We start from the raw sequence: 57,516 nt of genomic DNA, 5'->3' as shown, positions 1-57,516 counted from the left end.
CCTTAATACTCGTTTTAGTGCTTTGTCGAGTGGCAATCAAAAGAAGTGCCAGCTTATAACTGCTTTTTTAAAGCAAGCTCCATTTTTGCTATTAGATGAACCAAGTGCTGCGCTTGATCAAATAAGTATAAAATTTTTGCTGACCTTACTTGATGGCTACTTTGATGATAAACCTAATGGGCAAATCATCATTACAAGCCACGAACCTGAGGTGTTTGTACAGCATGGTTTTGAGTGTGCATCACTATGATAAATTCCCTTGCTAGTTACTTTTCATTCCTTTCTTTTCGATACCTAGCATACACGACCATTCTCAAAAGCATGCTATCTCAGTTAAAGAGTTTTAGCTTGCTGCTCGCGCTGGTTCTGGGCCCAGCTTTCCTTGGAATGGTTTTATTGTTGTTTTTAGGGCTTGGAAAAATAGTCGATAGCCATGCAGCACCTGCTTACGGTGCAAAATTAGCAGTGGTTTATCTTTTACTTGAATCGGTGATGTTATGGGCCATGGCGCCAGCCATTAAAAATGAGCAAAATAGGGCGTTTCAGCGAAGCCTTTATAAATCCTCCTGGCGAGTATGTGTTGACTGCAAGTTACTACTTTTAAGTAATGTTTGGCTTATTGCCAGTTCATTAATCGCAATAGATCTATCGTTAAAGCAGTGGCTACAAGTACCTCATTTTATGCTGTTTATGTTGTTGCAGTGGCTATGTGGAGTATTTGTTCTTTATAGGCCACGTGCACTTTTTTATAGTTTATTGCTCAGTTCTGTATTGGTATTACAGCCTGTTAGTTTATCTCCGCTGCAATACTATCTAAGTTTTGTTGCTATTTTCGGCTGTTCGATTTTACTCCCACCTGTAAGAATAAGTCATAAGTTAAAAGTACACTCGCTTGCTTTATTCTGGCTTAGTTACTTTATACAGCACAGTTGGAGCTTAATATGGCGTGGGGCAATACTGGTTGCATGTTTGTTTGCTTTATCACAACTAATTGCAGTTCGTAATGACTTTAGTGACTTGATACAAGCTGTGGTTTTTTCAGTATGTGTGTTGCTAACAAGTTCGCTGCAGTTCGATTGCTTGGCTGTTTTTAAAAAATATCGGCTGTTCTTTCAAATCAATAACCAAGATAAGCCGTTTTATATAAGCCAGTTTTTACCGAGCCTTATATTTTTTGCTGTGGCTTTAATTGTCGTTATAAGCATGCTTGGCATTAACTTGATTTACATCCCCATTGGGGCAGTGTGGTGTGTATTGCAGCAATATTTAGCGCAAAAAAAACCAGCGCAATTTGCGCTGGTTTGGTTTTTCATAACAATTGGAATTGTTTTGCTAGCTTAAGCGGCGTCTGCTTTTTTATCGCTCTCGCCGCGGGCAACATTACCTGCAACTAAGTCTGCTGGGTCAAAGTCGTCAACGTTAATAACGTCAAGACGGGCTTTTTCAACAGCAGCTAGTTTGTCGGCTTCAGCTTGGCTTAAAATGCCTGCTTCTAGGCCCATTTGCGCTACTTTATCAAGCTGGAAGAAAGGCAGTTTTACGCCTTTTTCACGGCATACCTTGTCAAACAGAGGCTCAACTTCAAGAATATCTTTAAGCGTTTGCTCTTGACGGCCAACAAGGTTAAGTGGCTCGTTTTTAAGGTAAATGTAGTTAGCTAAACGGTTACGAGTTTCGCTCGGTACTTGTAATAAGTGTGCAAGTTTGTGCTCAAGCTTATCAGTAGGCTTACGAACTGGACGACCGAATGGGAATAACATGATTTTTAGCATTGCACGTAGTGGTGCAGATGGCATGTTATTGATTAAGTCAGCGAGTGCACGTTGGCAGTGGTAAAGGTGATCTTGGCAGCTCCATTGAACAAGCGCAAAATCTTCTTTTTTACGGCCTTCGTCGTTGTAACGTTTAAGTGTTGCAGATACAAGGTATAAGTAGCTTAGTAAGTCACCTAAACGTGCAGAGATACGCTCTTTACGTTTTAATGAACCACCAAATACCGCCATGCTGATATCTGACATTAATGCTAATGATGCACTGAAACGTGACGCAACACGATAAAACTCAGCGGTTTCGTCTTTGTATGGTGTACTTGTGAAGCGAGCATTTGTTAATGCTAACCACTTAGTACGTACAAGGTTCGAAATAGTAAAGCCAACGTGACCCATTAATGCTTTATCGAATACTGCCAGCGCTTCTTCACGGTCTTCAATAGCACAAGCACCTAGCTCAGTTAACACGAATGGATGACAACGAATTGCACCTTGACCATAAATGATCATGTTACGTGTTAAGATATTTGCACCTTCAACGGTAATTGCAATTGGCGCACCTTGGTAACCGCGACCTAAGTAGTTGTTTGGACCAAGCATGATGCCTTTACCACCATGAACATCCATGCCGTGAATAGTCGCTTCACGCATTTGCTCAGTTAAGTGGTATTTGATAATCGCAGAGACAACCGATGGTTTTTCACCAAGGTCAACAGCCCCTGTAGACATGCTAACAGCAGCATCAGAGCTATATGCGTAACCTGCAAGTTTTGCCATTGATTCTTCAACACCTTCCATTTGACCAATTGGTAAACGGAATTGACGACGAATACGGCTGTAAGAGCCTGTTGCAAGCGCAATTGTTTTAATGCCACCTGTTGAGTTAGACGGCAATGTGATTGCACGACCAACAGATAAACATTCAACAAGCATACGCCAGCCTTGGCCGGCCATTTTCGGGCCACCAATGATGTAATCAAGTGGTACGAAGATGTCTTTACCGCGAGTAGGACCATTTTGGAATGGAACATTTAGCGGGAAGTGACGACGGCCAATTTCGACCCCTGGAGTATCTGTAGGGATCAGCGCACAGGTAATACCTGGTTCTTTGTCATCACCTAGTAAACCGTCTGGATCTTGTAGTTTAAATGCAAGACCAAGTACAGTCGCAACAGGAGCAAGAGTAATGTAACGCTTGTTCCATGTTAGGCTAATACCAACAACTTCTTCGCCGTTCCATTGACCTTTACAAACAACACCGTAATCAGGAATTGCACTTGCGTCAGAACCAGCTTCTGGTGATGTTAAAGCAAAACATGGGATCTCTTGACCACTTGCTAAACGTGGTAAGTAATGATCTTTTTGCTCTTTAGTACCATAGTGCTGAAGTAATTCGCCCGGACCTAATGAGTTAGGTACACCTACGATAGAAGAAAGTAGCGTCGATTTACTGGTTAACTTTTGCAGTACACATGATTGTGCATAAGCAGAAAACTCTAAACCGCCGAATTCTTTTTTGATGATCATGGCAAAGAATTTATTATCTTTTAGATATTGCCAAACATCTTGCGGTAAATCAGTTAGTTCGTGAGTTGCGTGCCAGTCATCTAGCATACTACACACTTCTTCAACTGGACCATCAATAAACGCTTGCTCTTCGATAGTCAGTTTAGGTGCTGGGTATTGGTGCAATTTGTTCCAGTCAGGACGGCCACAAAACAGATCCGCTTCCCACCACGTAGTACCGGCATCGATTGCTGATTTTTCAGTATCCGACATAGTCGGGGTTACTTTTTTGAAAGCAGCGAAGATAGGTTTAATGATGTATTGTTGACGAACGCCAGTCACAGAAAGTGGCACAGCGATAAGTAAGAATAGTAGCCAACTAATTGCGCCAAACGCGCCAGCAAATGTGCCAACAAGTAAAGTCGCAACGGCAATACCTAAGCAGGTATTCCAGCTTGCTCTGTGGTAACTCGCGATACTAAGCAGCACGAGTAAACCAAGTAAAAATATGAGAGTCATTGATTATTCCTTAATAGAGGTCAGACCACCTCTTTTAGAGTAGCGCTAGAAAAGCGAATTATCAAGAGGGGAACAAGGATTAAAACGGCTTGTTTGGTGAGTTTTATTATTTTAAAAATGGCTATCAGTGCAAAAACATTTACAGCAGATGAGGAATTGTTGAGTAATTACTTATAATCAGCGCCGTTATACTTGCGATTAGTTGTGAATTGCTCAGATAGTTCTGAAAATCTCAGCATAGCAGTTGCCATCTTTAGCGCTATGATTAACAATGAGCGCAGGCAGGGATCAGCCCATCATGCCTTCCTTCGATTAGTTTTATAGGTTAAGAGTTCTATGTGTGAGTTGCTTGGCATGTCGGCCAATGTACCAACGGATATTTGTTTCAGTTTTTCAGGATTATTAGAGCGCGGTGGTAATACTGGCCCACATAAAGATGGCTGGGGCATCACTTTTTATGAAGGTAAAGGCTGTCGTACATTTAAAGATCCTGAGCCAAGCTGCCAGTCAGAAATTGCCAAACTCGTAAAAGCTTACCCAATAAAAAGTATTTCGGTGATAAGCCATATTCGCCAAGGTAATCGTGGTCGTGTATGTCTTGAAAACACCCACCCATTTACTCGTGAGTTATGGGGACGCGAGATTACGTATGCCCACAATGGGCAATTATCAAATTATCATGATTTAAAACCAGACTATTACAGGCCTGTCGGTAATACCGACAGTGAACTAGCGTTTTGCTGGCTGCTCGATAAAATTCGCGAAAAATACCCTAAGCGCCCATCAAATATGGCGTCTGTATTTCGTTATGCTGCCAAGCTTGCCCACACACTGCGTGAAAAAGGCGTATTTAATATGCTGCTTACTGATGGTGTTTATGTTTTAGCTTATTGCACCAATAATCTACATTGGATCACACGCCGTGCGCCGTTTGGCAAAGCGACATTAATTGATGCTGATATGGTGGTTGATTTTCAAAAAGAAACCACACCTAACGATGTGGTTACTGTGATTGCAACAAGGCCACTCACCAATGATGAACGCTGGCAGAAAATGGAGCCCGGTGAGTTTGCACTTTTTAAAATGGGCGAAAAGATTTAAATAAAAGATGAAGCGCTACTCAGGCGCTTCATTACTCACTTCATTATTTGTTACGGCGACTGGCGTGGTCACGGTAAATGAATTAAGTTGCACTTCAAATTGCTCTACGCCTTTTTCACCTTTCCACATACGAACTAGCATGTAGTCCATTTCTGGGGCAAACCAAGCGAGTGCTTGACGCTTGTCGTTATCGTATAAACGTTTTACTTTAATCGCTTCTACATTGCCGATGGGCAATGAAATCATTTCTGTGCCGACAACTTCAAAGTTGTAGTTACGTAAATTGCCTTTTTTATCAACAAGTGGATAAGATAATTGCGTTTTTCCTTGTTTTAGCTCTTCGCGAACTTGCACTTGATAAGACAGTGAATCTTGAAATTCATCTGACCAATCAATTTTAAGAGGATATTTACTTTGGCTGCTTTGAACTTGTTTTTGCGTCGCATCAAATTTCAAGCTGTATTCTTTATCAGGCCCTGTGCCTGAGCGCTCCATGGTGTAACTCATTGGAGAAACTTTCTGATCATGATAAGTAAACATGGATGTTTCTTTTCGTGAGTCCGAAAAAATCATCCATTCGATTTCACTGTGATAGGTGATCACGTAGTTACCGTCAGCGGCTTTTTTCAGCTCGCGTACTGCTTTACCATGGGTTTCGCCTTTACGAAGTACATCATATTTGGCTTGGTATTGAGTGAGGTCGCCAGCTAAAACACTGGTAGGAAGTAATAAAGTGCCCACACAAGCGAGTAGGGCACTTAGATTTTTATTCTGGGTAGTGCGCGCCGTGTGCAGGAAGTTTCTTTTCGTCAAAAACTGCATAATCTGCTTCCATCTTGAGTCGTTGTTCACTGAACCACTTGACCACCAATGGATAGATTATATGTTCTTGCTGATGAACACGTTGTGCGAGTGTCTCTGCGGTATCGTTTTCGAGTACCGGAACTTTGGCTTGAAGAACAACGGGACCGCCGTCTAGCTCTTCTGTGACAAAGTGAACACTAACACCATGAACGTCATCTTTTGCATCTATCGCTCGTTGGTGGGTATTCAGCCCTTGGTACTTAGGCAACAAAGAAGGGTGAATGTTCAACATTTTTCCCTTAAACTTTTGCACTAAGCTAGGTGTAAGAATACGCATAAAACCAGCTAATACAACTAGATTTGGTTCAAAATTGTCAATAATGTCCATTAACTCAGCATCATAGGCCTCGCGCGAATCAAAATCTTTATGGCTTAGTACACGTGTTTGTATACCTGCATTTTTTGCTCGCTCAAGGCCATAGGCGTCGGCTTTATTACTAATTACAGCGGCGATTTCGGCCTTTATCTCACCACGCGCACACGCGTCAATGATGGCTTGAAGGTTAGAACCGCTACCAGAAATTAATACAACAAGACGACAAGGGGTCATTAGTCACGACCACCTAAAATTTCTACTTGCTCTTCACCTGCTTTCGCATCTTGGATCTCACCGATATGCCATGCATTTTCGCCAAGATCTTTAAGAATTGTTAAGCTTTGCTCAAGTTTGTCAGCTGGAACAACTAAAACCATGCCTACACCACAGTTAAATGTACGGTACATTTCGTGTGTTGTGATGTTGCCGTTTTCTTGTAACCAGTTGAAAACAACAGGCCATTCCCAGCTATCACCTTTGATTACTGCTTTTGCAGATTCAGGAAGTACGCGCGGGATGTTTTCCCAGAAACCACCACCCGTGATGTGAGATAACGCGTGAACGTCAACCTGCTTGAATAGCTCAAGTAGTTGTTTAACGTAGATACGAGTTGGCTCTAAAAGGTGATCGCCTAGTGTTTTGCCTTCAAGCTCTGCGCTTGTGTCTGCACCAGATACTTCAAGAACTTTACGAATTAATGAGAAGCCGTTTGAGTGAGGACCACTTGATGCAAGAGCGATTAATTGGTCGCCTGCAGCAACTTTAGTACCGTCGATAATTTTTGATTTTTCTACAACACCAGTACAGAAACCAGCCATGTCGTAGTCTTCGCCGTCGTACATACCTGGCATTTCAGCAGTTTCACCACCGATTAAAGCGCAGCCAGAAAGCTCACAGCCTTTACCAATACCTGTTACAACATCAGCCGCAGTATCTACGTCTAATTTACCAGTTGCATAGTAATCAAGGAAAAATAGTGGCTCTGCACCTTGTACAATAAGGTCGTTTACACACATAGCAACAAGGTCGATACCCACTGTGTCGTGCTTTTTAAGATCGATTGCTAAACGTAATTTTGTACCAACACCGTCTGTGCCAGCAACCAGTACAGGCTCTTTATAGCCAGTTGGTAGTTCGCAAAGTGCGCCAAAACCACCGATACCGCCCATTACTTCAGGACGTCTGGTTTTTTTAACTACGCCTTTAATACGCTCAACAAGTGCATTACCGGCATCGATATCTACGCCCGCGTCTTTATAGCTAAGAGACTGTTTTTGTTCGCTCACAGGTTTTCCTCAAAAAAGTTGCATGTGGGTTGCTTAGAAACGCGCGTATTTTACAACAATTGCACTGGCGCGGCTAGTTGAAAAATTACTTTAACCGACTTGACAAGGACAGTTGTCCGGTTTTTTGTTTTCAAGTACCAAGGCAAAAGTATCAGGCAAATGAACTTTTAACCTTGAAACTCGAAACTTCTCACTATTTGTTAAGCTTTCGCGGTTAAAATAGCGCGAAGAGGGGCAGGGTAACCTTCAATGGTTTTGCTGGTGTCATTTGGGTCTAAAAAGTCGACTAATGATTCGTTTTCCATCCACTGGGTTTTACGTTGTTCTTCAAGCGTTGTGATTGCGCAGTCTTTAACTTGTACATCTTTAAAGCCAACGCGCTCCATCCATAGTTTTAATGCCGCGGTGCTTGGGATAAACCATACATTACGCATTTTCGCATAGCGGTCAGTTGGCACTAAAACTGTGTGCTCATCACCTTCAACAACCAGTGTTTCAAGGACTAACTCACCACCAGGGCGAAGCTGTGCTTTTAATTGCGCTAAAAAGTCGATAGGTGAACGACGATGATATAAAACACCCATTGAAAATACCGTATCGAATGCTTTTAGCTCTGGCAGAGCTTCAACACCTAACGGCAATAAATGCACGTTTTCATCTTGGTGATAATGCTTTATCGCTTGGAATTGGCATAAGAATAAATCAGATGGATCAATGCCCACTACAAAATTAGCGCCTTCACCGCGCATGCGCCACAAGTGATAACCTGAGCCACAGCCAATATCAAGCACAGTGCGGCCTTTTAACGGTTCTATATGAGGCAGTAAACGATCCCATTTCCAATCACTGCGCCACTCAGTATCAATTTCGATACCGTGTAAGCTAAATGGCCCTTTACGCCATGGCATCATGCGCTTTAATAAATGCGTTAACTGTTTTTGCTGACCTTCAGATAGCTCATCACCGGTGCCAATTTGTACTTTATCCTGAAGATTCACATGGTTTGTGCTTACCTCAGGTAAGTTTTTCAGCACTTTTTGCCATTTCGGTAAATCACCGTGGCTGGCTTCTAGTTCCCAGTGTTTTAATTGACCAGGCAAAGTTTCGAGCCAGTGGCTAAGCGGGCTTTGTGCAATCGCAGCGTAAAATTGGTTAAACCATTGAGACATGAAATACTCTTTATATCGTTGTGATGATTACTTGATTGCAATCATCGAGCAGAAGTTAAAACATTGATACCACACTTGCGTTTGGCTAAAACCAATTTCACTTAATCGGTTTAAGTGGGTAGATAAATGATCGGGGCGCATGACATTTTCGATAGCCGTACGCTTTTGGCTGATCTCAAGCTCCGAATAGCCGTTGTGACGTTTAAAATCATGGTGTAAATCAATGAGCAAATTATCGCATTGCTCATTTTCACCTCTAATTTTTTCGCTCAGCAGCAAAACACCGCCTGGTTTTAAATTTGCATAAATCTTTTCAAGCACCGCTTGGCGCTTTTCAGGTGGAATAAACTGTAGTGTAAAGTTCATCGCGACCACAGAGGCATTCTCGATAGCTAAATCGTTGATATCACCCAGTGTAACCGTGACCGGCACATCAGAGCGAAAACCTTGTAAATGTAATTTACAGCGCTCAACCATCGCTTCTGAATTATCAACAGCAATGATATTACAGTTATCAGTGCGAATATTGCGGCGCATACTTAACGTTACAGCACCAAGAGAACAGCCTAAGTCGTATAGGTTTGAATTGCTTTGCGCGTACTCGCCAGCCAGCTTACCCATGGTGCTAACAATAGTTGCATAACCAGGCACCGAGCGCTGGATCATATCAGGGAAAACTTCTACTACATGTTGGTCAAAGCTAAAGTCTTTAACCGCTTGCTCAGTGGCATAAATACTGTCTTTTTGCGTCACGTGAACAGTCTCTTTAAAAAATAATACCGCTATTTTAGCATTTTTAACTGGATAGTCAGTGATAAATTCAGTAGCTTGGCTAGAATTATCAATAACAAGTACAAAAAAGAGAAGTTTAATGACAAAAAGCAAAGTGATCAGTACAGAAGATATCTTATCAACTCTGTGTCATTCAGTGACTGGAGTTCTGTCTTCAGCAAGCGGTAACAGTATTAGTTATTCTGCTATGGTTCAAAAAATCACCCGCACCTGTATGCGCCCAGATATTGGCTGTTTTGTATTGTTCGATGGTGGCTTTACCGGTCTTGTGGTAACAAACTTCACAGCGCAAGCAGCTATGGAAATTTACCATGACTATATGCGTAACATGGGTATGCCTGAGGACGAAATTGCACAAAGCCATTTATCAGATGATGTGGCAAACGTACTCGGCGAGCTGATGAACCAAATCGTTGGTGACTTTACGTCAAAAGTACGCGACCAGTTGCATACTTCTATCACGCAAAACCAACCTAAGATGATGGCGATTAATAAACAGGTGCAAATCTCTGTTGATACCACCATGGATAGACCACAAGCGCGCCGTGTGACCTTCACTACAGCGAAGCAAAATATCTTCTATCTAGAATTAGCCATGGATAAAACTGAGTTTATCAAACTACATGATTTTGATATTTCAGAAGCCGTTGACCCGGATGACATCATCGAAAACGAAGCTAAACAAAAAGCTGAAAAGCAAAAAGCATCATCACAAGCAGACGATGCAGATGATGATTTTATGGCAGAGCTTGGTTTGTAACCTAACGACTTGAGCTATCAGCTATCAGCCGTCAGATAAAATAGAGGCGCGGGTCAGACCGCGCTTTTTTGTTTTTTAGAGCAATTGATAATATCTTTGTCAGGGATCCCAATTAATTTAATAGTTTCATCGTCTATTTTTTTGATTTTCGTTTTAACTGTCACTGAAGGCCCTCGAGTAAAGCTTTTCACAGATTCTGGGGAAAAGATATTTAGCTCATCTTTGATTAAATTTGTTTTATGGGTTTTAGAATCAAAGCTGATCATTATATCACCCTCGAAATCCATTTTTTCTGTGGATTCAACAGAGATAACAGAAGCCAAATCAGGGTTTTGTTTGAAATAAAATTTAAAAAAGCTTTTTGAATATGAGTTTAAATCTTTAATTGAAGTAGTTATGTGGCTATCAACTTCTAGTATTGCATCGTTTGGTAATACTGATTTCATTTTGCAAAACCATTCACCATTTAAAAAACTATAATCTTCAAATGCATTCGCAGTTGTACACTTAGAAATTAATAAAAGTATTATCAAGACTTTATACGCCATTCCATTTGTTCCTTTTAGAAAAATACTCGATGCTCGTTTGGCTTCATCAAAATACCTTACAGTTTAAAGCTTTGAACTTAAAGCTCGTTTTAAAGCCTACATTCATCCAATTTATGCTTTACTCATAAAGCCTTAAATGGATTTGATGATTACATGAATTACTTAAAAAACTTTATAACTAAATTTGTTTTCATGATGCAGAAGCGGCCGGGGTTGATGGCGGTGTTGGCTTTTTGCAGTGGTGTAGCAAGCTATGTCTTTGTTGAGCGAAAAGAATCGTTTTCGCAACTTATCTCTATTTTGCTATTAGTCACTTGGTTGTGGTTGTTAATAGATAACTGGCTAAGAGATAAAGTAGAGGAGCGTTTTGGTGTGGCGGTGTCGCCTAACGTCATGCGCTTTGCGCTGCAAGTTGTGCAGCAAGAAAGTTTGTTTTTTGCCTTACCATTTTTCTTAGCAGTGACAACCTGGGACCATGGGCAGGCCGCGTTTACCGCTTTAATTATACTTTGTGCGTTCGTTTCTGTTGTTGACCCCCTCTATTACAAAAAGCTCGCAAGACACAGTGTCTGGTTTAGTGTGTTTCATAGCTTTTCTTTGTTTGTCGTGCTGTCGGTTACCTTGCCAATTTTATTAAAGTTAACGACCAGCCAAAGTTTTGAAATAGCGCTGATCACGGCTGTTATTTTAACGATTCCAAGTCTTGGTAATTTGATGCCCAATGCTAAATGGTGGCGTTTCCCGCTGTTGGTGTTATTGCTTTGTGCATTAGGTACCGGGCTTTGGCAATTACGTAGTTTTGTGCCACCTGCGGCACTGCGTTTAACCGATATGAGCATGTCGTATCAGCTTGATGAACAAGCTCGTAAACCGCTTTCGCCAATATCAGAACTCACTGAGCAGAGCTTACATGAAAAAGGTCTATATAGTTTTAGTGCGGTAAAAGCACCGCGAGGGTTAAATGAAAAAATCTTCCACGTTTGGGTGCATAATCGAAAAGAAGTTGACCGCATAGCCTTGGATATTTCTGGTGGTCGTAAAGAGGGCTATCGAGCGTGGAGCCATAAAACGAATTTCCCTGCTAATGCTGCAGGGAAATGGGTCGTTAAAGTGGTTACCGAGTCTGGGCAGCTGATAGGGCAAAGAAGGTTTGAGGTTTCAGAAGTTTAGCTATCAGCTTTCAGCCGTCAGTTTTTAGCTGATCGAGATGGGGGATAGTTATTAGAGTTTTTGAACAACAAGAGCTCAACATTCATTCCCCAGGTTTTATGTTTTTGATAGCTGATAGCTGATAGCTGATAGCTGATAGTTTTAATACGGATTTTTCCCTTCACCTACCAGCACACTGAATATTCTTAAATCTAGTTCTAGTTGATGATATTGCGGCTCCATGTGGCAGCATAGTTGATAGAAAGCTTTGTTGTGGTCTTTTTCTTTAAAATGAGCCAGCTCGTGTACGACGAGTGCTTTGAGAAGTGGCTCAGGTGCGCGAAGTAGGTCGCTATTAATGGCAAGGTCGTGTTTTCGGGCTTTACCTTGCATACGGAAAGTATGGGTGCCTAAGGCATTCGTGACCATATCGCCTTGTTTTTTGAATGCAGCACGACCAAAAGGCAGGGCATTTTTAAGGTAGCGCTTTTTCAGCTCAGTGGCGTAACTGTATAAAGCTTTATCGCTGGTAATGCTATGCGCATCAGGGTATTTGCCCTTTAGGTAGTTAGCAGCTCTGTCGCCATTAAATAGCTGTAACACTTGCTCAATGATGTGAGGCGGGTAACCTTGAAAATAACGGCTGTAATCTTTCATATTTTCTCTGATAAATCGGGCGCTAAAATAAACTGCTTTGGCTTGCTTCGCGTTCACCCATAAAAGGTGCGAGCACGGGGTGATTGTAACCTAAATCTTGGCAAAACTGTCTTGCTAAAAGTGGTGACTGGCGATTATCTGCGGTATGAAAAAACAAATAGGGTGATTTTCCTTCATCAAGCCATTGCTTTACTTTTTTCAGCCATGGCTGGTAATACGACTTGTATTCATGTTCAAGACTGGCAATCACAAAGCGCAGCATAGGCTGATTTCCTGTTGCAATGGCATGCACAGGTAAATAAGGTTTTTTCTTTTGCGCATCAATGAGTGCATCGGTATCGGCGGGTACAGCAAATAAAGCGCGGGTATCCATACTGATACGGTCTATATTATTTTCAATTAATAGCTGATTTAAACGAATTTCTGCATCATCTTTTTGAAAGAAACCGGGGTGACGTACTTCTATACCGTAACTAAGTTGTTTGGGTAGTTGTGCAATAAAATTAGCAAGCAGTGGCAGTGCATCTGGTCCAAAGGCACGGGGTAGCTGCAACATTATTTGCCCCGTTTTAGCAAAAATTGGCTCAAATAAGTTTAGCCACGCATTAAGCTCACTAGTTATATTCGTCAGTTGTAATTCGTGACTAAAACGCCGATGAAACTTAAAAGTAAATTTAAAGTCTTCGGGTACCGCATCATGCCAGCGCAATAATGACTCATGACTTGGATCAGCATAAAAACTGGTGTTGCCCTCGACTGAGTTAAAGCATTGCGCATATTCACTGAGCATGTCGGCGCTTTTACAGTGACTAGAGAGTAAATTTCCTTTCCATGCGGTGCTAGACCACTGCGGACAACCTAAATACAGCATTAAACCAACCAATAAATTTAAACTTTAGCTAGTGTATCAAAAGAAATGTTTGCTCAGAAGTCGGGGTATATATTTAGCCCCCGACAGGCACTGCTGGCACTCGCATTTTGCGATGGTTTGGGTATAATGCTCTGCCTTAAATGATTACTTTGTATAGTGGCTTTTGCTCTCAAAATAGCGAACTCTTAAGAGCAGGCGGCTATAAGTCTTTAACTGACAGGAATACTATGCGCTCTATATATTGCGGACAGCTAAACAAATCTCACGTAGATCAAGAAGTTGAACTATGTGGTTGGATCAACAAACGCCGTGACCTTGGTGGCCTTATCTTCGTCGATTTACGTGACAGAGAAGGTTTAGTACAAGTTGTTTTTGATCCTGAAGTAGAAGGATTAATGGATACTGCGAATAAACTACGTCAAGAGTTTTGTGTGCAGTTAAAAGGTGTTGTTCGCGCACGCCCTGATAGCCAAGTAAATAAAGACATGGCAACAGGTGAAGTTGAAATTTTAGGCACAAGCTTAACCATCATCAACCGTTCAGAGCCATTACCACTTGATTTTAATCAGCAAAACTCTGAAGAGCGCCGCTTAAAATACCGTTACCTAGATTTACGTCGTCTTGAAATGAGCGACCGTATCAAACTTCGTGCAAAAGCGAGCAGCTTTGTGCGTCGTTTCTTAGATGACAACGGTTTCTTAGATATCGAAACACCGGTACTAACAAAAGCAACGCCAGAAGGTGCGCGTGACTACTTAGTACCTAGCCGTGTTCACAAGGGGAGCTTCTACGCTTTACCTCAGTCACCACAGTTATTTAAACAATTATTAATGATGTCGGGCTTTGACCGTTACTATCAAATTGTTAAATGTTTCCGTGACGAAGATTTACGTGCTGACCGTCAGCCAGAATTCACACAAATCGATTTAGAGACGTCATTCATGAGCTCTGATGAAGTGCGTGCAATGACTGAGAAAATGATCCGTGAAATGTGGCAATCATTATTAGACGTTGATTTAGGCGACTTCCCAGTAATGCCATACAGCGAAGCAATGAGTTTATATGGTTCTGATAAACCAGACTTACGTAACCCAATGCAACTTGTAGACGTTGCTGATTTAGTAAAAGACGTTGAGTTTAAAGTATTCTCTGGTCCTGCTAATGACGAAAAAGGCCGTGTTGCTGTATTAACTGTACCAGGCGGTGCTGAGCTTTCTCGTAAACAAATCGACGATTACACTAAGTTCATTGGTATCTATGGCGCGAAAGGCCTAGCATGGATGAAAGTGAACGACCGTGCTGCGGGCGTTGAAGGTGTACAATCACCAATCGCTAAGTTCTTAAACGAAGAGGTGATCAACCAGTTACTTGAGCGTACTAACGCACAATCTGGCGACATCATTTTATTTGGTGCTGACAAGCGCAACGTTGTAAACGAAGCAATGGGTGCGCTACGTCTTAAGATTGGTGTTGATTTAGGCATTACTGATCTAGATAGCTGGAAACCATTATGGGTTGTTGACTTCCCTATGTTCGAAGAAGACGACGAAGGTACATTGCATGCGGTTCACCACCCATTCACTGCACCGAAAGGTATTTCTCCTGAAGAGCTTGAAGCAAACCCAGCTGGTGCACTATCAGATGCATACGACATGGTATTAAACGGCTACGAAGTTGGTGGTGGTTCGGTACGTATTCACAATGCAGAAATGCAAGAAACAGCATTCAGAATTTTAGGTATCGAAGCGCAAGAGCAACAAGACAAGTTTGGTTTCTTACTTGATGCACTTAAATACGGTACGCCACCGCATGCAGGTCTTGCGTTTGGTCTTGACCGCTTAGTTATGTTGTTATGCGGTACTGATAACATTCGTGACGTTATTGCTTTCCCTAAAACAACTCAAGCATCATGTTTATTAACAGATGCACCAAGCAAAGCAAATGCAGATGCATTAACTGAGCTTGCTATTGATGTTGTAGCGAAAGACGCTGAATAATTCATAATAACCTGAATTATAAGACTTAATGAATAATAACCCTAAGGTGTATGCCTTAGGGTTTTTTTGTGCTTAAATGAATATTTAGTATGTTCTTCAAGGAGAGAGAATGAATATCAGTGCAACTTTAATCGGGCAAATAATTGTTATTTTAATTCCTGTGTTTGCCGCTATCAGCTATTACTTAGGTAAGCGCAAAACCTCAACACCAATCGTAGTGGCCGCTATTGGTGACTTTTTAGCGCTAATTCCATTGTTTGGTCTTATTTTTATTGCAGTACTTGCGCTTAAACAAGATATTGAGACCACCGCGTGATCGCAAGCCATTCCCTTTATTTTGAACACACCTTTGAAGCAAACCTTGCAGGGCAAACATTTTCGCATTGCGAATTTGAGCAATGTGAATTTATCGACTGTGACTTTAGCAATAGTCAGTTTGAAAACTGTCGGTTCATAGAGTGCGAGTTTAAAAACTGTAATTTAGCTGCCCTTGGGCTTAGATACACCTCGCTTGAAGAGGTAAGCTTTAAACAGTGTAAATTAACCAGTGTGCGCTTTACTGATGTTGATTGGCCACTACTCGCCAGCCGTGCTCCAGTGAGTTTTGTTGGTTGTGAACTTAGCCACAGCAGCTTTTTTGAACTTAGTTTAAAAGCTTTAAAAATGCGTAGCTGTTTTGCCAAAGATGTTGATTTTAGACATGCAGATTTATCTTCAGCTGATTTTACTGATACGGACTTTCGTGACAGCTTGTTCCAACAAACCAACCTCAGTAAGGCTAACTTTATTGGTGCCAGCCACTTCGCCATTGATATAACAGCTAACAATATCAGTAAGGCCAAATTTGAACGTTATGCCGCTTTGGATTTATTAGCAGGGCTCGATATAGAGCTGGTGGATTAAATATTATTGCTACTTAAGGTTAAGAAAAGTTATGGATTTAAGTCCCATCACCTTAGAAGGTCAATTTGTTAAATTAGTGCCGTTAACGCTTGAGCACCGTGATGCTCTAGTTAGCGCCGCTTCAGATGGAAAGCTTTGGGAGCTTTGGTTTACCTCGGTGCCCAATGAAGAACGTGTTGACGATTATTTAAGTATGGCGTTTGAACAACAGTCACTTGGTCGCGCAATACCATTTGCTGTCATCGATAAACACACCGATGAGGTGATAGGCTCAACTCGCTTTTGTAATATCGACAGTAAAAACCGCCGTTTAGAAATTGGCTATACCTGGTATGCCAAGCATTTTCAGCGTACTGGGGTTAATACTGATTGTAAAAAACTGCTGCTGAGTTATGCATTTGAAACACTTAATGTGATTGCTGTTGAGTTTCGTACCCATTGGCATAATCAGGCTTCGCGCAATGCTATTGCTCGCTTAGGGGCGAAACAAGATGGGGTGCTTCGTAATCACCAAATTATGGCCGATGGATGCGTACGCGACACCGTGGTGTTTTCAATTATTGATGGTGAGTGGCCTATGGTTAAACGTAGCTTAGAATTCAAATTAGCATGTTAAATATTAAAAAGGCGGCGCTATTGCTCACTTTAACGCTTTGCGGGCAAACAGCCTTTGCAAATCAAACAGAGACACTGTTTGATACTGAGCGGGCACGCCATATTCCGGTGACCATTACAGCAGTCGATAGCAAATGCACGATAAAGAAGAAATGCCCCGTGGCGTTTATTGGGGCAGGCTATGGTATGGCACATACAGACTATCAATTTGCTCAGCAGGCCTTTCATCAGCATGGTTATTTAACGGTTGAAGTTGCTCATGAGTTAAAAGGTGATCCGAGTTTAAACCCTGAGCCACCATACATGACTACCCGTATGGAAAACTGGCACCGTGGTGTGCAAACCCTTGAGTTTTTAGCCGTAGAACTTGCAAAGCGTTACCCTGCGTATGACTTTAATCAGCTCACTTTATTTGGGCACTCAAATGGGGGAGATATTGCAGCATTATATGCCGCTATTTATCCCGCTAAGGTGTCTAAGCTGATCACCCTTGATCATCGCCGTATGCTGACCCCAAGGAACAAAAATATTGCTGTACTGACACTACGCGGTAGCGATTACCCGGCAGATGACAACGTATTGCTAACGACGCAAGAGCTCGCTGTATACCCAGTGACGCAAATTAAGCTTAAAGATTCGCGCCATAACGATATGTATGATGGTGGCCCAAAATCGCTTGTTGCACGTATGAGTGAAGAACTTAACGAGTTTTTATCTCGCTATTGATGCTCAGTTAAAACTGAGCATCAATGTCGCTGCGAAAATTAAAATAACCCATCTCGACAAGGTTGTTATACACACCCTCAATATTCAGTGGTAGCCATTGCTGGTACATTTTTAAATGGCTGTATTTAGGCAAGCTTATTTCTTTTTGTAAGGTCGCAAGGTTTTTACCTTTTAACATGCCATCGCGCACGGCAGTGTGTAAGTCTTGAATATAGTGTAAGTACGAGACAACATCATCGCGGTTGCCAGTATCTGCATGGCCACCTATAAATGCAGCAAACGCAGGTTCATTTAGCACCGCTTTGGTTGAATGCAGCATGCCGTTAATATCGTAACCAATCAGGTTTTTATATGGCATGCGGCCAAGCACAATCCAATCAACAACATAAAGTACGTTGGCAGGCATAAAGCGCATACTGACATTGCCTCGGCCATTATTAGGCCCATAATATTTCAGCTGCACGTAACTATCACCTAAATCGACTTTTAGTGTATCGGTAAATGTAAGATCAGGCAGGGCAGTAGGCACTTTATTTAATTTAAGGTCCTCAGCTGCAAATTGATGAGCAACGACCGTGGTGTTGTTATCGATTAGCTCATTACCGCCCATCGCATGGTCAACATGGCTATGGCTGTACAGCATAAATTTGATTTCGGCGTTAAAGGTTTTCTTGATATAGCTTTTTAAGTATTTTGCGGCATCGCTATTAATAGGATCAGTCACTAAGGCCTGGTTATCAACAATCATAAAAGCGCTGTGATAATGGCCAGCACTAAAGCGATATACGTTGTCTTTAATATTTTCGACTTTATAGTTTGCTTGTTCTGCACAGATGGCCTGATTGGTTACAAGTATCAGCGCACTGAAAAGTAAGATTTGCATATTTTTGAACATTAGCGATCCTTTTGCGTTGAAATGTGTCTAATTAACCATATCAAAGTTTAGGTAATAGTACATATTATACTACTTAAGGGGTTAGTTGATCTGTATCAAAGTTAAGGAGCTAAGCAAGGTGGGGCGGACATAAGTCCTTATGTTTTTGCCTGTGTTTCTCTATCCTCGCGAAGCGCTATAATGAAGAAATGCTATGCTTAGCACAGACTTCTAGAACCTTATTCACTGGAAAAGACAAATGCAACATTTACCTACCGTTGATTATAAAGCGAGCGATGCGGCCGCTCAATTTGTTGAGTCACTAAGAAACACAGGTTTCGGTGTATTAAAAAATCACCCAATCCCTCAGTCATTAGTTGAGTCTATTTACAAAAATTGGCAAGAATTCTTTAATTCTGAGCAAAAGCACGAGTTTTTATTTTCAAAAGAAACACAAGATGGTTACTTCCCACCATCAGTGTCAGAAGTTGCAAAAGGCTTTACCGTTAAAGATATTAAAGAGTATTACCACGTTTATCCAAAAGGCCGTGTTCCAGCACAGCTAGAAGAAGAAATCCGTGAGTACTACCGTTTAGCGAATGAGTTTGCAGCAACATTATTAAGCTGGGTTCAAGCTGAAGCTCCAGAAGAGGTGCGTGCTAAGTTCTCTATCGACCTTAAAGATATGATTGCTAACTCTGAGCAAACACTCCTGCGTATTCTGCATTACCCTCCAATGACAGGTGATGAAGAGCCAGGTGCAATCCGTGCAGCAGCGCATGGCGATATTAACTTACTAACTGTATTACCTGCGGCAAATGAGCCAGGTTTGCAAGTACAAAAAACAGATGGTGGTTGGTTAGACGTACCATGTGATTTTGGTAACCTGATCATCAATATTGGTGACATGTTACAAGAAGCGTCAGGTGGTTACTTCCCATCAACGATTCACCGCGTGATCAACCCAACGGGCAAAGCGTCAACGAAATCACGTATTTCGTTACCATTATTCTTACACCCGCGTCCTGATGTTGTGCTTTCTGAGCGTTACACAGCAGACAGCTACTTACAAGAGCGTTTACGCGAACTTGGTGTTAAGTAAAGATAGGTTATAAGAATAAAGCGGCATTTGAGCCGCTTTTTTTATGTCTTAAATTTGTCTGCTAAGTTCAGCATTAAGTGTTAGTTTGCAAATAATTCCATGCATTATTGACTATCCTAGGTATAATGCGCGCACTTCGCCGTATCGGCTGAATTTTTTAAAGAGAGATAGTATGAGTTTTGATGGGTTAGGTTTATCACCAGCTTTAGTAAATGCAGTTTTAGAAAAGGGCTATGAAGCACCAACGCCTATTCAATCACAAGCTATCCCTGCGATCATTGAAGGCCGCGATGTTATGGCCGCAGCGCAAACTGGCACAGGTAAAACAGCAGGTTTTACGCTGCCGTTAATTGAGCGTTTGTCAAAAGGCCCTAAAGCGGGTGGCAACAAAGTACGCGCATTAGTATTGGCACCAACCCGTGAGCTGGCTTTACAAGTAAGCGAAAATGTTGAGCAATACGCTAAACATTCAAATGTTAGCTCATTTGTTGTTTATGGCGGCGTTAAAATTAATCCGCAAATGATGCGCCTTCGTAAAGGTGTTGATATTTTAGTTGCCACACCTGGTCGTTTATTAGACCTACACAATCAAAATGCTGTTAAGTTTGATGATTTAGAAGTGCTGATCCTTGATGAAGCCGACCGTATGCTTGATATGGGCTTTATACATGACATCAAACGTATCATTGCTAAATTGCCTGCTAAACGTCAAAACTTGATGTTCTCAGCGACTTTCTCAGATGAAATTCGTGAACTAGCAAAAGGGCTCATTAACGACCCCGTTGAAATTTCAGTCGCGGCAAAAAACACCACAGCTAAAACGGTTGCTCAATCTGTATATGCGGTAGATAAATCACGTAAAACAGCATTACTTAGCCATTTGATCCGTACCAATAATTGGCAACAAGTATTAGTATTTTGCCGTACCAAGCATGGTGCAAACCGTTTAGTTAAGCAGCTTGAACGCGATGATATTGTGGGTGCTGCCATTCACGGTAATAAATCGCAAGGCGCTCGCGTTAAGGCACTCGAAGGCTTTAAATCCGGTGAAGTGCGCGTATTAGTTGCAACCGATATTGTTGCCCGTGGTCTAGATATTGTTGAGCTGCCTCACGTTGTTAACTACGATTTACCAAATATTTATGAAGATTACGTACACCGTATTGGCCGTACAGGCCGAGCGGGTGCATCGGGTCATGCTATATCGTTTGTAACTGCAGATGATGCCGACGATTTGTATGGTATTGAGCGCTTTATTGGTGAGCTTATTCCACGTGCAACAGAAGCAGGCTTTGAGCCAAGCAAACCAGTTGCTGAAAGGCCACTAGATACGCGTCCAATCAAGCCGAAAAAGCCAAAGAAACCGAAAAAGCCAAAAGCACCAGCTCAAGACGGTCAAGGTGCAGCAAAACCCTCACAAAAGCCAAAACCTAAATCGCAAAAGCGACCTTCACAAGGTAAGTGGCAGGGTAAGGGTAAAGAGCAGGGCCAAAACCAAAAAGGCGCTAACAACGGGAATAAATCGAATAACACTAAACCAGCAGGTAATAAACCTGCGGGTAATCGTCAGCGTGTATCGGGACCATCTCGCCCAAGACGTAAACCCGCTGCGGATAGTTAATAACAGTAAAAACAAAAAACGCGCAATTGCGCGTTTTTGTTTTTCTAAGCGATTAAACGAGTTTAATGCAATATAAGGTGGCGACACCAATAAAGAGTGTCACGGTGACACTTAACAAAGTGCCCAGCATGACATATTCAGTGAGTTGTTTTTCGCTACTTTCTTTTAAATCACCAAATCGGAAGATAGACTTGGCCGCTAGCAGAAAGCCCACGCCGCCGTATTCACCTAGCAAGATAAAGCTCAACATTAACACTCGCTCGAGCAAGCCGATAAAATGCCCCGCAGCAGGAATACTGCCTTCATTGTTTATCTGAATATTGATTTTCTCCAGCATCATGCGAATAAACACAGAGCTTGGGTTGAGCACCAATAAATAAGCTGCAATAACAAATAAGGTTTCGAGGGCAATCAGCTTCTGCCACGCTAAGCTATAAAATTCATTCTTATCACTAAGCCAAACGCTCAGTATTACAATCACAACAAGATGCGCCAATTGGTCGAGTAAAAACGGTACTACGCCTTTATTTGAATACGACTTTGCCAAGTCAATGACATAGTGGCTTAGCATAATCGCACCAGCTGCTATCAGTACACGAGAGAACTCTTGCCAGCCGTATGTGTATTCCCACAGTGTGAGTACAGCTAAAGAGGTCACACCGTGTGTTAATACGTGCAAATAGAGCTTACTGGCACGAAAGTGACGGTTGTTTCTGTCGTGTACCCAGCTCATTGGTTGCCAATAAAAGTCTGCAAGTAAGTGGCCCAATACTAACGCGGTGAGTAATAGAGCAAAACTGGTCATAACAATCCTTTGAGTGTGGTTTGGCTGTAATTTATAAAGCGCTCGATAAGTTGATAATGGGCTAGGTTGAGTAACTTAGTGACATTCTCTCGGCTAGTATTAAGCTCTTTGGCAAGCTCTGCATGGCTATTGTTCTCGGCGGTTAAATAATAAAACAGGGCATTAGCCTGCTTTTGACTCATTTTTTCAAGCAGGACTTCGACAAGCGCAATATTTAGCGCAAAGCCTTCTTCAAGGGGGTTATTTTCAATATTTAATACTAAGCGTTGCTGGCCGATGTTATCTAAACCACGGCCAGATAAGGTATAAGCACTGCCTGTGGCTGTTTTTATATCGGCGCGTGGGTTGTCTAGTGAGCCAATAGCCAAGCTTTGTCGCAGCTCGTAATTGGCTGCTTTCATTTGCAAATACAACAAGATGGCTGCATGACATACAAGCTCAGGCTCTGTTAGCTGTATTTGCAATGCATCGCCACGGTAAATGGTAAAGCTTGCATTAAAGCGTTTAGCAACAAAGCGCAAGCTTTGATCAAGCTGATAAAGCATAGCGTCGTATTCTTGTTGTGGAATTTTTTGTGATTTAATTAAATCACCGCTGATCACCGCAATCATTATGATCCCTTAGATTAAGTAACTTAATTTAGTTACATCGCGATAAGTAACCAAATTTGGTTACTTTGTTTTATGTAACCAATTTAGGTTACTTTTTCGTAAATATCAACCTAGATATGCTACAGTGAACACAAATCACTAAGAACAGAAAAATTATGTCAGTAGTTGATAAGCCAAGAGTCGGTATTTTTGTAGATGTACAAAACATTTATTACACCTGTAGAGAAAGCTACAAGAAAAACTTTGACTACAATGCCTTTTGGGCGCAAATGAGCGAGCGCTACCAAATTGATTGTGCCATTGCGTATGCAATATATCGTGGCGATGAAAAGCAATCGCAGTTTCAAAATATTCTGCGCGCAATTGGCTTTGAGGTGAAACTGAAACCTTTTATTCAGCGCAAAGATGGCAGTGCGAAAGGGGATTGGGATGTTGGCATTACCATTGATATGCTAGAGCATGCCAAGCAGCTCGATAAAATGGTATTGCTTTCGGGTGATGGTGATTTTGCCTTATTACTTGGTCACTTAGCGAATAAGTATCTGCTACCGTGTGATGTCTATGGGGCAGAGCACCTTACCGCTGATATTTTAAAGCAAGCTGCTGCTGAATTTCATTGTATTGATGATTCACTGCTACTATCAAAGTAAAAAAATATTCCTATAAAAATAAAATGTTTAACTAAAGTATTATTTCGGCTAAGCTAACATTAGCTACACTTGATGATAAATAAAGGAATAGTCACGCACAACGCACTAAATTATGCAAAGAAGCATAAATAAAGGTGTTATAGGACATTGTTGATGTGGTTTCTAATTTTCTTGTCTGTTAAATAAAGCGTTTTAATTCAATAAATTAAAAATAAATATGAAAGTTATACGAATTTTTATAAAAAATATAATGACAACGCTGTCATTTGTTGTGTAACATTAAATCAACAAAGGTTGAGATGATTTCGCATTCTGATAAGAAAAATAATGCGATTTAGACAAAAACTAAACGAAGGCTAGGGGTCGTTAAATGATGGCGAAGAGTGTGAATGAGGACCAATTGTTTATTGGTATCGATGGTGGCGGAACGAAATGTCGAGCAACTATCTACTCTGTTAAACAAGGTGTATTAGGAACTGGCCTAGGTGGTCCTGCAAATCCATTACATGGTTTGGAACGTACTCTCGAATCAATTATGGTCTCAACACAATTAGCACTTCGTGATGCGGGTTTACCGCTTGAAACCGTTCATCAGCTTTATGCCGGCTTAGGTTTAGCAGGCGTAAACCTACCAAGCTTGTACGACAAGATTATGGAATGGGAGCATCCATTTAAACAAATGTTCCTCACCACTGACTTACATACAGCCTGTATCGGCGCCCATGAAGGGAGTGATGGTGCGGTTATCATCACAGGCACTGGCTCTTGTGGTTTTTCTTGTGTAAATGGTCGCACAACTAACTTTGGCGGTCATGGCTTTGCTCTAGGCGATAAAGGCAGTGGTGCCTGGATGGGTCTTGAAGCAATAAAAGCGACCTTGTTAGACCTTGATGGCCTAGGTGAAGTAACAAATCTGACTAAAGTGATCACCGAGCATTTTGCAGCTGACAATGCGATGGCGATTGTTGAAAAAATGTCTGGTCAGCCTTCGAGTAGTTTTGCCAAATTAGCCCGCTATGTATTTGAAGCCGCCAATAACAATGACAAAGTTGCGGTTTCGATTGTTAAAGAGGGTGCTGATTACGTCAGTAAATTAGCTCAGCGCTTATTAGAGAATAACCCGCCACGCTTATCTATGATTGGTGGCTTAGCTGAGCCATTAAATAAGTGGCTTGCAGAGGATATTGCGAAACGCGTTGAGTCACCTATTCAACCACCGGAAATGGGCGCTGTGTATTTTGCTCAGCAATCTGTGCTTGAACAAAACCAAGAGGTAAGTTTGTAATGACGATTTATTATGCGAGTTCATTGTTTACCGGTGACGAATTTTTATCTGACGTATATTTTAGCGTCGACAATGGTGTGTTTAAGTTTGTTGAAGCAGATGCTAATGCCGTTGCATTAACAGGTTTAGTGGCACCCGGTTTGATTGATGTGCAAGTGAATGGCGGTGGCGGAGCGTTTTTTAACGCTGAACAAACCCCAGATTGCTTAGATAGAATAGCCAAAGCTCATGGTCAGTTTGGTTCAACAGCGATTATGCCCACGCTGATAACCGACAAAGTCGAAGTCATGGCAAAAGCGGCCGATGCCACTGCACAAGCAATTGCTGAAGGTGTTCCTGGCGTAATGGGTGTGCACTTTGAAGGGCCGCACCTTTCATTAGGGAAAAAAGGCACCCACAGCGAGCAATTTATTCGCCCTATTACAGAGCAAGAATTTGCGATTTATGCCCGCCAAGATCTAGGCATTAAAATGGTAACCCTAGCGCCTGAAAATGTCAGTGCTGATGATATCGCGCGCTTGGTTGAGTGTGGTGTAAAAGTATCAATTGGCCACACCAATGCAGACTTTGCGACCACTAATGCAGCACTTGCGGCAGGGGCTGATGGTTTTACCCACTTATTTAATGCTATGTCAGCATTTACATCACGAGAGCCGGGTGTTGTAGGTGCTGCATTTTGGGATGATAACAGCTGGTGCGGCTTAATTGTTGATGGTCACCATGTACACCCATCATCAGCAAAATTAGCAATTCGTAGCAAACAGCGCGGAAAAATTATGTTAGTCACAGATGCTATGCCACCTGTAGGGACTGACGATATGGAGTTTGATTTCTTTGATGGTCGTAAAGTTATTCGTACTGGCGATAGATTAAATTCAACGACCGGTGAATTAGCAGGCAGCGTACTTGATATGGCAAGTGCGGTGCGCAACACAGTGAACACATTGGATGTTAGCCTTGCTGAGAGCTTACGTATGGCATCACTTTATCCTGCACAATATTTAGGTTTACATAAAAAAGGTCGCTTACTGAGCGGGTTTGACGCTGACTTTGTGGTGTTAGACGCACAGCAAAATGTACAAGCCACCTTTATTGCTGGAAAAGCGCTATAACAAGCTTCCCTGGTAAAAACCCCGCCGTTGTATCGCGGGGCTTTTTCTATTTAAGGTAATACAATGACAACAACACAACCAACAAGAAAACGTTTGGCATCGCTGGATGCACTGCGCGGCATGGATATGTTTTGGATATTAGGCGGACAGTCACTATTCGCAGCGCTCTTCGTTTTAACTGGCTGGACTGGCTGGAAAGTTTTTGAAGCACACACCGTGCACAGCGTTTGGCATGGCTTCACATTTTACGATCTGATTTTCCCATTGTTTATATTCTTATCGGGTGTGGCGATGGGGTTAGCCCCGAAACGCATTGACCATTTACCCTTTGATGAGCGCAAAGTGTATTACCGCAAGGCGGGTAAACGTCTTTTACTATTGTGTTTATTAGGTATTTTGTATAACCACGGCTGGGGCACTGGGATGCCAATGGCGTTGGATGAAATTCGCTATGCCAGTGTGCTTGGCCGCATCGCTATTGCATGGTTCTTCTGTGCAATGTTGGTTTGGCATACCAGTTTACGAACACAAATTATTACCGCAGCAGCTATTTTAGTGGGTTATTGGCTACTACTTTGTTTTGTTCCAGTGCCGGGTGGCAGTGCTGGCGACCTTTCAGCAGCAGGAAGTTGGAATGCATGGTTTGATGCACACTTACTACCGGGGATTAGTTATCAAAACCGTGTGGTAGACCCAGAAGGTGTATTGTCGAATATCCCAGCGATAGTTAATGCATTAATGGGTGTGTTTGCAGGTCAACTAGTGGCTCGTGCTCAGCAAATTGGCGAGTGGAAAATGACCGCCTTATTGTTCGCCGCAGGTGTGGTAAGTGTGTGTTTAGGTTGGTTATGGGATTTACAGTTCCCAGTAAATAAAGAGCTTTGGACTAGCTCATTTGTGCTTGTAACCGTTGGCTGGAGTGCCATATTGCTCGCCGTTTTTTATGCACTGGTGGATATTCTGCCAGGGCAACGCGCCGCGTATCCTTTTGTGATCATAGGTGCAAACTCTATTATTATTTACTTAGCGTCAAGTCTTGTGAATTGGGGCTATGTCAGCCAAAGCGTATTTGGTGGGGTGGTTCGAGCTGTGCCAGAGGCATGGCAACCCCTGATGGCGGTAATTGCATTATTAGCAGTACAAATGCTGGTATTGCATTGGATGTATCGCCGTAAGATCTTTGTTAGTGTTTAATAATTATTAGACACTAACAAAAAGAGTAATTTTTTATTCACTTTTACTTTACAAAGATAAAACTAGAAGTGATAATGACAGCGTTGTCATAATGGTTATAGCTACTGCATCGTATCCTGGCAGTGGTTTGATCTAAAACCCAGCTCGATTGCACGTGGGGTTGGGTTTTAGGTCCCATTTTTTTCCAACTTATAATTAGAGCTAATCGATATGCAAATAGTGATTCTTGATGATGCAGCCCAAGTTGCAGCGTATGGTGCCAACATCTTTGCGAAACAATTACTAAAAAAACCAGCCTCAGTACTTGGTCTTGCCACAGGGTCAACACCTGTTGCTTTGTATCAACAACTGATCGAAAAAAATAAAGCTGGCGATATTTCGTTTAGCCAAGCGACAACATTTAACTTAGATGAATACTTAGGTTTAACTGGCGAGCATCCACAAAGTTATCGTTACTTTATGAATGAACAGCTATTTAACCATGTTGATATCGATAAACAAAACACCCATGTACCGCCGGGTGATGCAGTAAACCCGCTTGTTGCTTGTAATGAATATGAGCAAAAAATCACAGCGGCTGGTGGTGTTGACGTACAACTACTTGGTATTGGCCGTAATGGTCATATTGGCTTTAACGAACCTTCATCTGGTTTGACATCACGCACCCGTGTTAAAACACTGACCAAAGCGACAATTGAAGACAATGCGCGATTTTTTGCTGAGGGTGAGTATCAACCGCATTTATCAATCACTATGGGTATTGGCACTATTTTAGAAGCCAAAAAAGTAGTGCTTTTAGCAACCGGTGCAAGTAAAGCTGATGCCGTTCATGCCATGGTAGAAGGCCCGTTAATGGCTAAATGCCCAGCTTCAGCTCTGCAACTTCATAAAGATGCGGTGATCATCATTGATAAAGCTGCAGCGAGTCAATTAGAAGATTTAGAGTTCTATCAGCATATTGAAGCTGAGAACCAAAAACTACAAGCGCACCTAGCGACCTTGTAAAATTGTGAGAGAGAATAAAAAAGCCCAGTTTGGGCTTTTTTTATGCCTGTAATAAATTGGGTTTATCATCCGCTTATGGTAGTTTTAGCGAGTAAACTATTTTCAAGGAATGCCATGCTGAATTACTCTCAAATGCCATTGGATCGTGCATCAAATCGTCGTAAAGATCCAAAGTGGTTAAAGGCTCAAATGAATTCTCAGAGTCGCTGGTTATTGGTCAATAACAATCAAAGTTTATTTGTTAAAGACAGTCCTGAAGTGTGTTATTTACGCTTATCTCAAGTGGATCATCTCGACTTATCAAAAAGCATTTTATTGGGTTTAGACGACGATGATGTGGCTCATTTTGCTTTAGACGTCAGCCATGTTCCAGACTCACTTATTGAGCCTATGCTTAATGGCGCTGAATTTGTAGATATTCGCAAGTTAGGCCCACAAGTTGAGTTAAAACAAGGTTCGATTGCCGCACTGGCAAGGGGCTTGTGTTTTTGGCACGCAACGCACCGGTTTTGTGGCCGTTGTGGTCATGAAAATAATATGGTTGAAGCTGGGCATTCACGATTATGTGAGAACCAAACTTGCCAGCATCAAACCTTTCCGCGAACCGATCCTGCGGTGATTATGATAGTTACTAAAACCTTTTCAGATGGGGTTGAGCGCTGCTTGTTAGGCCGTCAAGCAAGCTGGCCTGAAGGTGTTTTTTCAACTCTTGCTGGTTTTGTAGACCCAGGTGAAACACTAGAGCAGGCCGTTGCCCGCGAAGTTATGGAAGAAGCCGGTGTTGCGGTGACAGATATTCAATATATCGCTTCACAGCCTTGGCCATTTCCATCATCAATTATGTTTGGCTTTATGGCCACAGCGGTTTCAGAAGATATTCAGGTAGATAAAGACGAGTTAGACGATGCAAGATGGTTTAGCCGTGCTGAACTTAATGAATTCGGCCAATGGCATGAGCAGGGCAGTCATCTTAAACTAACCCGACAAGATTCTATTTCTCGATTTTTGGTTGAGCACTGGCGCAACCTGTAAAGCACAGCTTGGACAAATTATGACAAAGACAAATAAAAATACCCAAATCGTCTCTGCAGGGCGTAAAAAAGCGTACACACAAGGGGTTGTGAACCCTGTGGTGCAACGTGCATCAACGGTAGTATTCGATTCAGTGGCTGATTTAAAAGCAGCGGCGAAGAAGCGAGGCGACAAAACGTTATTTTATGGCCGTCGCGGTACGACGACACACTTTGCTTTGCAAGAAGCCATTGCTGAACTTGAAGGTGGCGAAGGCTGTGCGCTATATCCATCAGGTGCGGCTGCAATAAGCAATGCGCTACTCTCGTTTGTGAAAGCGGGCGATCATATTTTAATGGTGGATACCGCTTACGAGCCGACCCGTGATTTTTGCGACAAAATACTGGCTGGATTAGGAATTGAAACAACTTATTACCCGCCGGGAATTGGTGCAGGGATTAGTGAGCTTATTAAAGATAAAACTCGCGTATTGTTTTTAGAATCACCTGGCTCAATCACCATGGAAGTGCAAGATGTGCCAGCCATGGTTGCAAAGGCAAATGAGCGCGGTGTAATGACCATGCTAGATAACACCTGGGGGAATGGTCTGCATTTTAGACCGCTTGAGCATGGCGTAGATATTAGTATTCAAGCAGCGACAAAATATATCGTTGGTCACTCAGATGTGATGATGGGGGTGGCGGTTGCCAATAAAAAGTATTGGCCAACCCTTCGCGAAAATTCATACCTACTTGGGCAATGTACCTCTGCTGATGATGCTTATTTAGCGCTACGTGGTCTGCGTACTATGGCTGTGCGTTTAAAACAGCATGAACAAGCCGCCATCGAAGTAGCTAAATGGCTTGAAACACACCCATTGGTTGATCATATTCGCCATCCTGCTTTTGCAACGTGCCCGGGTCATGAGTTCTTTAAGCGAGACTTTGATGGCAGTAACGGCTTATTTTCATTTGTAATGAAGCAGGGAAATCAACAAGCGATTGATGCGTTTTTAGATAGCTTGCACCATTTTAAAATGGGCTTTTCTTGGGGTGGTTATGAGAGTTTAGTCACAGCAAACCTGAGCATGAAAGGGCTTCGCTCTGAAACAGGTTGGTCGCAAGGTCCGGTAATAAGGCTACACATTGGTCTTGAAGATGTGGCTGATTTACTAGCCGACCTTGACCAAGCGCTTGCAGTGTACGAAAGCCACCTCTAGGTTAAAAGTTTATACTTTGTTACATAAGACCCGCTTGTCGGGTCTTTTTTTTCTGGTAATTCAAGCTGTTTCAACTTAGTGTAATTCTAATAATAAAATTCATTAAGGATTATGAGTGACGCAGTTACATCCTAAACGTCTTGCACAAATTGCCCAATTTGAGCTAGTACGACTATTTCTAACCAAACGTGGTTTGTTGGCGGTTGCCGCTTTTGCCATTTGTTGGCTACTTATTTTACGCTATCCCATTGCCCAGTCTGTGACCTTGATTAGCTCACCTGATTTTGCCGACTTTGCAAGACAAGCATTTGGCGCCATTGGCATCAGTAAATTACTTGATTGGCCTGAATCTGAACTTGCTGTTTATTGGCTGATTGCTTTATTTAGTTTCCCAAGCTTCTGTTTGTTTTTATGTAGTGACCAAACAGTGGGCGATAGACAGCGAGGTACGTTACGCTTTTTATCACTTAGAGCGACTCGTTCAGAAATTATTATTGGCCGCTTTTTAGGGCAGCTACTCATTTTAGCTGCATTGTTGTTTGTTACCTTGTTGGCAACGGTTGCAATGCTTGGCTATCGTGAGCCAAGTTTGCTGCTTTCAGGCTTATCGCGAAGCTTTATGTTGTTATTTTATTTGCTTGTTGCGGTTATGCCATTTATTGCGTTGATGAGCTTTTTGAATACATTTGCCCGTTCATCGCGCCTTGCATTTGTATTGGCTATTTTGTTCTTTGCTGGCGGTAATATTGTGATTGGCTTACTAACATGGCAATGGCCTGCATTTGAGGTTTTAAATTACATATTTCCGGGCTATCAACTTGATTTAATGGCAGGTCAGCGTGCTGGTGTCACATTGGCACTTGGTTTACCAGTTTTACAAACGGCTGTGCTACTGGTTGCTGGTGAACGAATTTTTGCGAGGAGCTCATTATGACCGTTTTAATTCAAGCACAAGGCTTGTCAAAAAACTACGGGGCTAAACGAGCGCTCGATAACGTCAGCTTTGAGATAAACAAAGGGGCACCGGTAGCGCTAGTTGGTCCTAATGGTGCGGGTAAAACAACGTTATTCAGTTTGTTATGTGGCTATATTTTACCAAGCTCAGGAAAGCTATCGGTAATGGGGCATACCCCAGGTAATGCGGCGTTATTCGGTAAGCTAACCGCGTTACCGCAAGATGCCCAGCTTGATCCTCGTTTTAGTATTGCGCTTCAACTTAACTTTTATGGTCAATTACAAGGGCTCAGTGGTGCGGTTCGTAAAAAAGAAACGGCTCGTGTTTTAGAGCTCGTTGGTTTGTCAGAAGTGGCTAAGCAGCGACCGGATGACCTTTCTCATGGTATGCGTAAGCGAGTGACGATTGCACAGGCATTAATTGGTTCACCTGAAATAGTGATGCTTGATGAAGCAACTGCAGGCCTTGATCCAATTCATGCTCGTGAGGTAAGGGAGCTGGTAAGTTCTTTAAGTAACGAAGCAACATTTATTTTAAGCTCCCATGACTTAACTGAGCTTGAGCGTTTATGCTCTCAGGTTTTACACCTCGATAAAGGGGTGTTAAGTGAGCATCAAGCCCGTTCTAGCACGCAGGATAATAAACACTTTATTACGCTGCAGTTAAATCAACAATATGATGATGTAGAAGCAAAGCTTGCTGGCCTTGCCCATGTACATCATGTTTATATGAGCCAAGCAAAAGAATATGTGATCGAGTTTGAAAAAACCGCTGAGCCTTTTGATATCAATCTTCTACACTTTTGTTATCAACAAGGTTGGCAGTATCGTCAACTGGTGAATGGTCACACACTCGAAAACCAAATTTTTCATAAGGAGAGCTAGTTATGGGTCTATTAAGTGGATTAATGGGTAACGCAAGTGAAGTCGATAACGATGATTTAGAAGAGCTGCTTGCTAATACCCTGATTGATGGTGAAACAGTACAAAAAGCCTATAAAGTCATTCGTGATATGTTCATCTTTACCAATAAAAGATTAATTATTATTGATAAACAAGGCGTTACTGGTTCTAAAGTTGAAATGCTGAGTATTGCTTACTCAAAAATTACTAAGTTTAGTAAAGAGAGTGCTGGGCATTTTGACCTTGATGCTGAACTAAAAATTTGGGTTGGTTCAGATCCAACGCCAATCAGTAAAGACTTTAAAGCAGGAGATAACATTAATGAGGTTTATAGAATTATAAGCGAGTTTGCTTTATAAGGTACTGACAAGCTTTATTTTTTCACTAAAAGTTGGTTTAGAGACGCAAGTTTCGGCCAACTTTTTCTTTACATTTGCCGACACTTTATTACAATTAATCAAGTAAAAACAAATGCTTAGTTAAGTTTCCATTCAGTTTTCTCACGTTAGCATGTGCCCAACTTAGCCATCAGGCTAGTTTTCAACAGCAATGAAACAATGTTAATAGGGAAATCTGTTTATGAAAAAGTTAGCAGTTATTATTTCGAGTATGCTTCTGTCAACTGCCGCGACTGCTGCGGATAGTTACCAATCAATCAGCCATTTAGGATACATGGACACCGATGGCAACGACACAGTAAGTGTTGATTCAACGTATTACTTCGCGCCAAAGAAAACAATGGGTCCATACGACCAGTTTGAATACATCAACAGAACAACCAACGTGTTTGGTTCGTACGCAGATGATGACTTTGGTGATGTAACTAACATCGGTGGTGAATACTTCGTACAAGATTTTGTATTTGGTGCGGGTTACAGCAACTACGATTACGGTTCAGATACTGATTTATTCAATGTGTCTGCAGGTTACTTCTTTAATCCTAACCTTCTTCTTAAAGCGACATTTATCGACGTAGAAGACGGTGATAACACTGTAATGTTCGACCTTAAATACAATCACCAGCTCAACAGCACTGATTACTTAGGTTTCACATTCACAGCAGACGATGAGTTTGATTACCGTGCAGTAAATGCAAAATACTTCATGGATCTTCAACAAGGTAACTACCTAACAATTGAAGGTACAATCTCAGATACAGACGATAGCGGTAGCTCTTGGGAACTAGGTTCTAACTACTACTTCTCTAAAGCAACGTCAGCATTTGTAACGTTTAATAAAGAAGATGACTACAGCTTTGGTGCACAGCACTTCTTTAACAAAAACATTGGTTTAAAAGCAGGTTATGCAAACAACTGGGATGACTCAGACTACGATGCATACTTTGCAAACGTAAGCTTACAGTTTTAATCATTAATTTGATGATATAAAAAAGCCCGCATTATGCGGGCTTTTTCGTTTTTATCATTACCAACCGCACTGGCGGCCTTCATTTTGCTCATCAAGGTATTTTTGTAACGGTGCAAAGTAATCTAAGATTGCTGTTGCATCCATTTCTTCTTTACCAGTGATAGTAGCAAGAGCTTCTTGCCATGGGCGGCTTGAGCCCATTTCTAACATAGCATTTAGTTTTTCACCTGCCTCAGCTGAGTTGTATACAGAACAACGGTGAATCGCTTCTTCGTTACCGGCAATTTCACATAAACTTCTGTGGAAGTCGAATTGTAAAATGTGCGCTAGGAAATAACGTGTGTAAGGCGTGTTGCCTGGTACATGATACTTAGCACCTGGATCGAAGTCTGCTTCGCTACGTGCGATAGGCGCTTGTACACCTTGGTATTTTTCACGTAATTCCCACCACGCTTTGTTGTAGTTCTCAGGTGTTACTTCACCTGAGAAAACTTTCCAGCGCCATTGGTCTACTAATAAACCAAATGGAATAAATGCTACTTTGTCTAATGCCATTTTCATTAATAGGCCAATATCTTTAGATTCATCAGGTACTTCGTCTAATAAACCAATTTCTTTTAAATAACCTGGCGTTACAGAAAGAGCAATGGTGTCACCAATCGCTTCGTGGAAACCATCGTTCGCACTTTCTTGATAATAAATAGGCTGCGTGTTGTACGCGCGTTGATAGAAGTTATGGCCTAACTCATGGTGAATAACAGAGAATTCTTCACCTGTGCGTTGAATACACATCTTAATACGTAGGTCGTCTTTGCTATCAATATTCCAAGCTGACGCATGGCACTGTACGTCACGATCTTGAGGTTTAGTGAATAGTGAGCGCTCATAGAAGGTATCTGGCAATGGCGCAAAACCCATTGAGGTGAAGAACTTCTCAGCGCCACGTACCATTTTAAGTTCGTCGTAATCGTGCTCAGCTAATAGTTCTGTTACGTCATAACCAGGATCGGCATTTTCTGGTGCAACAACATCGTAAATGTTACCCCACGTTTGTGCCCACATATTTCCTAGTAGGTGTGCGGGGATAGGCTGGTCTTGTGGTACTTTATCTTCGCCATATTTTTCACCTAGCTTGGCACGAACATGACAATGTAATGAATCATAAAGCGGTTTAACTTGGCCCCAAATACGGTCGAGTTCTTTTGCAAAATCATCGGCTGGCATGTCGTATTTACTACGCCACATAGCACCTGTATCTGCATAACCTAGCTCTTTTGCACCTTCATTGGTGAGGGCAACTTGTTGCTCATAAAGCGGGCGCATAGGTTTTGAAACTTGACGCCAACCTTGCCATAAATCAAGCAATTCATTGTAATCACGGCTCGATGCCATTTTTGCGGTCATGTCGCCAAGGCTTAAACAGCTACCATCTTCTTTACAGTATTTACCTTTACCATAAATACCCCCTAGCTCAGCCACTAATTGTGAGAGCTTAGCTGTTTTTTCAGCATCTTGTGGTGCAGGTAAGGTAAGCGCTAGTTTAAGTTTATCGAGTTTACGACGCGCATCGTAATCTAGCTCTAAACTATCGAATTTTGCAGCTTCATTAGCAAGGCGAACAACGGCTTCGGTCATCTTGCGATTTACTTCAGCAGATAGTTCCGCAGTATCATGGGTAATGAAGTTGGCATAAATCCATTCAGCACGGCTTGCTTCTAAATAAAGCGCGCTTAATTCTTTTTCAGTAGCGGCGATAAATTTATCGGCATCTTGTGCGGTAACTTGGCTTGTTTTGACTTCAGCAGTCGTTGTTTTATTGCTCGCAGTGTCATCATTACAACCAGTAAGTGCTAGTGCACTTGCGACCATAAGCGCGCTGATGCTGAGCTTAAATGGAGTCTTTTTCATAACGTTCCCTAGAAGTTTATTGTTATTTATTGCCCATGCATAATAGCAGTGTCTTAGTAAACAACAAACTGCCTAGGGGCTGTTGATCTTTGTAGTACATATATCAATCAGCCCACATTGGTAGCCACATCATAGTAAATGCTAAAGCGAGCATTGAATGATAATTTCGTTCAAGCTTTTCATACCGCGTGGCTATCCCTCTATATTGCTTAATACGGCCAAATGCATTCTCAACCAAGTGCCGATATTTATACATGCACCAGTCAATATCTTCATTGCCTACTAAACTGTTGCCCTTACGTGGAATAACGGGTGTAGCGTTATTATCACGAACAAACGCTCTCAGTTTTTCACTGTCGTAGCCTTTATCTGCGACAACCATATTACTTGTTGGGCAATTAGCTACGAGTGACTCTGCATGGACGATATCATGCGTATTTCCACAGGATAATTCATAATAAACAGGCAACCCTCCGCTATCGACTGCAAGATGAATTTTCGTAGAATTTCCACCTCGGCTCTTTCCAATTGATTCATTGTCAGCAGTTCTTGCACCGCAACTATGTTGATGAGCCCTGACAATACTGCCATCAATGAAGACCCAATCCATGTCCGCATCACGAGATAATGCGCGAAACAGTTCATTCAAAATCCCTTTTTTGGACCATAAATTAAACCGTCTGTAGATAGCACTCCAACGGCCAAAATCAGAAGGTAAATCTCGCCATGGAATACCTGTGCGCATCTTATACAGTATGCCTTCGAGCGTTTTTCTATGGTCGGGCTTATTATAAATTCGACCACTTAAGTACATTACTTTTGATAAGACATTCCATGTCCCGTCTGTTAGCATTAATCTTGGCATGTAGGTTCGGTGTAAAGTTTTCTGGCGAATTCAATTATACCTTATCTTCATGCTGTTTGTTTTTCATACCACAAAGATCAACACGCCCTAGTTGAAAACAACCTAAGTAAGAGCTGCTTACGTTGTATTTATGGCACGATCAGTCATACTTGAAGCAATTAATTAAAATAAAAGGATTGCACAATGACGACCGTAATCATTCTGTTACTGGTTGCTGTGATTGTAATTTTTGCGGTGAAAGACATTCGCCTCAATCTTGTCACACGACCTACGTTTAGTATGTTTAAAAAAGTTTTGCCGCCGTTATCGCAAACAGAACGTGAAGCTATGGAAGCAGGTGATGTTTGGTGGGATGGTGAACTATTCAGTGGTAACCCTGATTGGCAAAAACTGCATCGTTTTCCTAAACCTGAACTCAGCGAAAAAGAACGCGCATTTATGGGCGAGCAAGTCGAAACCTTGTTAGCCATGCTTGATGATTATCAAATCGTGCAAAAAGATAAAGACCTACCAAAAGAAGTGTGGGACTACCTAAAAAAAGAAGGATTTTTTGCGTTAATCATTCCTGAAAAATTTGGTGGTCGCGAGTTTTCGGCGATTGCAAATTCAACCATCGTATCGAAAATTGCCACTAAGAGCTTAACCGCTGCGGTCACCGTAATGGTGCCCAATAGTTTAGGTCCAGGTGAATTACTCCTTCATTATGGTACTACCGAGCAACAAGAGCGTTGGTTGCCAAGCCTGGCTAAGGGTGATGATGTGCCTTGTTTTGCATTAACGGGCCCTGAGGCTGGGTCTGATGCAGGCAGTATTCCTGATACAGGCTTAGTTTGTAAGGGCATGCATAATGGTGAAGAAGTGATTGGTTTAAAACTTAACTGGTCAAAACGTTATATCACCCTTGCGCCAATTGCCACAGTGCTGGGTCTTGCATTTAAAATGTACGATCCTGAGGGCTTATTAGGAGATAAAAAAGAGCTTGGCATTACGTGTGCGCTTATTCCAACTGATCACGAAGGTGTACAAACAGGTGAGCGTCATTATCCGTTAAACATGGCATTTATGAATGGCACAACATACGGTAAAGATGTGTTTATTCCGCTTGATTGGATCATCGGTGGTGAAAAGGGCGCTGGTCGAGGCTGGCGTATGTTAGTTGAATGTTTAAGTGCGGGCCGCGGTATTTCGTTACCGGCACTTAGTACAGCCACTGGCCACTTGGCTTCAAGAATGACATCAGCCTATGCAACCGTTCGCCAACAATTTGGTGTGTCGATTGGCCAATTTGAGGGTGTCCAAGAGGCATTGGCACGTATTGGCGGATTAACTTACACCTTAGAATCAGCAAGGCTAATGACCGCAGGGGCGATTGACTTAAAATTGAGTCCGTCTGTGGTTACCGCTATAGCTAAGTACCATATGACTGAAATGGGTCGTACAGTAATGAATGACGCTATGGACATTCATTCGGGTAAAGGTATTCAAGTCGGGCCGAATAACTATCTAGCTCATGGCTATATGGGGATCCCGGTATCGATTACCGTTGAAGGTGCAAATATTCTTACTCGTAATTTGATGATCTTTGGTCAAGGTGCCACTCGCTGTCATCCGTTTGTTTTAAAAGAAATGGAAGCAGCAGCAATGGAAGACCATGATGTTGCCTTAAAAGAATTTGATTCATTACTACTGCAACATATTTTATTTGCTGGCAGTAATGCAGGTATGGCATTTGTGCACGGTTTAACACGCAGTTACTTTGCTAAAGCCCCTGTATGTGGCGCAACTACTGTTTACTACAAACAGTTAAGCCGCATGAGTCGTGGTTTAGCATTTTGTACTGATGTTGCGATGCTAGTATTAGGTGGTGAGTTAAAACGCAAAGAGATGATTTCGGCGCGTTTAGGTGATGTGCTTAGCCACTTATATCTTGCTTCATGTGTACTGAAACGTTATGAAGATGAAGGACGCCAGCAAGCTGACCTGCCATTTGTGCAATATGCTGTTGAGCACTCGTTATTCTGCATTGGTCAGGCATTCGACGGCTTCTTTAAAAACTTCTCTAATCCTGTGGTTAATTTTTTACTAAAACGTATTGTGTTCCCACTTGGTAATCATTACCACCGTCCAAGCGATGAATTAGCTCAAACTATGTGTGAACACATGAGCAAACCAGGAGTCTTTAGAGATAGATTAACCCACCTTTGTTATGTCGATGAAAATGCAGGGACTGGTGTAATGGAAAATGCCTTTTTAGCCATGATTGATACTCATGAAGACTTTAAGCAGCTTCGTAAATGGCAAAAAGAAGGCACTATTGCCAAAAATCTTGAACTTGAGGGCGCAATTGCCGCAGCGGCAGAGAAAAACTTGATTAACGAAACCGTTGCAGAGCGCATGAATCAAGCCAATGAGCTACGTAAACAAGCAATAGCCGTTGATAACTTTGCACCCGGCGAGCTGTAACTTTTTGTAAAGTATAAATAAACTAAGCCTTGCATTTGCAAGGCTTTTTTATATTAGCCTTATAGGCCGTGAGTAATGACTTTTTCTGCTTCGCTGGCTGGCATGGGTTTCGCTTTTAAGAAGCCTTGACCAAACTTACATTGAGTTTGTTTTAAGATTGCCAATTGTTTTTCTGTTTCAATCCCTTCAGCAACGACATCAAGTTTCAACGATTGTGCTAATGATAAAATGGCATCAACCAAGGGGTTATGCGCTTTGTTTAAGTGGTCAATGAAACTTTTATCAATTTTCATTATGTGAATCGGTAATTGGTGTAAATAACCAAGCGCTGAGTAACCTGTACCAAAGTCATCTAAACACAGTTTCACTTCAAGAGGTTCAAGGCCCTTAATGATTTTTGTTGCCAGCTCTAAATTGCCAATAAGGCCAGACTCTGTGATTTCTAAACATAATGAGCCAAGTGGCAGTTTATATTTTTTGTATAAGGAATGTATTTGCGCTACAAAATCTAGGCTCGCAAAATGACGCGATGATACATTCACGGTGATTCTGCCAAATGCTTTACCTTCAATTGTCCACTTTGCGATTTGCTTTGCAGCAAGCTCAAGCAAATGTAAATCTAGATTAATAATCTGGCCGGTGTCTTCTGCAACCGGAATAAAATCATTTGGCGAGACAAAGCCTTTACTCGGGTGGTGCCAGCGTACAAGTGCTTCAAAACCTACAACTCTTGTGTCTTGAATTGTAAAAATTGGCTGGTAGTAAAGCTCAAAATCGTCATGCTCAATACCATGCTGTAAATCATTTTCTATATCCGCATGATTTTTAAGTTTTTTACGCATGGTATTGTTGAAAAACTTCACCTTACCACGGCCAGATGACTTAGCCTCGTACATTGCTGCATCGGCATGCTGTAATAGCTTGTATGCTTGATCGCGACTGCTTTCACAAAACGCAACACCAATACTGGTTGATGCTTGCAATAGGTGGCCGTCAATATCGAGAGGCTCTGATAATACCTGTTGAATGCGTTCTAGAGCATCATTAATTTGTTGTTTATCGGTGATGTTTTCCATAAAGATGGCAAACTCATCGCCTCCTAAACGGGCAAAGGTATCGGTATTGCGAATAGTACCTAAGATCAACTCGCAGATTTTGACCAAAAAGTGGTCGCCAACCTCGTGACCTAATGAGTCATTGATACTTTTAAAGCGGTCAAAGTCTAGATAGAGCAGGGCATGCTGGTGACGCTTATCAGCTCTTGCTAGGCGAAGGATCGCATGTTTAATACGTTCTATTAATAACGAGCGATTAGCAAGGCCGGTTAATTCGTCGTGAAGAGCGCGGTGCTCAAGCTCTTGTCTTGATAATTGACGGTCTATCGCCATGCTAATTTGGCGGCTCACATACGTAAGTAAGGCACGGTCATGTTCGTCATAATGATAGCTTTTACTGTAACTTTGTACGGCGATAACACCACTAATGCGCTCATTTACTTTAAATGGCACACCCAGCCAAGACTCGGCCTGACGACCAACCATTTTAAAATGACCAGCATCAATATGCTGTTGAAATTCTTCTTTCGTAAAAAGTAAAGATTGGTCGATATTTAATAAGTAATAAGATGCGGTGTCTTTTAATTGTTCTTTCGATATTTTCTTATGCGCGTTAGAACGCACGCCTTCTTCGATAATGTAAACTAAATCAAGTACATCTAGTTGCTTGTCATACAGGCCAATGAAGAAGTTATCAGCCCTAAGTAAAGAGGTAATAATGCCGTGTAAAGATTCAAAGAAGCTATCTAGCTCGCTTGATTGATAGGTTAAGTTAGCAATTTGCAGCATCGAGCGTTCTAGCTTTTGCGCATCATTTAACTGCATCACAGTTTGCTGTAAGTCTTCTACGGTGCGAACTTGATTTATCTTGGCACTTAATAGATGCGCCACTGTTGATAAAATCTCTAAATGGGCGTCGTTGTAGTAATCTTTTTGCGGGTGCTCACAGTCAATGACACCCAGTACTTTTTCTTTATAAACTAATGGTACGCAAAGCTCAGAAAGAGCAGGGCGAGAGTCAGCGATATAACGTGGGTCTTCACTGACATCGCCAATCATTAACGGTTTACCAGTGCTTGCGACATACCCCGTAATACCTTGGTCAAAGCTAATTTCTGTTCGGTCGATATGGTAAGTATCATGGCTGCTTGCTGTGCCAATAGACGCCATTTCTTTGAGGGTGCGAGTTTTGTCATCGGCTAGATAAATAACACACTCTATAAAACCTAGGCGGCTTACCACTTCTGACGTGACATACTCTAACAATTCTTCAACTGTGTCTAATTGCATCACAGATGATGAGAACTGATTAATAATATGTAGTTGGTCTGTTTTGACCTCAAGTGCAAAAGCAGCGTCTAAACTCTTAGGCATAGAATAAAAGGTAACCGAAATGTTGTATTAATTTATTACGTTAACCTACTATCAAACTATCCACAAAGTTATTTTCAAAAAAAACTGGAACTGGTGTAAACTAGGCACCTGAATATGAACTTGGGTAAATAAGCGAGGTTATTTGCTCAATGTTTACGCTATCCCCCTAACTTTAGCCGTGGAAACAAGCAATGTCAGATTTAAATTCGATGCAAACTCTAACAATTACACGCCCTGATGATTGGCACATTCATTTACGTGATGGCGAGCAACTCGTTGATACCGTTCGTGATGCTAGCCGTTATATGGGTCGCGCAATCATCATGCCAAACCTTGTTCCACCGGCAACCTGCACAGACACTGCGTTATCTTACTATGAGCGAATTAAAGCTGCGGGCCCACAAGGTAACTTTGAACCATTAATGGTGCTTTACCTAACAGACAAAACTACACCAGAAGAAATCAAAAAAGCTAAAGCGACAGGTAAAATTGTTGCTGCTAAGTTGTACCCAGCTGGTGCGACGACCAACTCAGATTCGGGTGTAACATCAATCAAAAACATTTACCCTGTACTTGAGGCAATGCAAGAAGTAGGGATGTTGCTGCTAGTGCACGGTGAAGTAACCGATTCATCAATTGATATTTTTGACCGTGAGAAGGTATTCCTAGAAACAATTCTAGCGGACGTGGTTAATGACTTCCCGAGTCTTAAAATTGTGCTTGAGCACATCACCACAAAAGATGCAGTAGAGTTTGTTAATAATGCACCAGAGAATGTTGCTGCAACAATTACTGCTCATCACCTTCTTTATAACCGTAATCATATGCTAGCAGGTGGTATTCGCCCGCATTATTACTGCTTACCTATTTTAAAGCGTAACATTCACCAGCAAGCGTTAATTGGTGCTGCAACAAGCGGCAGCAAAAAATTCTTCTTAGGTACTGACTCTGCACCACATTACAAAGACAAAAAAGAAGCGGCGTGTGGTTGTGCCGGTGCATATACTGCACATGCAGCTATTGAGCTTTATGCAGAAGCGTTTGAAGAAGCGGGTGCTTTAGACAAGCTTGAAGGTTTTGCGAGTCACTTTGGCCCTGACTTCTATGGTATGCCACGAAACCAAGATACAATTACACTAGTTAAAGAGAGCTGGACAGTACCAGCAAGCTATAAACTAGGTGATTCAGAAGTAGTTCCAATCAAAGCAGAAGCGCAAATGGATTGGCAAGTTAAGTAAGTTTTAGCAAGCTATAAATTGAGATTTAAAAGCCCATCTATTTGATGGGCTTTTTTCATTGATAATTAATTGTTTATAAATAGTACTGTCATATATTTTTGTTTAGGCAGTTGACCTTAAAATTATTTTCGATTAATAGAGCTAAAAGCAATTTAATGTGTTAGTCTTAAATTGCTTTGAGTTTTTGCGTATTGAATTTACGGATAATGTGCGGCTGTACGGTTACCGGTTTGGTTATTGGTTCTTCCTGTACTTTACCCCAAGTTTTTTGGGCATTCACTCAGGGAGGATAGAGCCATTATGGCTGAATTTTAATAATTGACTTACAGGAAAATTTGGTATGTCAAACACGGTTACTGGTAAAGTTAAGTTCTTCAACGAAGCTAAAGGCTTCGGTTTTATTGAACAAGAAAATGGCCCTGATGTATTCGTACACTTCAGCGCTATCACAGGTACAGGCTTCCGCACTCTAAGCGAAGGTCAGCAAGTATCTTTCGGCATCAAACAAGGTCAAAAAGGCCCTGAAGCTGAGAACGTAGAAGTAGCATAATTAATTATGCGAACCTAAGCATTTTGGTGAAACAGTTTCTGTTTCACCAAAAATTCATTTTTATCTCCTGCCAAACCCCGAGTTTTAACTCTCTATAAATAGTTATAAACTGTACCGAAATTATATTCCTCCAAAGGCATTGTTTAAGACTAAATTAATCAGCCAATAAGCTAGAACTTCGCATTCTATGTCCTAAAAGCTACTCTCCATAACTAAAGTATTATATGCTGTACCGATAGGATTTATTTAACATGACATCACCCGTTATGTTTAGTTTGTAGTTTTAATCGAACTAGAAAGTGAGCAGCTAAAAAAGTTTATAGTTATTTTTCTCCAATCTAGAAATAACCCGCTAAACTTAAATTATCCACATGTGGAATAAATGCTGAGTAACTTATACTTGTTTGATGAAATATAATGAAGGTTTGCTAATCGATGAGCATAGGAAACAATATACTTTTGGTAGACGACCACCCGATGGTGGCAACAGCAATTAAAATGGTACTCGCTAAGTCTACACTAGTTAACGAAGTACAAGCTGTTGGAAGTCAAAAGGAAGCATTGCAGTTTTTAAAAAGTAATAATGTAGCGCTGGCAATTTTAGACATTGAGTTAGAAGACTCAGATGGCTTTAGTTTATATAAGCGCGCAGTCAGTAGTGGGTTTACTGGCAAAGTATTGTTTTTATCTGCTAAGCAAGACAAACATATTATTCGCACTGCAGCAAAGCTAGGCGCTCAAGGATTTGTTAACAAGGCCGAAAGCCTTGAAGATATCTCCTCCGCAGTTGAAATGATTTTGCGTGGCTATACTTTCTTTCCACAAGAGCACCTAATAGCGTCTGAAAAAGACATAGACGAGTTACTCACTGAACGTGAACTCGCAGTGATGAATTATCTACTACAAGGCTTATCAAACAAAGATATTGGTGAAAAACTTTTCATCAGTAATAAAACGGTAAGTACATACAAAGCGAAAATATTTGAAAAACTTGAAGTTGATTCAATTATCTCACTCGCTAAGCTAGTTAAAGACCGCGCCGTATTTTAACTCTCTCACCCGTAGCGGTGAGAGATTTCAACTCTCTCATTCTTGTGTTTAGTGTCTGATTTGGCTGCTTATTGAGCGGTTAGATGTATTGAGTGCATAAAAATTCTTCAAAACAGATTTTTTAGATGAACAAAGTGAATTTTTTTTTCATTTTTCTTCAGCACTTTCAGATTTCATAAAATGTTACATTTATGTTTAAGGTTGAACCTAATATGAATGCAATGTTCGCCAGTAAAGGGCTATAGAAGTACCACATGAATACCTCTGTTATATTTTTGTTAATTCATTGTTTTGGTTATTTTCATCTCAACGACGAGTCACCAAATTTTTCCGATGAAAGCCGAACATCAAGTTGACAGACTCTGAAGCATTTAGCATTATTGGAGAGTTGATATCTATTAAAAGATATCAGGGTTGTCCTCTTCGGAGGATAATTAAATTATAAAAGTAACATTACTTAATTGGTTGGGAACTATGTCTGTTAAAATCAGAAAGAGTCTTGTAGCATCAGCGTTGGTTGGCGCTTTTGCATTTGCAAGCAGCAATGTGATTGCAGATCCTTTGAAAGATGTGCAAGATGCAGGTCAACAAATTCAAAAGGCTGCTGTTAAGTCTCAAACTAAAATTGACAATGTATATGGTCAAACTCAAGAGCTAATCGCTGAGTACCGTAGCGTTGTTGACGAAACTGAGCTAATGAAGGTTTACAACGATCACGTAGCACGTTTGGTCGCTGACCAAAACGCTTCAATCGAATCGTTTGACCGTCAAATCGCAACTATCGATAACACGAAACAAAACGTTGTGCCTTTGATGTATCGCATGATCGATACGCTTGAGCAATTCATCAAAGCGGACGTTCCGTTCAATCTTGAAAACCGTCTTGCACGTGTTGAAAGACTTCGTGACATCATGGCGTCAGCATCAGTTACTACATCTGAAAAATTCCGCCAAGTTCTTGAAGCTTACACTGTTGAAACTGCATACAGCTCGGCTGTAACTGCTTCTCAAGGTACTCTTGAGATTGATGGTAAGAGCATCAACGTTGACTTCGGTCGTTTAGGTCGTATCACTTACGTAGCTCAGTCTTTTGACCTTAAGCACGCGTGGGTGTGGGATAACAACACTAAACAGTGGAAAGAATTAGGTGAAGAATACCTAAAACCTGTTAAAGAAGTTATCCGTATGGCGCGTAAACAAGCGACATTAGAACTTGTTAAACTACCAATTTTTGGCGCGGAGTAATCAATAATGAAGAAACTATTTAAAGGTTTTGCTGTTGCAGCAGTACTATCTGTTTCTGCAGGTACCGCGCTTAATGCACACGCAAACACTGATGCTTTAGACAAAATTCTTGAGCAAGTTAAGCAAGAACGTATCTCTGAAGGCAAATTAAATAAGCAACGTGAACAAGAGTTCCTTTCAGCTCGTGCTGACAAGCAAGCGTTACTTAACAAAGCTAAAAGCGACCTAGCTGCTGAAAAAGCACGTGGTGACCGTTTAGCTAAAGAATATGCTCAAAACGAAAATACTTTAGCAGAAAAAGAGCAAGCTCTTTTAAATGCTCAAGGTACATTAGGTGAGATGTTCGGTGTTGTACGTCGTGCAGCTGCTGATGCAATCGGTTCAATCGAAGCATCACTTGTTTCAGCTGAAAAACCAGGACGTGCTGAAGTACTTCGCTCACTAGCTGCTGCGAAAGAACTTCCAACTGTTCGTGAACTAGAAGAGCTTTGGATTTCTCTTCAAACTGAAATGACTGAGTCAGCTAAAGTTTCAACTTTCGAAACTGAAGTTGCAGGTCTTGACGGTTCATCTTCTGTGAAGAAAGTAACTCGTATCGGTAACTTCAACTTAGTAACTGACGACGGTTATTTAATCTACTCTCCAGAAACTAAAGCGATTCAACCTCTAGGTAAGCAACCTGATAGCTACATCCTAGCTGGTATCAGCGATTTAGAAGGTACTTCTGCAGATAACTATGCTGGCGTATACATCGACCCAACTCGTGGCGCGATCTTACGTATCAACACGCAGAAGAAATCACTAATGGAATACTACGAGCAAGGTGCTGAAGTAGGTTACATCATCACATTACTATTAATTGTTGGTCTACTTATCTTCATCGTTCGTTTCATTGATCTTGCGCTTACTAGCACTAAGATTAAGAGCCAGCTTAAAAACCTTTCTACTCCGAATACAAACAACCCACTGGGTCGTATTCTTAAGGTATACGCTGACAACAAGAATCAAGACGTTGAAAACCTTGAGCTTAAACTTGACGAAGCAATCCTACGTGAAACGCCTCGCATCGAAGCTGGTATCAACATCATCAAGATCTTGGCAGCAATCGCTCCATTACTAGGTCTACTAGGTACGGTAATCGGTATGATCCTTACGTTCCAAACAATCACATTGTTCGGTACAGGTGATCCGAAGATCATGGCTGGTAATATCTCTCTAGCACTTGTTACTACAGCGTTAGGTCTAATTGCAGCTCTACCACTTATCCTACTTCACTCAATTGTTGCGGGTCGTAGTAAGTCGGTTCTACATGTCCTTGATGAGCAAAGCGCTGGTATCATCGCTGCTCACGCGGAGAAGGAGAAAGCCTAATGCTAGTCCTGATGGAGATCTGGGAATCTATCAGGGATTTTGTTGGCACAGGCGGCCAGGTATTATACGTGGTCGCGATAGCACTCTTTCTTATGTGGGTTTTAATGATTGAGCGCTATTGGTTCCTACTAGCTGAGTTTCCTCGTATGACGAAGAACATTGTAGCTCAGTGGGATGCCCGCCAAGACACTACGTCTTGGTACGCACACAGAATCCGTGAAGCATGGATTTCTGAAGCGTCTGAAAAATTAGATCAGCGTATGTTGTTGATTAAGACATTAGTAGCTGTTTGTCCTTTAATCGGCTTATTAGGTACTGTAACGGGTATGATCGCGGTTTTCGAAACCATGGCTACTCAAGGTACTGGTAACGCACGTTTAATGGCATCAGGTATTTCAATGGCAACAATCCCAACAATGGCTGGAATGGTTGCGGCACTATCTGGAGTATTCTTTAGCTCACGTCTAGAAGCGAGAGCGAGAATGGCGAAAGCTAAACTTGTAGATAGCATGCCTCATCACTAGAGAGAGAATTAAATATGGCACGTAAACAACGTTTTCGTGAAGAAGAAGAAGCAGCGGTTGACATGACGCCAATGCTTGACATCGTATTTATCATGCTTATTTTCTTTATCGTAACTACATCGTTCGTTAAAGAGGCTGGTATCGAAGTCAATAAACCTAAAGCAGCTGCAGCTACGAAGCAAAAAAATGCAAACATTTTTGTTGCTATCCGCGCTGACGGTGCGATCTGGATTGATAAACAACAAGTAGACGTTGAGCGTGTATCAGCTAAGCTTGAAAGTTTATTAGCAGAACAACCTACTGAAGTTGTAATTTTGCAAGCTGATAAAGAAGCAAAACACGGCGTAGTAGTTAAAGTTATGGACCAGATCAAAGCGACGGGTGATAACCTTAAAATTTCAATAGCTGGAGATCAGTAATGATTCGTTTTCTGTTTTCACTGATTGCAGGTGGGGCAGTTACTTTCGGCTTGTTCTACTTCATGGCGTACCTCATCTCCGGTGGAGCTGATCGTGCGACTGAACAAAAAGAACAGATTGTAGTCGAAATTATGACGAATCCGCCTGAATCTAAGGTGCAGGAGAGGAAGCGTGTTCCGCCTCCGCCTCCGCCACCGCCAAAGCAGCCGCCTAAGCCGCAGCCGCCTCAGCCGGAAAACAGCAACCCGAACACTGGTGGTTTGTCATTTAATATGCCAAGCATCGATGTGGGTAGCACAGCTGGTGGCCTAAGTGGTCCAGGTGCATTTGGACGTGATGGTGACGCGACACCTATCGTTCGTATTGAACCAAAATACCCTACGCAAGCAGCGCGTGATGGTAAAGAAGGTTGGGTACAACTTTCATTCACTATCAATGAAGTGGGTGGTGTAGAAGATGTTCAAGTGATCGACGCAGATCCTAAACGTATCTTCGACCGCGAAGCTAAACGTGCGCTACGTAAGTGGAAATACCGTCCGAAAATCATCGATGGTAAACCACAGAAGCAATTTGGTCTTCAAGTACAATTAGACTTTAAACTTAACCAAGGCAACTAAGGAGGCGAGTAATGAGAAATTTATCTAAAGTAACTGCACTTGCGCTTCTTATGTCTCTATCAGGTGTAGCTTTCACTGCACCTGCTTTAGCGGCGCCAGATTACGCGAAGATTGAAGCGCGTAAAAAAGCAAAAACTAAAGTTATGGGCGAGCGCGTTGGTAAGAAAGTTATTAAAGCGTTTGACTTGTACAATGAAGATAAGCTTGATGAAGCGATTGCACTACTTAAAGAAATTGATCCTTCAGATGATTTCGATAAGGCAACAGTTGATCGTTACTTAGGTCAAATGTACGCTCAAAAAGAGCAGTACCAATTGGCTATTAAGCACATCTCAGCGGCAGTTAAGCCTGACGTTTTAAACTTTGCTGACCAAGAGCAAGGCCTAAAACTTCTAGGTGATATGTACGCGGGTACTGAGCAATATGCAAAAGCAAAAGAAGCTTATGCAGCTTGGATGGACTTCACAGGTGAGGAAGACGACAAAGTTTATACACGTATTGCGCAAGCAAACTACGAGTTAAAGCTTTACAAAGACGTACTTCCTGCTGCAGACAAAGCAATCGAATTGGCAAAAGAACCTGCTAAAGCTTCTTACCAATTAAAGCTAGCTGCCTATTTTGAACTTAAACAGTACAAAAACATGGTAGAAGTAGCTGAAGAGATTGTTCGTGTTTGGCCTGAAGACAAAAAAGCCTGGGTTGGTTTAGGTAAATACTACCTACAAACCGAAGACTTCAAGAAAGGTCTAGCGACCATGGAAGTTGCCTACAAAAATGGCTATTTTGAAAACGAAGTTGAATACAAAGTACTTTCTAACTTCTATTCGTTAAATGATATTCCTTACAAAGCAGCAGTCGTGCTTGAAAAGGCAATCAACGAAGAAAAAGTTAAGCGTAACAAGCAAAATATCAGTGCAGTGGCATCTAACTACCACCGTTCTAAAGATATTGAAAAAGCAGCTAAATACTATGAAGAAGCGGCTAAATTTGATGACGATGCAGAGCTTTATCGCAAAGCGGGTTCATTACTTTTACAATCGCAAAACTATAGTGCAGCCGTTGTTCGTTTGAACAAGGCATTAGAGTTAGGTTCTGACAAAAAAGGAACTATCTACTCTGATTTAGCTGAAGCTTACTACTACCAAGAGAAGTACAAGCAAGCTTACAACGCTATTACTAAAGCAATGGATGATCCGCGCACGCGTCGTTTCGCGAAGAGCTGGTCAACCTTCATCAAAGATAAAGCCGCTCGTAACGGTGTAAAAATCTAATTGATGTTGTTTTAAATTAAAAAGCCCCTCTGGGGCTTTTTTTATGGAATTTTAAAATGCTAAGACAGATCGTATTATTAGTTGTCGCAAGTGTGATGCTGATAGCTTGCTCTGAGCAAACATCAGGTTTCAAAACATTTCGTGAAGGGCAGCAAGCGCTGCAAACTATTAATAATTTATTATCGACTCAAGAACAGCAAAGTGAAGCTGCTAGCTGGCCTTTCTCAGAAAGTTATTTGCAAGCGCGTCATCAAGCTTATCAAGGACTAAAAGCGATTAAGTTAGATGTGTCACAACAGGCGCAATTAAATTATTTAATTATTGCTGAGCGTTATCCTGAGCGTTACTTTGTATGGCCTGTACAACGTGATGTTATTAGCCAAGCTCGTTCATTAGATGACTACTCAGTAAATGCACTAGCTAACTGGCTAGAGTTAGTTGAAACGCAGTTAATTGCAGCTGAGCAAAGCAATCTGAAATTAAATAAAATCGAATTAACGCTTTTACATAATATGGTCAAATCGCACCTTGATAATAGCGATGACAGTGTACAAGCAGCACTAAACAAACTTAATCAATATTTAACTCAGTATAAACCGCGTACAAAACTTGGTTTAGTTGGTTTGGCAAACGGTAAAGATTGGTATCAAAGTAAACTTAATTACTTTAGTGGTGAAACTAAGCCACCTTTAAATTGGTTAAGTGAGATACAGGCTTCGTTAAAGCAATCGCAGAGTGCAGATTTTGTATTACCTGTATCAGACTCTCACGCTAAACCATTAGTAATGAATTATTTTGTAGAAAATCATCAGCACACAGGCCTTGATTGGCAGCTTGATTATCTCGACCCGCTCAAAAGTAAGCGTAAATTAACACAAGGGGAGCAATACTTCTGGCAAGTTATGATGGAAACTGACTTAGGTATTCATTATCACACGTGGAGTGAACAGCAAGCACGTGTCAACTTGATGAAGCGTTTAGGTGTAGATCAGCAGCAAGCTGATTGGTTAATTGAGGATATCGTGCTTTATCCTGCGATGAGCTTTATTTTTATAAATTAGTACAGCGCTGCGCTCTATGGAGCGCAACGTCGACAGCGTTGGCTTGCAGGATCTGCAAGTAAACGTTCGTCATCAATTTTTTCTTCACAATCACAGCAATAGCCATACTGCCCAATATCGATTTGGCATAGTGCTGCTTCTAACTTTTCTATTCGAGCAATCAATATTTGATACTCAGAACCGAGATTATTTGCTGTCAGCTCTAACCAGTCTGAAGGGGGATTATCCTTGAGTTGCGATAGCAGTTGCTGATGATAGGCTTGATCAGAATTAGCCAGCATATCGAGTAAACGTTGTCTAACCTGCGCAAGTTCCGCAGATAACTTTGTTTGAATTTCAGTATTGTTCATCGCTTTTCTTCCAAGTGGGCAATACTGGTATTATCAAACAAAATCGATTTGCTAATTATGATTTGTATCAATACTCGGCGCTTTCGCGTACTTTCTTAGTACATCTGCAACTTCATCTTTGGCTTTTAGACGGCGGATCTCATCAAAAAGTGCGTTAGCTTGTGGGTATTGGCGTTTTAAATAGCCGAGCCACTGCTTAGTACGAGAAGCAAAATACTTTTCACATTTGCTCTCGTCTTGATGCATAGATGAATGAATAATGTGGTATATCACATGCTCCCATAACATCGGAGTGTAATGCTCGTTTTCTGCATGAGATTTTATTTGTTTTGCTAAATCAGGCATCGCTAATGCACCACGACCAAGCATTAAATCTTGGCAATGACTGAGCTTTTGACAAAGCATGGCATCTTCAACTTGCCAAATTTCGCCGTTAGCAACGACCGAAATATTTTTATCTTTGATCAACGGCGGGATTTTTTCCCAATATGCCGGTGGGTTGTAACCATCTCTTTTAGTTCTGGCATGAATAGCAAGACTTGAAGCACCAGCGCTAACAACAGCATCAACAATTTCTTGGCTATTACTATCATCATCAAAACCAAGCCTAATTTTGGCACTAACTTCATGGCAAGGGTCAACAGCATCACGTACGGTTTTAATAATTTCGTACATGTGTTCAGGATCTTTTAACAGTACCGCACCACCTTTACTTTTGTTCACTGTTTTAGCTGGGCAACCAAAATTTAAGTCGATACCATGCGAGCCTAGGCGTATTGCTTTGACGGCATTTGCTGCCAAAGCATCGGCAACTTGACCTAGCAACTGAATACGCACTGGCGTACCTGCACGGGTATAGCCACCTGTTTTTAGCTCAGGACAATAGCGATGAAACACGCGTTCGGGCAGTGTGTCTTCAACGACACGAACAAACTCTGTTACGCATAAATCAAATCCACCTAAATCAGTTAGGAGTTGTCGCATTTTAAAATCCACAACGCCTTCCATCGGTGCTAAAACTAGTCGCATGATACCTGTTAACTCATCAAAAATTAGGACGCGTATTCTAGCTGTTCTGGAATGTTTTATAAATCGTAATTTGCATTCTTGGCACTTTCAGAAAATAATTATAAAAATTTTGAAAGTAATTTTTAGTTCTCGGGTCTTGTTTAATAACCCTTTATAAAAAAGAGAGTCATCGAATGAACACAGTTAAGAAAAATTCAATTGCATTAACATTAGGTGCGGTTGTAGTAGGTGCGTCAAGTTTTGCAGCCACTGATGCCAGTGCAAACCCATTTGAATTTCAGCAAATGCAAGCAGGCTATCAACTAGATGCCGCAGAAGGTAAATGTGGTGAAGGTAAATGCGGCGGCGATAAAAAAGCCGAAAAAGAAGGCAAATGTGGCGAAGGTAAATGCGGCGCAGACAAAAAAGCAGCTAAAGAAGGCAAGTACGGCGAAGGTAAATGTGGCGCAGACAAAAAAGCAGCTAAAGAAGGCAAGTGCGGCGAAGGTAAATGTGGCGCAGACAAAAAAGCAGCTAAAGAAGGCAAGTGCGGCGAAGGTAAATGCGGCGCGGACAAAAAAGCAGCTAAAGAAGGAAAGTGCGGCGAAGGTAAATGTGGCGCGGACAAAAAAGCAGCTAAAGAAGGAAAGTGCGGCGAAGGTAAATGTGGCGCGGACAAAAAAGCAGCTAAAGAAGGAAAGTGCGGCGAAGGTAAATGTGGCGCAGACAAAAAGAAAGCTAAAGAAGGTAAGTGTGGTGAAGGAAAATGTGGTTCTAACCACTAAACGCTTATTTAGCTTTTAAAAGGGCCGTAAAGGCCCTTTTTAGTAGGAGGTAGTATGTTAAAAGAATCAGTAGCTGATTTTGGGCAGGTTGGTTTAGGTTTGCGCCGAGAAATGCTTGATGAAATGCTCATTGATGTTCCAAAACCCATTGAGTTTTTAGAAGTTGCACCAGAAAATTGGCTCAAGCTAGGCGGGCGTTTTGGAAAACAATTTAAACAGCTTACCGAACAACATGCCTTTGTATGCCATGGTTTATCGTTATCAATTGGCTCACCTGCAGCGCTTGATATTGACTTTGTGCAATCGCTTAAAACTTTCTTTAAAGAGCATAATATTCGTTTATTCAGCGAACACTTAAGCTACTGCTCGGGCGAAGGGCATATGTACGATTTAATGCCCATTCCGTTTACTGAAGATGCAATTAAACATGTGGCCTCTCGTATTAGGCAAGTACAAGATATTCTAGAGCAGCCAATTGCCATCGAAAATGTCTCTTACTATGGCGCGCCCGGCCAACAAATGACTGAACTTGAGTTCACTAATGCGGTGTTAGAAGAAGCGGATTGTAAACTACTGCTCGACGTGAATAACATTTATGTTAATTCGATTAATCATGGTTATGACGCAGAGCAATTCTTAGCGGCGTTACCAACAAAACGTATTGCCTATGGGCATGTTGCGGGCCACTACACTGAGGCAGAAGATTTACTGGTTGATACCCATGGTGCGCCAGTTATCGATCCTGTTTGGCAATTACTTGAAAAAGCTTATGAAGTTCATGGGGTATTTCCCACCTTGTTAGAACGAGATTTTAATATTCCGCCGATGAGTGAGTTATTAGCTGAACTGAAAACCATTGAAGCACTACAGCAAACAGCCAACAAACAAAACCAAGCAAGGGTGAAACACAGTGCCTAATCATTTTACCCAAGTGCAGCAAGCGTTTATGGCGCATATCCGCGACCCTCAGCAACATGCTAAGCCTAGCGATGTTGAAGAGCGCCGTATGGCGATTTATCGCGACTTATTTTTTAATAATGTGGATGGCTTTGTTAGCTCTGCGTATCCAGTACTAAAACGTTTATATTCAGAGCAAGCTTGGCATGGCCTTGTTAGACAGTTTTTTAGCCAGCATGATTGTAAATCACCTTATTTTTTAGATATTGCAGGGGAGTTTTTGGCTTTTCTTGCTAATGACTATGAAGTGCAAAGCGATGATCCCGCGTTTATGTTAGAGCTAGCGCACTATGAATGGGTTGAGCTTGATGTATCGGTTGCTCAAGAGGTGGCAGAAGAAGTGAGCTTATCGGCTCATCAAGTGACAAGCTCTGCATTATTCTTAAGTTCACTTGCGCGTAACTTGAGTTACAGTTTTCCTGTTCATACCATCAGTACAGATAATCAACCAAGTGAACCGGCAGCACAACCAAGTTACTTTGTGGTTTATCGTGATAGCGATGACGAAGTACAATTTTTATCGACAAATGCGATGACTGCATTACTTCTTAATATCATAGAATCTCAGCCGGGTGCAGTTTTAAATGATGTATGCCAAGCAGTTGCAGAGCATGCGCCTCAATTTAGCCAGGAGCAGCTGTATCAGGGAGCGCTCAATACCTTAAGTGCCATGGCAGAGCGCGGCATTGTGGTGACTAATACATTGGTTTAAAAATCGGCTAAAGCTCTTTATTGATGAGGGCAGTTCGACTATTATGTGCGCCTTATTTTGTCGTGCTTAAATAAAGGTAGTAACTATGTCGAATGATAAAGACTTTAAAGATCCGTTCAATGCAACTTATTTCATTGCGTTTTTAGCTGTATTCGGTGGCATTGGCTGTCTAAACGCTATTCTTGGTTGGATCACTTCTTTATCTTAATCTGCGTAAGCAAATTTAAGACAATAGGCTGCATAATGCAGCCTTTTTTATAGTTGATATTTCTTGTTAAGTGATTAATTTCGAAACTTGCTACCGACTTTCTACTAAGGTGGTGTTATACTCTCGAGCTTTGTTAGATAAACTTTTTGAGCAGTATAATTATGACTCAAGCAACTTCAACGCTCATCAAACAGAGCATTGCAACGATCGCTGATTACCCAAAGCCGGGCATTATGTTCCGCGACGTAACAACTTTAATGGCTAATGCTGACGCATTTAAAGCAACTATCGACAGCTTTATTGCAGCATATAAAGACCAAGGTTTTACAAAAATCATCGGTACTGAATCTCGTGGTTTTATCTTCGGTGCACCACTTTCTTATGCACTAGGTATTCCATTCATTCCAGTTCGTAAACCAGGCAAACTTCCTCGCGAAGTGATTTCACAAAGTTACCAATTAGAGTATGGTGAAGATATTCTTGAGCTTCATACAGACGCAATTGTCCCTGGCGATAAAGTGTTACTGGTAGATGACTTACTGGCGACAGGTGGCACAATCGAAGCAACTGCAAAATTAGTTGCTAAACTAGGCGGTAACGCAACTGATGCCGCATTTGTTGTTTCTTTACCAGAGCTGGGTGGTGAGCAACGAGTTGCTGATATGGGCATCAAAATCTTAAAGTTGGTTGAATTCGAAGGCGAATAATTAATGAGTTATCAGGTTCTGGCAAGGAAATGGCGACCACAAACCTTTCATGAGTTAGTGGGGCAGTCTCATGTTAAACAGGCATTGGTTAATGCATTAACACAAAATAGACTCCATCATGCTTATCTCTTTACTGGAACCCGTGGGGTGGGTAAAACAACCATCGCACGTATATTCGCAAAAAGTCTCAACTGCGATAAGGGTATCTCTGCTGAGCCATGCGGCCAATGTTCAAGTTGTACTGACATTGAAGCAGGCCGTTATATCGATTTGTTAGAAATCGATGCGGCATCACGTACCAAAGTAGAAGATACCCGCGAAATCCTTGATAACGTTCAATACGCACCAACACGTGGTCGTTACAAGGTATACCTAATCGATGAAGTTCACATGCTGTCAAAGCACAGTTTCAATGCATTACTAAAAACATTGGAAGAGCCGCCAGAGCATGTGAAGTTTTTATTAGCGACAACCGATCCGCAGAAACTGCCAGTGACGATTTTATCGCGTTGCTTACAGTTTAATTTAAATGCTTTGTCGCAATCAGAAATTCATGATCAGCTTGCCCATGTTCTTAATCAAGAGCAGCTAAGTTTTGATGATAAATCATTGTCTATTTTAGCTAAGGCAGCCGATGGTAGTATGCGTGATGCACTGAGTCTTACAGACCAAGCAATTGCGCAAACCAATGGCAATATTAATCATCAGGCTGTGCAAACTATGCTTGGCTTGATGGATACTCAATATAGCCAAACCATGTTAGCAGCGTTATTGTGCCAAGATGGCGATGCATTACTTCAAGAAGTAAAAGCGGTCGTTAGCCGAAACCCTAACTTTGTAGCTTTGCTCGACGATTTAATTGCCCTGACGCATCTTATTCAGCTTGTGCAACTTGTGCCTAGTGCAGCGGCACTTGATGATACTAACCGAGATTTTATTGAGCAGGTGGCACAAACCACTGATGCACAGCAGATGCAGGTTTACTACCAATTGCTATTAAATGGTAAAAAAGATTTGCAATGGGCACCCGATGCTAAACTTGGCTTTGAAATGATCATGTTGCGACTGCTTGCATTCCAACCTACGCAATTTGCACAAAGCCAAACACCAACGAATACCCAGCAACAGGTTAAGCCAAGTGGTGCCGGTGCACTGCGTGATATTTTGAAAAAATCTACGGCGCAACGTGAACAAGCAGCTTCAGAGCAAGCACCAGTTGCACATAGCTCTGCACAGACAACTGCTGTTCCTTCAGAGCCTCAGCCAACACAAGCTGAGCCTATTCAAGCAGCCAAGGCAGAAACGGTACATAGCCATGAGCCTGCCCAGCAAGTTGAAGCAACAGCAGAAGAGCAGCCTGATGTTGGTCAACAGCCTCAGCAATCTGTTGAAACTGCAATGGCCGCTGAAGTTCAACCAGCGCCTCAACACCAAGAGCAAAGCCACTCAGAGCAAGTGCCTGCAGCTGAGTACTCATCACCAGAGTATTCTTCGCAAGATTATATGGACGATCATGATGCGCAAATGGACCCATCACTTGCTGCGCAATACGATGATGTGATGAATAGCGCCTATGATCAGGGCTTTACTGCCAATGAAGCATCTGCGCCTCAGCAACAGCAAACTGCACCTGCACAATTACAACAGCAGCAAAGTCAGGCGCAGTCGGCCATTGCTCGTATTTTACAAGACCGCAATATTTCAGGTGCCGGGCGTTTAAGTGGTGCACCAACGCAAACTCATGCTAAAGCAGAACCACAGCCTGAAGCTAAGCCCAAAGCAGAGCCGCCAGCGCAACAAAGCACAGCCACGACCAATATTCAGTCTCAGCAGCAAGCAATGGCTGCTGAAGTAAAAAAGCCCATCCCCCAGCAAACGGGGGAGAGCAGTAGTAAAGTAAAAAAAGTCGACTTTCGAGAAAAGCATCAAACAATCACCGAAAACTTAGCGCCAGAGTTACTTGAGCAGATCAATCCACAAAAAGCGCCAGAGCCAGTAGTTGAAGAAGCCAGCATTCCGATACCTGATGATTTTGAAAGCCCGATCAGCAGTATTAAATTTGCACACGAACAAGACGAATGGGCGTATTTAATTAAACGCATGGGACTGGGTGGTCGCATGCGCCAATTTGCGCTGCATTCAATCTTTACCAAGCAGAATAATCAGCTACACATTGAAGTTGATTCATCACAGCGCCATTTAGATAGCGCAGTGCTTAGACAAAAGCTCAATGCCGCATTAAGTGAAATTTACGGCCATAATGTTGAGCTTAGTATCGAGTTTGCTGATGGCGTAATTGATTCACCGTATTTGATTCAACAAAAAATTGATGCGGGACGTCATCAACAAGCGATTGATGTAATAAATAGCGATGAAAATATAGTGCAATTTCAGCAGTTATTTAGCGCTATAATCGATGAAAACAGTATTCAGGCATTGTAATTAGTTACAATAGCCCTTATCTTCATGCCAATTAAAGTAGTTTAGAAAGAGAGACAGTTATGTTTAAAGGTGGA

At 41.7% G+C, this 57,516-nt stretch carries 58 protein-coding genes (2 of these 58 only partly in view); 41 read left to right on the top strand and 17 right to left on the bottom strand.

What is annotated here, in order from left to right; translation table 11 throughout:
• Positions 1–250, top strand: partial view of an ABC transporter ATP-binding protein gene (locus J8Z28_RS10980; protein ID WP_250659417.1) — the 3' end only. 341 nt of this gene lie to the left of the window's left edge; only the last 250 of its 591 coding nucleotides appear in the window; its start codon lies off the left edge, out of view; its stop codon occupies positions 248–250.
• Positions 247–1,341 (top strand): DUF6136 family protein, encoded by a 1,095-nt coding sequence (locus J8Z28_RS10975; RefSeq protein WP_284693429.1) that lies wholly within the window; start codon positions 247–249, stop codon positions 1,339–1,341. The genes J8Z28_RS10980 and J8Z28_RS10975 overlap by 4 nt, the downstream gene beginning before the upstream one ends.
• Here the strand turns inward: J8Z28_RS10975 and fadE are convergent.
• Complete coding sequence (gene fadE / locus J8Z28_RS10970) at positions 1,338–3,794, bottom strand: acyl-CoA dehydrogenase FadE (protein WP_054551597.1); 2,457 nt, start codon at positions 3,792–3,794, stop codon at positions 1,338–1,340. The two genes, J8Z28_RS10975 and fadE, sit on opposite strands and share 4 nt — an antisense overlap.
• Before the next feature lie 336 nt (positions 3,795–4,130).
• On the opposite strand from fadE, the gene J8Z28_RS10965 reads away from it, so the two are divergent.
• The gene (locus tag J8Z28_RS10965; protein ID WP_138599717.1) at positions 4,131–4,895 is read left to right on the top strand and encodes a class II glutamine amidotransferase; all 765 of its coding nucleotides are present in this window, start codon (positions 4,131–4,133) and stop codon (positions 4,893–4,895) included.
• Between the two features lie 15 nt (positions 4,896–4,910).
• On the opposite strand, the gene J8Z28_RS10960 is transcribed toward J8Z28_RS10965, so the two are convergent.
• The 5 genes from J8Z28_RS10960 to cmoA form a co-directional block, all read right to left on the bottom strand.
• The gene (locus tag J8Z28_RS10960) at positions 4,911–5,717 is read right to left on the bottom strand and encodes a DUF3108 domain-containing protein (RefSeq protein WP_082401575.1); all 807 of its coding nucleotides are present in this window, start codon (positions 5,715–5,717) and stop codon (positions 4,911–4,913) included.
• Entirely contained in the window at positions 5,662–6,309 is a 648-nt protein-coding gene (gene purN / locus J8Z28_RS10955) for a phosphoribosylglycinamide formyltransferase (RefSeq protein WP_054551594.1), read from the bottom strand. Before purN ends, J8Z28_RS10960 begins: the two co-directional genes overlap by 56 nt.
• Positions 6,309–7,361, bottom strand: coding sequence for a phosphoribosylformylglycinamidine cyclo-ligase (gene purM / locus J8Z28_RS10950; protein ID WP_054551593.1), 1,053 nt, complete (start codon positions 7,359–7,361; stop codon positions 6,309–6,311). The genes purN and purM overlap by 1 nt, the downstream gene beginning before the upstream one ends.
• 200 nt (positions 7,362–7,561) lie before the next feature.
• Positions 7,562–8,530, bottom strand: a complete 969-nt coding sequence (gene cmoB, locus J8Z28_RS10945) for a tRNA 5-methoxyuridine(34)/uridine 5-oxyacetic acid(34) synthase CmoB (RefSeq protein WP_054551592.1) — start codon at positions 8,528–8,530, stop codon at positions 7,562–7,564.
• 27 nt (positions 8,531–8,557) lie between these two features.
• Entirely contained in the window at positions 8,558–9,283 is a 726-nt protein-coding gene (gene cmoA / locus J8Z28_RS10940) for a carboxy-S-adenosyl-L-methionine synthase CmoA (RefSeq protein ID WP_054551943.1), read from the bottom strand.
• A 118-nt stretch (positions 9,284–9,401) separates the two neighbouring features.
• Between cmoA and J8Z28_RS10935 the strand changes: the two genes are divergently transcribed.
• Positions 9,402–10,082, top strand: coding sequence for a DUF3334 family protein (locus J8Z28_RS10935; protein WP_054561772.1), 681 nt, complete (start codon positions 9,402–9,404; stop codon positions 10,080–10,082).
• Between the two features lie 53 nt (positions 10,083–10,135).
• On the opposite strand, the gene J8Z28_RS10930 is transcribed toward J8Z28_RS10935, so the two are convergent.
• Positions 10,136–10,630: a hypothetical protein gene (locus J8Z28_RS10930; protein ID WP_250659416.1), complete on the bottom strand. Its 495-nt coding sequence runs from the start codon at positions 10,628–10,630 to the stop codon at positions 10,136–10,138.
• Between the two features lie 153 nt (positions 10,631–10,783).
• Between J8Z28_RS10930 and J8Z28_RS10925 the strand changes: the two genes are divergently transcribed.
• Positions 10,784–11,800 (top strand): DUF5924 family protein, encoded by a 1,017-nt coding sequence (locus tag J8Z28_RS10925; RefSeq protein WP_055021526.1) that lies wholly within the window; start codon positions 10,784–10,786, stop codon positions 11,798–11,800.
• A gap of 141 nt (positions 11,801–11,941) precedes the next feature.
• Here J8Z28_RS10925 and J8Z28_RS10920 read toward each other — a convergent pair whose 3' ends face one another.
• On the bottom strand, positions 11,942–12,436 hold the full coding sequence (locus tag J8Z28_RS10920) for a M48 metallopeptidase family protein (protein WP_250659415.1): 495 nt from the start codon (positions 12,434–12,436) through the stop codon (positions 11,942–11,944).
• Between the two features lie 22 nt (positions 12,437–12,458).
• Positions 12,459–13,307, bottom strand: a complete 849-nt coding sequence (locus J8Z28_RS10915) for a DUF72 domain-containing protein (RefSeq protein WP_054561767.1) — start codon at positions 13,305–13,307, stop codon at positions 12,459–12,461.
• Positions 13,308–13,534: 227 nt separating this feature from the next.
• Here J8Z28_RS10915 and aspS point away from each other — a divergent pair, with 227 nt between their 5' ends.
• The 5 genes from aspS (at position 13,535) to J8Z28_RS10890 (ending at position 17,548) form a co-directional block, all read left to right on the top strand.
• Positions 13,535–15,304, top strand: coding sequence for an aspartate--tRNA ligase (gene aspS, locus J8Z28_RS10910; protein WP_054561766.1), 1,770 nt, complete (start codon positions 13,535–13,537; stop codon positions 15,302–15,304).
• A gap of 109 nt (positions 15,305–15,413) precedes the next feature.
• On the top strand, positions 15,414–15,620 hold the full coding sequence (locus J8Z28_RS10905) for a hypothetical protein (RefSeq protein WP_250659414.1): 207 nt from the start codon (positions 15,414–15,416) through the stop codon (positions 15,618–15,620).
• On the top strand, positions 15,617–16,207 hold the full coding sequence (locus J8Z28_RS10900) for a pentapeptide repeat-containing protein (protein ID WP_235575466.1): 591 nt from the start codon (positions 15,617–15,619) through the stop codon (positions 16,205–16,207). The genes J8Z28_RS10905 and J8Z28_RS10900 overlap by 4 nt, the downstream gene beginning before the upstream one ends.
• 31 nt (positions 16,208–16,238) lie before the next feature.
• A complete protein-coding gene (locus J8Z28_RS10895; protein WP_250659413.1) occupies positions 16,239–16,823 on the top strand; it encodes a GNAT family N-acetyltransferase in 585 nt (194 codons plus the stop codon).
• Entirely contained in the window at positions 16,817–17,548 is a 732-nt protein-coding gene (locus tag J8Z28_RS10890; protein ID WP_250659412.1) for an alpha/beta fold hydrolase, read from the top strand. Before J8Z28_RS10895 ends, J8Z28_RS10890 begins: the two co-directional genes overlap by 7 nt.
• A 7-nt stretch (positions 17,549–17,555) precedes the next feature.
• Here J8Z28_RS10890 and J8Z28_RS10885 read toward each other — a convergent pair whose 3' ends face one another.
• Positions 17,556–18,443, bottom strand: coding sequence for an MBL fold metallo-hydrolase (locus tag J8Z28_RS10885; protein WP_250659411.1), 888 nt, complete (start codon positions 18,441–18,443; stop codon positions 17,556–17,558).
• A gap of 238 nt (positions 18,444–18,681) precedes the next feature.
• Between J8Z28_RS10885 and J8Z28_RS10880 the strand changes: the two genes are divergently transcribed.
• Together J8Z28_RS10880 and J8Z28_RS10875 are read left to right on the top strand one after the other, a co-directional pair.
• Positions 18,682–19,524: an isopenicillin N synthase family dioxygenase gene (locus J8Z28_RS10880; protein WP_054551580.1), complete on the top strand. Its 843-nt coding sequence runs from the start codon at positions 18,682–18,684 to the stop codon at positions 19,522–19,524.
• 172 nt (positions 19,525–19,696) lie between these two features.
• Positions 19,697–21,145: a DEAD/DEAH box helicase gene (locus J8Z28_RS10875; RefSeq protein ID WP_250659410.1), complete on the top strand. Its 1,449-nt coding sequence runs from the start codon at positions 19,697–19,699 to the stop codon at positions 21,143–21,145.
• Positions 21,146–21,197: 52 nt separating this feature from the next.
• Here the strand turns inward: J8Z28_RS10875 and J8Z28_RS10870 are convergent, their stop codons facing one another.
• Both J8Z28_RS10870 and J8Z28_RS10865 read right to left on the bottom strand, forming a co-directional pair.
• On the bottom strand, positions 21,198–21,950 hold the full coding sequence (locus J8Z28_RS10870; RefSeq protein WP_239964258.1) for a DUF3307 domain-containing protein: 753 nt from the start codon (positions 21,948–21,950) through the stop codon (positions 21,198–21,200).
• Positions 21,947–22,561, bottom strand: a complete 615-nt coding sequence (locus tag J8Z28_RS10865; protein WP_250659409.1) for a hypothetical protein — start codon at positions 22,559–22,561, stop codon at positions 21,947–21,949. The genes J8Z28_RS10870 and J8Z28_RS10865 overlap by 4 nt, the downstream gene beginning before the upstream one ends.
• Positions 22,562–22,716: 155 nt before the next feature.
• Here J8Z28_RS10865 and J8Z28_RS10860 point away from each other — a divergent pair, with 155 nt between their 5' ends.
• The 11 genes from J8Z28_RS10860 to J8Z28_RS10810 all read left to right on the top strand — a co-directional run bounded on the left by J8Z28_RS10860 (position 22,717) and on the right by J8Z28_RS10810 (position 33,262).
• A complete protein-coding gene (locus J8Z28_RS10860) occupies positions 22,717–23,211 on the top strand; it encodes a LabA-like NYN domain-containing protein (RefSeq protein ID WP_055021532.1) in 495 nt (164 codons plus the stop codon).
• 370 nt (positions 23,212–23,581) lie between these two features.
• Positions 23,582–24,496, top strand: coding sequence for an N-acetylglucosamine kinase (nagK, locus tag J8Z28_RS10855; RefSeq protein ID WP_054561758.1), 915 nt, complete (start codon positions 23,582–23,584; stop codon positions 24,494–24,496).
• Positions 24,496–25,608, top strand: a complete 1,113-nt coding sequence (gene nagA, locus J8Z28_RS10850) for an N-acetylglucosamine-6-phosphate deacetylase (RefSeq protein ID WP_250659408.1) — start codon at positions 24,496–24,498, stop codon at positions 25,606–25,608. Before nagK ends, nagA begins: the two co-directional genes overlap by 1 nt.
• A 63-nt stretch (positions 25,609–25,671) precedes the next feature.
• Positions 25,672–26,802, top strand: a complete 1,131-nt coding sequence (gene nagX, locus J8Z28_RS10845; protein WP_054561756.1) for a transmembrane glucosamine N-acetyltransferase NagX — start codon at positions 25,672–25,674, stop codon at positions 26,800–26,802.
• A gap of 210 nt (positions 26,803–27,012) precedes the next feature.
• Positions 27,013–27,807, top strand: coding sequence for a glucosamine-6-phosphate deaminase (gene nagB, locus J8Z28_RS10840; protein WP_054561755.1), 795 nt, complete (start codon positions 27,013–27,015; stop codon positions 27,805–27,807).
• Positions 27,808–27,921: 114 nt separating this feature from the next.
• On the top strand, positions 27,922–28,839 hold the full coding sequence (gene nudC, locus J8Z28_RS10835; protein ID WP_055196839.1) for an NAD(+) diphosphatase: 918 nt from the start codon (positions 27,922–27,924) through the stop codon (positions 28,837–28,839).
• 19 nt (positions 28,840–28,858) lie between these two features.
• Positions 28,859–30,037: a cystathionine beta-lyase gene (locus J8Z28_RS10830; protein WP_250659407.1), complete on the top strand. Its 1,179-nt coding sequence runs from the start codon at positions 28,859–28,861 to the stop codon at positions 30,035–30,037.
• 115 nt (positions 30,038–30,152) lie between these two features.
• The gene (locus J8Z28_RS10825) at positions 30,153–30,971 is read left to right on the top strand and encodes an ABC transporter permease (RefSeq protein ID WP_054561752.1); all 819 of its coding nucleotides are present in this window, start codon (positions 30,153–30,155) and stop codon (positions 30,969–30,971) included.
• Entirely contained in the window at positions 30,968–31,876 is a 909-nt protein-coding gene (locus J8Z28_RS10820; RefSeq protein WP_250659406.1) for an ABC transporter ATP-binding protein, read from the top strand. The genes J8Z28_RS10825 and J8Z28_RS10820 overlap by 4 nt, the downstream gene beginning before the upstream one ends.
• A gap of 2 nt (positions 31,877–31,878) precedes the next feature.
• Positions 31,879–32,253 (top strand): PH domain-containing protein, encoded by a 375-nt coding sequence (locus J8Z28_RS10815; RefSeq protein WP_054561750.1) that lies wholly within the window; start codon positions 31,879–31,881, stop codon positions 32,251–32,253.
• A gap of 220 nt (positions 32,254–32,473) precedes the next feature.
• Positions 32,474–33,262 carry a putative porin gene (locus tag J8Z28_RS10810; protein WP_054561749.1) on the top strand — a complete coding sequence of 263 codons (789 nt, stop codon included), beginning with the start codon at positions 32,474–32,476 and terminating at the stop codon, positions 33,260–33,262.
• A gap of 57 nt (positions 33,263–33,319) precedes the next feature.
• Here the strand turns inward: J8Z28_RS10810 and J8Z28_RS10805 are convergent, their stop codons facing one another.
• Both J8Z28_RS10805 and J8Z28_RS10800 read right to left on the bottom strand, forming a co-directional pair.
• Complete coding sequence (locus J8Z28_RS10805; protein WP_250659405.1) at positions 33,320–35,170, bottom strand: M2 family metallopeptidase; 1,851 nt, start codon at positions 35,168–35,170, stop codon at positions 33,320–33,322.
• 103 nt (positions 35,171–35,273) lie between these two features.
• Positions 35,274–36,035, bottom strand: a complete 762-nt coding sequence (locus J8Z28_RS10800) for an IS5 family transposase (protein WP_024600859.1) — start codon at positions 36,033–36,035, stop codon at positions 35,274–35,276.
• 183 nt (positions 36,036–36,218) lie between these two features.
• Between J8Z28_RS10800 and J8Z28_RS10795 the strand changes: the two genes are divergently transcribed.
• Positions 36,219–38,498, top strand: a complete 2,280-nt coding sequence (locus tag J8Z28_RS10795) for an acyl-CoA dehydrogenase (protein WP_250659404.1) — start codon at positions 36,219–36,221, stop codon at positions 38,496–38,498.
• 59 nt (positions 38,499–38,557) lie between these two features.
• Here the strand turns inward: J8Z28_RS10795 and J8Z28_RS10790 are convergent, their stop codons facing one another.
• Entirely contained in the window at positions 38,558–40,927 is a 2,370-nt protein-coding gene (locus J8Z28_RS10790; protein WP_250659403.1) for an EAL domain-containing protein, read from the bottom strand.
• 191 nt (positions 40,928–41,118) lie between these two features.
• Between J8Z28_RS10790 and pyrC the strand changes: the two genes are divergently transcribed.
• From pyrC to J8Z28_RS10740, 10 genes are all read left to right on the top strand, one after another.
• A complete protein-coding gene (gene pyrC, locus J8Z28_RS10785) occupies positions 41,119–42,165 on the top strand; it encodes a dihydroorotase (protein WP_055196831.1) in 1,047 nt (348 codons plus the stop codon).
• Between the two features lie 340 nt (positions 42,166–42,505).
• Complete coding sequence (locus tag J8Z28_RS10780; protein WP_036967526.1) at positions 42,506–42,715, top strand: cold-shock protein; 210 nt, start codon at positions 42,506–42,508, stop codon at positions 42,713–42,715.
• A 435-nt stretch (positions 42,716–43,150) separates the two neighbouring features.
• Entirely contained in the window at positions 43,151–43,765 is a 615-nt protein-coding gene (locus tag J8Z28_RS10775) for a response regulator transcription factor (RefSeq protein ID WP_063705929.1), read from the top strand.
• 474 nt (positions 43,766–44,239) lie between these two features.
• A complete protein-coding gene (locus J8Z28_RS10770) occupies positions 44,240–45,010 on the top strand; it encodes a DUF3450 domain-containing protein (RefSeq protein ID WP_054551560.1) in 771 nt (256 codons plus the stop codon).
• 6 nt (positions 45,011–45,016) lie between these two features.
• Positions 45,017–46,381: a MotA/TolQ/ExbB proton channel family protein gene (locus tag J8Z28_RS10765; protein WP_054561743.1), complete on the top strand. Its 1,365-nt coding sequence runs from the start codon at positions 45,017–45,019 to the stop codon at positions 46,379–46,381.
• Entirely contained in the window at positions 46,381–46,905 is a 525-nt protein-coding gene (locus tag J8Z28_RS10760; protein WP_054551558.1) for a MotA/TolQ/ExbB proton channel family protein, read from the top strand. Before J8Z28_RS10765 ends, J8Z28_RS10760 begins: the two co-directional genes overlap by 1 nt.
• Positions 46,906–46,919: 14 nt before the next feature.
• Positions 46,920–47,324 carry an ExbD/TolR family protein gene (locus tag J8Z28_RS10755; RefSeq protein WP_054551557.1) on the top strand — a complete coding sequence of 135 codons (405 nt, stop codon included), beginning with the start codon at positions 46,920–46,922 and terminating at the stop codon, positions 47,322–47,324.
• On the top strand, positions 47,324–47,941 hold the full coding sequence (locus J8Z28_RS10750) for an energy transducer TonB (RefSeq protein ID WP_054561742.1): 618 nt from the start codon (positions 47,324–47,326) through the stop codon (positions 47,939–47,941). The genes J8Z28_RS10755 and J8Z28_RS10750 overlap by 1 nt, the downstream gene beginning before the upstream one ends.
• An 11-nt stretch (positions 47,942–47,952) precedes the next feature.
• On the top strand, positions 47,953–49,212 hold the full coding sequence (locus J8Z28_RS10745; protein WP_054561741.1) for a tetratricopeptide repeat protein: 1,260 nt from the start codon (positions 47,953–47,955) through the stop codon (positions 49,210–49,212).
• A 56-nt stretch (positions 49,213–49,268) separates the two neighbouring features.
• On the top strand, positions 49,269–50,273 hold the full coding sequence (locus J8Z28_RS10740) for a hypothetical protein (protein ID WP_054561740.1): 1,005 nt from the start codon (positions 49,269–49,271) through the stop codon (positions 50,271–50,273).
• Positions 50,274–50,287: 14 nt separating this feature from the next.
• Here J8Z28_RS10740 and J8Z28_RS10735 read toward each other — a convergent pair whose 3' ends face one another.
• Both J8Z28_RS10735 and J8Z28_RS10730 read right to left on the bottom strand, forming a co-directional pair.
• On the bottom strand, positions 50,288–50,623 hold the full coding sequence (locus J8Z28_RS10735; protein WP_054561739.1) for a TraR/DksA family transcriptional regulator: 336 nt from the start codon (positions 50,621–50,623) through the stop codon (positions 50,288–50,290).
• 51 nt (positions 50,624–50,674) lie between these two features.
• Entirely contained in the window at positions 50,675–51,652 is a 978-nt protein-coding gene (locus J8Z28_RS10730; RefSeq protein ID WP_250659402.1) for a tRNA-dihydrouridine synthase, read from the bottom strand.
• 173 nt (positions 51,653–51,825) lie between these two features.
• On the opposite strand from J8Z28_RS10730, the gene J8Z28_RS10725 reads away from it, so the two are divergent.
• The 7 genes from J8Z28_RS10725 to J8Z28_RS10700 all read left to right on the top strand — a co-directional run.
• Positions 51,826–52,416, top strand: a complete 591-nt coding sequence (locus J8Z28_RS10725) for an HvfA family oxazolone/thioamide-modified RiPP metallophore (RefSeq protein ID WP_250659401.1) — start codon at positions 51,826–51,828, stop codon at positions 52,414–52,416.
• A gap of 54 nt (positions 52,417–52,470) precedes the next feature.
• Positions 52,471–53,334, top strand: coding sequence for an HvfB family MNIO-type RiPP peptide maturase (locus J8Z28_RS10720; protein ID WP_054561736.1), 864 nt, complete (start codon positions 52,471–52,473; stop codon positions 53,332–53,334).
• Positions 53,327–54,085, top strand: a complete 759-nt coding sequence (locus J8Z28_RS10715) for an HvfC family RiPP maturation protein (protein WP_284693428.1) — start codon at positions 53,327–53,329, stop codon at positions 54,083–54,085. The genes J8Z28_RS10720 and J8Z28_RS10715 overlap by 8 nt, the downstream gene beginning before the upstream one ends.
• Before the next feature lie 85 nt (positions 54,086–54,170).
• Positions 54,171–54,293, top strand: coding sequence for a hypothetical protein (locus J8Z28_RS21850; protein ID WP_254907726.1), 123 nt, complete (start codon positions 54,171–54,173; stop codon positions 54,291–54,293).
• A gap of 161 nt (positions 54,294–54,454) precedes the next feature.
• Positions 54,455–55,000, top strand: a complete 546-nt coding sequence (gene apt, locus J8Z28_RS10710; protein WP_054551549.1) for an adenine phosphoribosyltransferase — start codon at positions 54,455–54,457, stop codon at positions 54,998–55,000.
• Positions 55,001–55,003: 3 nt separating this feature from the next.
• Complete coding sequence (dnaX, locus tag J8Z28_RS10705) at positions 55,004–57,442, top strand: DNA polymerase III subunit gamma/tau (protein WP_054561735.1); 2,439 nt, start codon at positions 55,004–55,006, stop codon at positions 57,440–57,442.
• Positions 57,443–57,501: 59 nt separating this feature from the next.
• On the top strand, positions 57,502–57,516 hold the 5' end (the start) of the coding sequence (locus J8Z28_RS10700) for a YbaB/EbfC family nucleoid-associated protein (protein ID WP_054551547.1). 312 nt of this gene lie beyond the right edge of the window; 15 of the gene's 327 nt are visible here — the first part of the coding sequence; its start codon is at positions 57,502–57,504; its stop codon lies beyond the right edge, outside the window.

It is taken from the genome of Pseudoalteromonas sp. SCSIO 43088, from assembly GCF_023650795.1.
Classification (GTDB): domain Bacteria; phylum Pseudomonadota; class Gammaproteobacteria; order Enterobacterales; family Alteromonadaceae; genus Pseudoalteromonas; species Pseudoalteromonas shioyasakiensis.
This window is presented reverse-complemented; position numbering and strand designations above follow the sequence as displayed.

What these genes read in the sequence shown, in the direction of transcription:
- J8Z28_RS10830 (WP_250659407.1), top strand. Translation starts at nt 28,859, where the DNA reads ATGACAAAGACAAATAAAAATACCCAAATCGTCTCTGCAGGGCGTAAA.
- J8Z28_RS10880 (WP_054551580.1), top strand. Translation starts at nt 18,682, where the DNA reads ATGCAACATTTACCTACCGTTGATTATAAAGCGAGCGATGCGGCCGCT.
- cmoB (WP_054551592.1), bottom strand. Translation starts at nt 8,530, where the DNA reads ATGTCTCAATGGTTTAACCAATTTTACGCTGCGATTGCACAAAGCCCG.
- J8Z28_RS10780 (WP_036967526.1), top strand. Translation starts at nt 42,506, where the DNA reads ATGTCAAACACGGTTACTGGTAAAGTTAAGTTCTTCAACGAAGCTAAA.
- J8Z28_RS10920 (WP_250659415.1), bottom strand. Translation starts at nt 12,436, where the DNA reads ATGAAAGATTACAGCCGTTATTTTCAAGGTTACCCGCCTCACATCATT.
- J8Z28_RS10860 (WP_055021532.1), top strand. Translation starts at nt 22,717, where the DNA reads ATGTCAGTAGTTGATAAGCCAAGAGTCGGTATTTTTGTAGATGTACAA.
- J8Z28_RS10755 (WP_054551557.1), top strand. Translation starts at nt 46,920, where the DNA reads ATGGCACGTAAACAACGTTTTCGTGAAGAAGAAGAAGCAGCGGTTGAC.
- J8Z28_RS10770 (WP_054551560.1), top strand. Translation starts at nt 44,240, where the DNA reads ATGTCTGTTAAAATCAGAAAGAGTCTTGTAGCATCAGCGTTGGTTGGC.
- J8Z28_RS10935 (WP_054561772.1), top strand. Translation starts at nt 9,402, where the DNA reads ATGACAAAAAGCAAAGTGATCAGTACAGAAGATATCTTATCAACTCTG.
- pyrC (WP_055196831.1), top strand. Translation starts at nt 41,119, where the DNA reads ATGTCAGATTTAAATTCGATGCAAACTCTAACAATTACACGCCCTGAT.
- J8Z28_RS10750 (WP_054561742.1), top strand. Translation starts at nt 47,324, where the DNA reads ATGATTCGTTTTCTGTTTTCACTGATTGCAGGTGGGGCAGTTACTTTC.
- J8Z28_RS10895 (WP_250659413.1), top strand. Translation starts at nt 16,239, where the DNA reads ATGGATTTAAGTCCCATCACCTTAGAAGGTCAATTTGTTAAATTAGTG.
- J8Z28_RS10765 (WP_054561743.1), top strand. Translation starts at nt 45,017, where the DNA reads ATGAAGAAACTATTTAAAGGTTTTGCTGTTGCAGCAGTACTATCTGTT.
- J8Z28_RS10725 (WP_250659401.1), top strand. Translation starts at nt 51,826, where the DNA reads ATGAACACAGTTAAGAAAAATTCAATTGCATTAACATTAGGTGCGGTT.
- dnaX (WP_054561735.1), top strand. Translation starts at nt 55,004, where the DNA reads ATGAGTTATCAGGTTCTGGCAAGGAAATGGCGACCACAAACCTTTCAT.
- J8Z28_RS10790 (WP_250659403.1), bottom strand. Translation starts at nt 40,927, where the DNA reads ATGCCTAAGAGTTTAGACGCTGCTTTTGCACTTGAGGTCAAAACAGAC.
- nagA (WP_250659408.1), top strand. Translation starts at nt 24,496, where the DNA reads ATGACGATTTATTATGCGAGTTCATTGTTTACCGGTGACGAATTTTTA.
- J8Z28_RS10925 (WP_055021526.1), top strand. Translation starts at nt 10,784, where the DNA reads ATGAATTACTTAAAAAACTTTATAACTAAATTTGTTTTCATGATGCAG.
- apt (WP_054551549.1), top strand. Translation starts at nt 54,455, where the DNA reads ATGACTCAAGCAACTTCAACGCTCATCAAACAGAGCATTGCAACGATC.
- nudC (WP_055196839.1), top strand. Translation starts at nt 27,922, where the DNA reads ATGCTGAATTACTCTCAAATGCCATTGGATCGTGCATCAAATCGTCGT.
- J8Z28_RS10975 (WP_284693429.1), top strand. Translation starts at nt 247, where the DNA reads ATGATAAATTCCCTTGCTAGTTACTTTTCATTCCTTTCTTTTCGATAC.
- J8Z28_RS10915 (WP_054561767.1), bottom strand. Translation starts at nt 13,307, where the DNA reads ATGCTGTATTTAGGTTGTCCGCAGTGGTCTAGCACCGCATGGAAAGGA.
- J8Z28_RS10885 (WP_250659411.1), bottom strand. Translation starts at nt 18,443, where the DNA reads ATGTTCAAAAATATGCAAATCTTACTTTTCAGTGCGCTGATACTTGTA.
- J8Z28_RS10865 (WP_250659409.1), bottom strand. Translation starts at nt 22,561, where the DNA reads ATGATTGCGGTGATCAGCGGTGATTTAATTAAATCACAAAAAATTCCA.
- J8Z28_RS10870 (WP_239964258.1), bottom strand. Translation starts at nt 21,950, where the DNA reads ATGACCAGTTTTGCTCTATTACTCACCGCGTTAGTATTGGGCCACTTA.
- nagK (WP_054561758.1), top strand. Translation starts at nt 23,582, where the DNA reads ATGATGGCGAAGAGTGTGAATGAGGACCAATTGTTTATTGGTATCGAT.
- J8Z28_RS21850 (WP_254907726.1), top strand. Translation starts at nt 54,171, where the DNA reads ATGTCGAATGATAAAGACTTTAAAGATCCGTTCAATGCAACTTATTTC.
- purN (WP_054551594.1), bottom strand. Translation starts at nt 6,309, where the DNA reads ATGACCCCTTGTCGTCTTGTTGTATTAATTTCTGGTAGCGGTTCTAAC.
- J8Z28_RS10730 (WP_250659402.1), bottom strand. Translation starts at nt 51,652, where the DNA reads ATGCGACTAGTTTTAGCACCGATGGAAGGCGTTGTGGATTTTAAAATG.
- J8Z28_RS10930 (WP_250659416.1), bottom strand. Translation starts at nt 10,630, where the DNA reads ATGGCGTATAAAGTCTTGATAATACTTTTATTAATTTCTAAGTGTACA.
- J8Z28_RS10775 (WP_063705929.1), top strand. Translation starts at nt 43,151, where the DNA reads ATGAGCATAGGAAACAATATACTTTTGGTAGACGACCACCCGATGGTG.
- J8Z28_RS10740 (WP_054561740.1), top strand. Translation starts at nt 49,269, where the DNA reads ATGCTAAGACAGATCGTATTATTAGTTGTCGCAAGTGTGATGCTGATA.
- J8Z28_RS10795 (WP_250659404.1), top strand. Translation starts at nt 36,219, where the DNA reads ATGACGACCGTAATCATTCTGTTACTGGTTGCTGTGATTGTAATTTTT.
- J8Z28_RS10720 (WP_054561736.1), top strand. Translation starts at nt 52,471, where the DNA reads ATGTTAAAAGAATCAGTAGCTGATTTTGGGCAGGTTGGTTTAGGTTTG.
- J8Z28_RS10905 (WP_250659414.1), top strand. Translation starts at nt 15,414, where the DNA reads ATGAATATCAGTGCAACTTTAATCGGGCAAATAATTGTTATTTTAATT.
- fadE (WP_054551597.1), bottom strand. Translation starts at nt 3,794, where the DNA reads ATGACTCTCATATTTTTACTTGGTTTACTCGTGCTGCTTAGTATCGCG.
- J8Z28_RS10735 (WP_054561739.1), bottom strand. Translation starts at nt 50,623, where the DNA reads ATGAACAATACTGAAATTCAAACAAAGTTATCTGCGGAACTTGCGCAG.
- J8Z28_RS10960 (WP_082401575.1), bottom strand. Translation starts at nt 5,717, where the DNA reads ATGCAGTTTTTGACGAAAAGAAACTTCCTGCACACGGCGCGCACTACC.
- nagX (WP_054561756.1), top strand. Translation starts at nt 25,672, where the DNA reads ATGACAACAACACAACCAACAAGAAAACGTTTGGCATCGCTGGATGCA.
- J8Z28_RS10875 (WP_250659410.1), top strand. Translation starts at nt 19,697, where the DNA reads ATGAGTTTTGATGGGTTAGGTTTATCACCAGCTTTAGTAAATGCAGTT.
- J8Z28_RS10745 (WP_054561741.1), top strand. Translation starts at nt 47,953, where the DNA reads ATGAGAAATTTATCTAAAGTAACTGCACTTGCGCTTCTTATGTCTCTA.
- J8Z28_RS10815 (WP_054561750.1), top strand. Translation starts at nt 31,879, where the DNA reads ATGGGTCTATTAAGTGGATTAATGGGTAACGCAAGTGAAGTCGATAAC.
- aspS (WP_054561766.1), top strand. Translation starts at nt 13,535, where the DNA reads ATGCGCTCTATATATTGCGGACAGCTAAACAAATCTCACGTAGATCAA.
- J8Z28_RS10760 (WP_054551558.1), top strand. Translation starts at nt 46,381, where the DNA reads ATGCTAGTCCTGATGGAGATCTGGGAATCTATCAGGGATTTTGTTGGC.
- J8Z28_RS10820 (WP_250659406.1), top strand. Translation starts at nt 30,968, where the DNA reads ATGACCGTTTTAATTCAAGCACAAGGCTTGTCAAAAAACTACGGGGCT.
- J8Z28_RS10965 (WP_138599717.1), top strand. Translation starts at nt 4,131, where the DNA reads ATGTGTGAGTTGCTTGGCATGTCGGCCAATGTACCAACGGATATTTGT.
- J8Z28_RS10890 (WP_250659412.1), top strand. Translation starts at nt 16,817, where the DNA reads ATGTTAAATATTAAAAAGGCGGCGCTATTGCTCACTTTAACGCTTTGC.
- J8Z28_RS10800 (WP_024600859.1), bottom strand. Translation starts at nt 36,035, where the DNA reads ATGCCAAGATTAATGCTAACAGACGGGACATGGAATGTCTTATCAAAA.
- J8Z28_RS10810 (WP_054561749.1), top strand. Translation starts at nt 32,474, where the DNA reads ATGAAAAAGTTAGCAGTTATTATTTCGAGTATGCTTCTGTCAACTGCC.
- J8Z28_RS10805 (WP_250659405.1), bottom strand. Translation starts at nt 35,170, where the DNA reads ATGAAAAAGACTCCATTTAAGCTCAGCATCAGCGCGCTTATGGTCGCA.
- nagB (WP_054561755.1), top strand. Translation starts at nt 27,013, where the DNA reads ATGCAAATAGTGATTCTTGATGATGCAGCCCAAGTTGCAGCGTATGGT.